Source organism: Castellaniella sp. (assembly GCF_041677825.1).
Classification (GTDB): Bacteria; Pseudomonadota; Gammaproteobacteria; order Burkholderiales; family Burkholderiaceae_B; genus Castellaniella.
Genome location: NZ_JBAYPG010000003.1, coordinates 115,344 through 160,735 on the forward strand (window position 1 = coordinate 115,344; position 45,392 = coordinate 160,735).

The following is a 45,392-nucleotide window of genomic DNA, read 5'->3' on the forward strand; positions in this document are numbered from 1 at the left end:
CAGCGCCCGGCCGCGCACCACCGACACGGCATAATCGAGATAGGCCTGTTCGGCAAAATGCGCCAGCATCAGCCCTTCTTCATCGCCCATGCCGCCAACTCCTGCGTCCTGATCCATCATCCTGCGTCCCGATCAACCATCTCTTTCAGACATCCACATCGGCCAGATTGCCTTTCTCTTCCAGCCAGGACCGCCGCCGGGCCGATTCACCGCGCGCCATGAGCATATCGAACATGCGCGCCGAGGCCTCGCGGCCATCGGGGCCATGCCGCACTTGCACGAGACGCCGTGTATCGGGATTGAGGGTCGTATCCCACAGTTGCTCGGCATTCATCTCGCCCAGGCCCTTGAACCGGCTGATGCGCCAGCCCCCCTCGCGCAGCCCCTCGCCACGCAGTTTTTCCTGCAGCACATCGAGCTCGGCCTGGTCCAGGCAATACAGCTTGCGCGCCGGGCGTTTCCCGGCGGCTGGCACGTCGACGCGATACAGGGGCGGGCGCGCCACATACACGTGCCCGGTCTTGATCAACTGCGGAAAATGCCGCAGGAACAGCGTGAGCAGCAGCACCTGGATATGCGCGCCATCGACATCGGCATCCGACAGGATGCAGATGCGCCTGTAGCGCAGGCCGGACAGATCGGCCTGATCCATCGGGCCATGGGGATCCACCCCGATCGCCACGGAAATGTCGTGAATCTCGTGATTCGCAAACAGCCGGTCGCGCTCGACTTCCCAGGCATTCAGGATCTTGCCGCGCAAGGGCAGGATGGCCTGGAATTCCTTGTCGCGCCCCATCTTCGCCGAGCCCCCCGCCGAATCGCCCTCGACCAGGAAGATTTCGGTACGCGATGCATCCGATGACTCGCAGTCGGTCAGCTTGCCCGGCAGGACCGCGACACCCGAACCCTTGCGTTTTTCAACCTTGCGCGTGGCCCGTACCCGTGTGCGCGCCTGGCCGATCGCCAGCTCGGCAATCTTGCGGCCGTGCTCGACATGGGCATGCAGCCACAATTCGAGCGCATTGCGCAGGATTCCACCCACCAGGCGCACGGCATCACGGCTGTTCAGGCGCTCCTTGATCTGCCCCTGGAACTGCGGATCGAGCACCTTGGCCGAGAGCACGAAGCTGGCCCGCGCGAATACATCCTCGGGCAGCAGGCGCAAGCCCTTGGGCACCAGACCGTGCATTTCGGCAAACGACCTGACGGCACTGAACAACCCTTCGCGCAGACCCGATTCATGGGTCCCGCCCGCGGGTGTGGCGATCAGATTGACATACGACTCGCGCACGACGGGCCCCTCTTCCGACCAGGCCACCGCCCAATGGGCACCCTCGCCGAGCGCATGGTGCTCATCATCGGCACCCACGAAATGCGCGCCCTCGAACAGGGGCACCAGCAGCGTCGAACCCGCCAGTTCTTCGGCCAGATAGGCGGGCAGCCCGCCCGCGTAGTGCCATTCGCGCTGCTGCCCGGTCTTTTCGCACGCCAGGCTGACGCGACAACCGTCCAGCAGGACCGCCTTGCTGCGCAACACGTGTTCGAGTTCACCCAGCGGCACTTTGCCCTGGTCGAAGAACCGGGCATCGGGCCAGACCCGCACCCGTGTCCCGGTGCGCTTTCTGGGCACCGAAGCCCCTTTTTTCAGGGCCTGCACCACAGCACCATCGGCAAACACCATATGCCATTCGGCACCATCGCGCCAGACCGTGACCTCGAGACGCGTCGCGAGCGCGTTGGTGACCGACACCCCGACCCCGTGCAAGCCTCCTGAAAACGCATAGGCTGCCGCACCGTCCTTGCTGAACTTGCCGCCGGCGTGCAGCCGGGTGAAGACAAGCTCGATGACCGGCACCCGCTCCTGCGGGTGCGGGCCCACCGGGATCCCCCGGCCATCGTCCTGTACCGAGACGCTGCCGTCGGCGTGACAGGTCACGTCGATCTGCCGCGCATGACCCGCCAGGGCTTCGTCGGCCGCATTGTCGATCACCTCTTGCAGCATATGCAGCGGATTGTTGGTCCGCGTGTACATCCCGGGGCGCTGGCGCACCGGCTCGAGCCCCTTCAGAACCTGAATCGAAGATTCGTCGTATCGTGCTGTAGTCAATGTTGCGTCCGTCATCCAGGCCAGAAAAAAGCACCATTTTACGAAGATAATGTTATGCTTGATGGCAACAGGCTACGGCATGCCACGCACGGGCTGCCTGCACAATCGCCTCGTCATCGTTTATCCCAGGTTCCAAATACAATGAGCGACTCCATCCAGCATGTCAGTGATGCGTCCTTCCAGGCCGACGTGCTCCAATCCGAACGTCCGGTGCTGGTCGACTTCTGGGCCGAATGGTGCGGCCCCTGTAAAATGATTGCGCCGCTGCTCGAAGAAGCCGCCAGCAAGCATCAGGGCCGCCTCACCATTGCCAAGCTCAATGTCGACGACAATCCCGCCAGTGCAGCAGAGTACGGCGTCCGGGGCATTCCCACCCTGATGCTCTTCAAGGCAGGCCAGGTCGTGGCCACCAAGGTGGGCGCCCTGTCGCGCAACCAGCTGCAGGCTTTCCTCGACGAAGCACTGTAAACACACCATCCCGATCCATATCCTTCGATCCTGTGCACGCAGGCCCTGCCCGGGGCCTGCGGTTGTCCAGACGGTCCTTCTGTCCCCTCCTCCGTTTCCCACCCATGCACCTGAATGAACTCAAAGCACTGCATGTCTCGCAGTTGCTCGAAATGGCCGCCGGTCTGGAGATCGAAAACGCCAACCGCCTGCGCAAACAGGAACTGATGTTCGCCATCATGAAGCGGCGCGCCAAGCAAGGCGAACAGATCTTCGGCGACGGCGTACTTGAAGTCCTGCCAGACGGCTTCGGCTTTCTGCGCTCGCCCGAGACCTCATATCTGGCCAGTACCGACGACATCTACATCTCGCCCTCGCAGATCCGGCGCTTCAACCTGCACACAGGCGATTCGATCGAAGGCGAGGTGCGCGTGCCCAAGGACGGCGAACGCTATTTCGCGCTGGTGAAGGTCGACAAGGTCAATGGCATGCTGCCGGAAGCCATCAAGCACCGGATCATGTTCGAGAACCTCACACCGCTGCACCCCGATGTCCCCATGGTGCTCGAGCGCGACATCAAGAGCAAGGAAAACATCACCGGGCGCATCATGGACATCTTCGCGCCCATCGGCAAGGGCCAGCGCGCCCTGATCGTCGCCAGCCCCAAGTCCGGCAAGACCGTGATGATGCAGCACATTGCACACGCCATCACCGCCAATTATCCCGATGCCGTGATGATCGTGCTGCTGGTCGACGAACGCCCGGAAGAAGTCACCGAAATGCAACGCACGGTGCGCGGCGAAGTCGTCGCGTCCACCTTTGATGAACCGGCCACACGACACGTGCAGGTCGCTGAAATGGTGATCGAAAAGGCCAAGCGCCTGGTCGAGCTCAAGAAAGACGTGGTCATACTGCTCGACTCGATCACTCGTCTGGCCCGCGCCTACAACACCGTTGTCCCGGCATCGGGCAAGGTGCTCACGGGCGGCGTCGATGCCAATGCCCTGCAACGCCCCAAACGCTTCTTTGGCGCAGCGCGCAACCTCGAAGAGGGCGGCTCGCTGACCATCATCGGTACGGCTCTCATCGAAACGGGCAGCCGCATGGATGAAGTCATTTACGAAGAATTCAAGGGCACGGGCAACTCCGAAGTGCATCTCGAGCGCCGCCTGGCAGAAAAGCGCATTTATCCGGCCATCAACCTGAACAAATCCGGCACACGTCGCGAAGAACTCCTGATCGCCCCGGATCTTCTGCCGAAGATCTGGGTGTTGCGCAAATTCATACACGATATGGATGATGTCGAAGCCATGGAATTCATCCTGGACAAAATCCGGGCCACCAAGAACAACGCCGAATTCTTCGACATGATGAAAAAATAAGCGAGATCCCTTGATGAACCCCTCTTCCGTCAATGATTTCCTGTCCCGAGTCGAGGCCCGAGATCCGAATCAACCTGAATACCTGCAGGCCGTCACTGAAGTCATGCACTGCCTGTGGCCCTATATGCAGTCGCACCCCCATTATGCCGATCAGGCACTGCTCGAACGCCTGATCGAACCCGAGCGCATCATCCAGTTCCGCATCTGCTGGCTCGATGACAGCGGGCAGATCCGCGTCAACCGGGGCTACCGCATCCAGCACAGCTCGGCCATCGGGCCCTACAAGGGCGGCATGCGGTTTCACCCCTCGGTGAACCTCTCCATCCTGAAGTTCCTGGCCTTCGAGCAGACGTTCAAGAACGCACTCACCACCTTGCCCATGGGCAGCGGCAAGGGCGGCTCGGATTTCGACCCCAAGGGCAAATCCGATGCCGAAGTCATGCGTTTCTGCCAGGCCCTGATGATCGAGCTCTACCGCCACCTGGGGCCCGATACCGATGTCCCGGCCGGCGACATCGGCGTGGGCAGCCGCGAGGTCGGTTACATGGCCGGCATGATGAAAAAGCTGTCCAACCAGTCTGGCAGCGTATTCACCGGCAAGGGTACGGCGTTCGGCGGCAGCCTCATCCGCCCCGAAGCCACCGGCTATGGCACGGTCTATTTTGCCGAAGAAATGCTGCACCATGCCGGGCAATCGCTGGAAGGCTACAAGGTCGCGGTATCCGGGTCGGGCAACGTAGCCCAGTATGCCATCGAAAAATGCATGCAGCTGGGTGCCCGGGTCATTTCCGCATCGGATTCGCAGGGCTGTGTGATCGATCCGGCCGGCTTCACACCTGAAAAACTCGCCTGGCTGATCGAACTCAAGAACGAACGGCGCGGCCGTATCGAAGAGTACGCCGAGCACTTCGGGCTGCAGTACGAGGCCGACCGCTGTCCATGGCACGTGCCGGTCGATGTGGCCCTGCCGTGCGCCACCCAGAACGAACTCACGCTCGATGATGCCCGTACCTTGATAGGCAATGGTGTGCGCTGCGTGGCAGAAGGCGCCAACATGCCCACCAGCTATGATGCAGCAGAGGCGTTCATCCAGGCCGGCGTACTCTACGCGCCGGGCAAGGCCAGCAACGCGGGCGGCGTAGCGGTTTCAGGCCTGGAGATGAGCCAGAATGCCCAGCGGCTGCACTGGACTCGCGATCAGGTCGACAGCCGCCTGCATGCCATCATGCGCGACATCCACGAAAACTGCGTGCACTATGGTGCGCAGGGTCGCAAGGTGAATTACCTGAATGGTGCCAACATCGCCGGCTTCGTGAAGGTGGCCGATGCCATGCTGGCGCAGGGGGTGTACTGATGAATCCGCCTGATGCGCTTCGGCACCCATGAAAAAGGCTCCCCAGGGAGCCTTTTTCATGGTTTGCTCGACAGGCTGACCTCCTCGAGTTGCGGATCCTCCCAGGGGCCGGTGATCGCGTAGCGCCTGGTCATGGCACGGGCCAGGGGATCCTTCAGCAACCATTGTGTCACAAAGGCGCCCAGGCCAACCAATGGGTTCACGGCGATGCCCGCGGCCACGGAGGCCCCGCTGGCATCGAGGTTGGGGACCACCACGGCCTGCAGATCCATGGTCTCCTCGATCACATCCGCACTGCCGTCCAGGATCAGGGTACCCACCGGACCGATCATCTTGTAATCCTGCATCCGCGCGAGGCCCCGATCCAGTCTGAGGGTGCCACGCAACTGATCAAACGGCAGACCTTCCCGCATCAAGCCCGTGAGCGCACCCTCGAGGCGGAACAGGCGCGAAACGGACTGCAGGGAGAAGACTTCGAGCAACTTGGCCGAGCGTGAATCCACCTGGGGAAAACGGCCTTTGTCGAGCGACAGGGTCAGTTCACCATCAATGTCCTGAACCTCTCTGCGCCATGGCAGATTGCGCCAATCGAAGTGCCCCTGAATCTCACCCTGCCCACCCACGAGCACCCCCGACCAACCGGCATGATCCATCCAGGCGCCAAGATTGTCAGTATCCATGCGCGCCTTGATGGACAAGCCCCGGTCCGCGCCCTGCAGGCGCCACACGCCGGTACCCTGCAGTTGCGTCCCGGCAGGCCCGATGCGCAAACGCCCCAGAGTCCAGATCTTGCCGGCGCGATCCTGTTCGCCTTCCAGGGCCAGTGGCCCCAGCGCATGACCGTAGAGACGAAAGTCTTCCACCTGCAGGGTGATCGCCGGGATGAAGACGTCGTCATCCAGGTCCTGCGCGATGTCCGCCGATGGCGTGGGCAGCAGGGACCCCGTATCGCCTGGATCATCCCCCAGGCTCAAACGATCGAAATGCGCATTCACGCGCCCCTGCACCTGGCCTTCATGGGCCTGCCACTTGATGGTCCCGCGGGTCTGGTCGGAACGCAGGTTCACCGACCATTGGCCACCCTGCGCGCGCACCGCCCGCAAGGTGGCCTGATCCAGCCGTGTCCCCAGAAGGCGCAACTGATCGGCACGAACGCTGAATGCCACCAGATCAGGCCAAAGACCCGGTCCGGCATGAGGCGCCCCGGGCGCGGAAAATTCGTTGGCAATGCGATCCCAGGCATCGAGATCCACCAGGGGATAGGCCACATCGAGCGTCAGGCCAGCCACAGGCTCGGCGGCCGCGCGCCCCAGACCGATGGCAGCCTGCTCGAAATAGGGTTTCCGTGGCGCATCCGGGCGATGCGTCAGCCGCATGTCCAGTGCGCTGCCCAGTCGGACATCCAGGCTTTCCCGGCCGTTCGCCGCGTCACTCCAGTCGATCTGCAACGGCATGGCCTCACCCAGCGGTTTGGCGAGCGGGGCGGGAAAATCGAGCTTCATGTCCTGGAGTTCGGATTCGAGCCCCAGGTGATAACCGTGCCCCGTGCGTCGCAACAGCGCCTTCCAGGCGAGCGACCCCGAAATCCGCTGCATACCGGGTACGTCGGCCAGCGTGCGCAGGGCGCTTGCGGCCATGGTGCCGTGCAGCTTCAGGCCGGGCGCCTGCGCCGGACCCAGCGCGCCTGTGACGTTCAACTCACCCCCCAGGAATCGTGCCTTCAGCGGCGCCGGCATGGTGACCCCATTCTCGTCGAAATCAAGTCGCCCGGCGATGGCGTCTATCTGCGGCACTTCGGGCAAAAAGCGCACACTCGACGGCCCCGAAAACTGCACCTGCCCATGCACCTGGGTGTCGATGCTGTGCAACAGCGGTACGGTGAGAGACAGCGGCACCTGCCATTGGCCCGTCGCCCGGGCCTCCGAAAACAGGCCCTGCAGCATGTCGCCGACTGGCGAATGCCGCATGAATGACATCCAGGTCTGGCCGCTGGCCCGGGCCTGGCCCGATACTTCGAGGGTGGTGTCGTTTTCGAGATCCGGGATGCGCGCATCGATGTCATTCAGGTGGATCCATTCATCACCTGGTGCCGGCTGCATCACGGCACGCTCACCCTGCAGGCGCAAATCGGTCCGGTGCAGTTCTGCGCGGCCCCGGATCTGCTCGAGCAATGGCCAGCGCTCGGCAGCCGTCGCATCGGGCACGAGATCGACCGTGGCGTTCACCAGCTGGCCTGCCAGATGAAAATCCCCAGCATCGGGCCGGTCACCGAACGGGAACTCGGCGATATCCCCCCGCAGCCGCCAATCGGCCTCGCGCAGCTCACCCTGCCTGAGGCCTTCGGCCAGCCATGCGCGTGCGTCTTCATCCACTTCGAGGGGCAGATAGCGATGCAGGGCGGCCAGTTCCGCGCGTTCGACCCGGCCGCCCAATTCGGCCTGACCGGCCCCGGGCCCGGAAGCCCAGTGGCCCTGGCCCCGGACACTGATGTCGGGATTGAGCCAGCGAAACTGATCGAGTTGCAGGATCAGATCAGGCGTTGGCCGTTCTTCGGCCACATCGACGGCAACCGTCGCGGCGCTTGCAGCATCCAGATCCGGCAAATGCCCGGTGAGTTGCCCTCGAGCCTCGATGGCGCCCAGTTGCAGGTCATGATCGAACCAGGCGGGCGCCTCGAGTATGGCACCATGGGTCCGAACCTGGAAATCGAGCGGCCCACGCAGGTGCCCCTCGCGCCCCAGGACGCGCAGCGTGGCCAGGCTTGAGCGCCCCCAGGCCTGGAGGTCTGCAACCTGCAGCCGGCCCTCTTTTTGAGGCTGCCATACCAGCCCCAAAGATTGCAACAACACCGTGACACGAGGCCCGGAGGCCGACGACTGGCCCCAGAACTGCACATCGAGACTGCCCTTGTGCAAGGCCTGGGGCACGTCCAGCCACGAACGCCAGACGGCCGCATCGCTGCCCTGCAGGCGCATCCAGGCCTGCCAGGACGATGGCCACTGCCCCCGAGCCAGGGCCGTGGCATCGGCCAGCGTCGCCCGCAGGCTCAGATGCGCCTGCGGCACCGCGGCGGTTTGTGCAGCCAGTGACACCCCGACCCCGCCGTCAGGCTGTCGGCGCAGGGTCAGATCCACCCCTTCGAGCGCGAGCTCCGTGCCATCGCGGGTGTGATCTGCCCAGCGCAGGGTGGCATCGCGAAATTCGAGCATGGGCTGGGACAGCAGCCACCGCAGGGCCGCATCCGACACAGCCTCATCGTCGGCAGAACCGCTCTCGTTTGCCAGAGGGATATCCAGCTGCCCGCCAGGCAAACGGACCAGGTGCAGCGCCACACCGCGGGTCTGCAGATGCAGCACGCCAGGATGATCGGGACGCCAGGCGGGCCAGTCGACCAGCGCGTGCACCGACGGAATGGTGAGCAGGTCTCTGCCATCATGCGAGCGCAGGCGCACGTTGCGCATGTCGATGCGCGGCCTGAAGCCTTGCCACCGGATCGCAAGGCGGTCCCAGTGGACGTCGGCCCCGAGCGCACGCGAGAGATGATCCTGCACATACCCCTGCCCATGCTGCAGAAGCGGCGGCAGACCGTAGCGCACGCCCAGCACGCCCAATACCAGAATGATGTAAAGGCCGATGAGGAGCCTGAGCAGGTACCGGCCACAGGTTGCGGCAAGGCGTGAATTCAATTGGCGCATGCCATGATTTGCAGTATGTTGGAGCCCATGTCCGATGCCATTATATTGGAGCCGGCCCTCACGTGGTCGGGCTGCCTGCGCCGCTATCTCGATGCACATCCGCAGGCACGCGAAGGCCTGCTGGCCGATGCCCATCAGCCCCTGACCCGCAAGACGCTGGCCGGCTGGTTTGACGCGCTTGCGCTGGCCGATCCCGAATTGCCACGGCCCGAACTGGCCAGGCGCCTGCGGCAATTGCGTCGGCGCGTGTTCCAGACGCTCATGGTTCGCGACCTGAACAGCCAGGCCGCATTGCATGAAGTGGTCTCGGCCATGTCCCAGCTGGCCGATCTGGCCACAGGCAGTGCCTATGCCTGCGCACAGCGTGAGCTTGGGCGGCGCCACGGCCTGCCGCGTGGGGCCCGCAGCGGCGCCCCCCAGGACATGCTGATTCTGGGCATGGGCAAACTCGGCGGCCAGGAGCTGAACGTGTCGTCGGACATCGACCTGATCATGCTGTATGAAGAAGACGGCGAAACCAATGGTGAACGCCCGCTCAGCCACCAGGAATTCCACGGCCGCACGGTCCGGCTGATGAGTACCATTCTCTCCGAGCCCGATACCGATGGCCTCGTATTTCGCACCGATCTGCGCCTGCGCCCCGATGGCAGCAGCGGGCCGCTGGCCTGGAGCCTGCAGGCGCTGGAACACTACCTCATCCACCAGGGGCGCGAGTGGGAACGCTATGCGTGGCTCAAGGCACGCCTGATCCACTGCCCCCTGCACGATGGCGCACAATACCAGGCCCAGAGGCACCGGCTGGAGGCGCTGCGTCGCTCATTCGTCTACCGCAAATACCTGGACTTCGACACGCTTTCCGCCCTGCGTGAACTGCGTGAACGCATACGCCACGACTGGCAGCAGCGCGCCCACGCAAGGCGTGGAGTCGATGCCTGGCACAACATCAAGTTGGGCGAAGGCGGCATCCGGGAAATCGAGTTCGTGGTGCAGCTCAACCAGTTGATCCGCGGCGGACAACAGCCTTCGCTGCAACAGCGCAATCTGCTGGCGGCCCTGCACAAGCAGCGCCGTGCGGGCCTTCTGGCCGAAGACGACATGCGCACGATCGAATCTGCCTACGTCTTCCTGCGCCAGCTCGAGCACCGCCTGCAGTACCGCGAAGATGAGCAGACCCATCTGTTGCCGCGCGACAGCGGCACCCTGGCGGCCCTGGCCCAAAGCATGGGGTTCGAACGAACCGAAGACTTCACCTCCCGCCTGCAGGAGCACCGTGACCGGGTCAGCCACTACTTCCACGATGCATTCCGGATGGCTGGGGTGGCTGACAGGCCTGCCGGCGGCCGCCTTGCGGCCCAGCCACAGCCGCCAGCCGCCAGCCCCGGGGCGGCCCCGGTCGATGGCCCGGTGCAGGATGACATGCAGACACGCCTGCAGGCACTATTGAACGGCAGTCGGGTACGCAGCCTGCCCCCTGCCAGCCGGCAGCGCCTCGACGCATTGCGCCCCCATCTGCAACAGGCGGCCTTGCAGACGGATGATCCGGTTCTGACCCTGCAGCGCATGCTCAACCTGCTCGAGCACATCATGCAGCGCAGCGCCTACCTGGCCCTGCTGTCCGAATATCCGGAAACACTGGCCCGCGTTGCGCGCATCGTGCATGCCAGCCCCTGGGCATCCGAGTATCTGAACCGCTATCCGCTGCTGCTCGACAGCCTGATCGAATGGCGCAGCCTGCTGCAGGTGCCGGATTTTGCGGTACTTGCCGATCAACTGCGCAACGACCTGGATGCCTGCATCCTGCCCGACGGCGAGGCCGACATCGAGCAGCAGATGAACCTGATGCGCGACGTCCAGCACCAGGTCACCTTTCAATTGCTGGCGCAGGACCTCGAAAACCTGCTCAGCGTCGAGACACTGGCCGATCACCTCTCGGCGCTGGCCGACCTGATGCTGGCCGAGGCCATCCGGCGCGTGTGGCCCCAGGTTCTGCCCAGGGCCCTGCGTGCCGACCCACCCGCACCGCATTTTTCCATCATTGCCTATGGCAAGCTGGGGGGCAAGGAACTCGGCTACGCGTCAGATCTGGATCTGGTGTTCCTGTACGACGACCCCGACCAGGACGCCAGCGAGCGCTACGTCAAACTGGGCCGACGCGTGGCTTCGTGGCTCTCTACCCTGACCTCGTCAGGGCGGCTCTACGACATCGACCTGCGCCTGCGCCCGGACGGCGATGCCGGCCTGCTTGCGGTGCCGATCGATGCGTTCCACCGCTACCAGCTCGAACAGGCCTGGCCCTGGGAGCATCAGGCGCTCACCCGGGCCCGGTTCGTAGCCGGCGATGCCGACATCGGCGCGCGCTTCGAGGCCATCCGCCAGCAGATCCTGCTGCTGCCCCGTGATCCTGACATTCTGCGCGAACAGGTGCGCTCCATGCGTGACAGGATCGCCCAGGGGCACCCCAATCCCAGCGGGCTGTTCGATCTCAAGCACGACCGCGGCGGCATGGTGGATATCGAATTCATCACCCAATACCTGGTGCTTTGCCACGCAGGCAAACACCCCGAACTTCTGGGCAATCTGGGCAACATCGCACTGCTGGGCCTGGCGGCGCGGGCCGGCCTGATCCCGCAGCTTCTGGCCGATGAGGCCGCCAATACCTATCGGGCCTTCCGGCGACGCCAGCATGCATTGCGTCTGCAGGGCGCCGACAAGGCCCGGGTGCCGGGGCTGGAGTTCGTGCGCGAACGCGAAGCGGTCATCCTGCTCTGGGAACAGGTGTTCGGACCCGCTGCCACCAGGCCGACATCAGCGGATGCGAAATAGCATATTGCAGATCGGCGGCCCCTGTCCGGTGGCCGCCGATCTGCAATGAAGCGGGTGCCGCAGGCACCCTCGCGGCACGCTTACTGCAGGGTACGCTCGAACACGAAGTGCTCGCCATCCCAGTCGACCGGCACCACGTCTCGCGGCCCGAACTTGCCTTCGAGGATCAGGCGGGCGACCGGATTCTCGATATGCTGCTGGATGGCCCGCTTGAGCGGCCGCGCACCAAACACCGGGTCATAGCCGGCACGCGCCAGTTGGCTGATTGCCGCATCGGTCACCTCGAGGCGCATGTCCTGCTGGGCCAGACGCTCGGCCAGACGCTCGATCTGGATACGGGCGATGGGCTCGATATGGGTGGCATCCAGGCCATGGAACACCACGATTTCATCGATCCGGTTCAGGAACTCGGGCCTGAAGGCGGTTTTCAGCTCGTCGCGTATCACTTCCTTGACCACCTCGTAGGGTTGATCGGCCATGTTCTGGATCTGCTGCGAACCGATGTTCGAGGTCATGATGATCACCGTATTGCGAAAATCGACCGTACGCCCCTGGCCATCGGTCAGGCGGCCATCATCGAGCACCTGCAGCAGCACATTGAACACATCGGGGTGCGCCTTTTCGACTTCGTCGAGCAATATCACGCTGTAAGGCTTGCGGCGCACGGCTTCGGTCAGATAGCCGCCCTCTTCGTAGCCCACGTAACCCGGGGGCGCGCCAATCAGGCGCGCCACGGAGTGCTTCTCCATGAACTCACTCATGTCGATGCGCACCAGGTGCTGGTCGGAATCGAACAGGAAACTGGCCAGGGCCTTGGTGAGCTCGGTCTTGCCCACGCCGGTGGGCCCCAGGAACAGGAACGAACCATACGGCCGACTGGGGTCGGACAGCCCGGCGCGCGACCGACGGATCGCTTCGGACACCAGCCGGACGGCTTCATCCTGCCCCACCACCCGTTCATGCAGAACAGCTTCCATGCCCAGCAGCTTGGCGCGCTCGCCCTGCATCATGCGCGACACGGGAATGCCCGTGGCACGTGACACGACTTCGGCGATTTCTTCGGCCCCCACCTGGGTACGCAGCAGCCGCGGCTGCTCGGCATCCACCGCCTGGGCGCTGGCCTCGGCCGCATGCAGGCGGGCCTCGAGCTCGGGCAGGCGCCCATATTGCAGCTCGGCCAGCTTGTCGAACTGACCCTTGCGCTGCAATTCGGCCATCTGGGCCCGCACGTGGTCGATTTCTTCCTTGACCGCCTGGGACCCCTGAACCGCGGCCTTCTCGGCCTTCCAGATTTCCTCGTAATCGTTGTATTCGCGCTGTAGATCGGCCAGTTCATCCTCAATGGCCTTCAGGCGCCGCTCGGAGGCCTCGTCCTTGTCTTTCTTGACCGCCTCGCGCTCGATCTTCAGTTGGATGATGCGCCGGTCGAGCCGATCCATGACCTCGGGCTTGGAGTCGATTTCCATGCGGATGCGGGCCGCCGCCTCATCGATCAGGTCGATGGCCTTGTCGGGCAGGAAGCGATCGGTGATATAGCGATGCGAGAGTTCGGCGGCCGCCACGATGGCCGGATCGGTGATCTGCACCCCATGGTGCAGTTCGTAGCGCTCCTGCAGGCCACGCAGGATGGCAATGGTGGATTCCACGTCGGGTTCGTCGACCAGCACCTTCTGAAAACGCCGTTCGAGTGCCGCATCTTTTTCGATGTACTGGCGATATTCGTCCAGCGTGGTGGCCCCCACACAGTGCAGTTCACCGCGCGAGAGCGCCGGCTTGAGCATGTTGCCGGCGTCCATGGCACCCTCGGCCTTGCCGGCCCCGACCATGGTGTGCAGTTCATCGATGAAGACGATGCTGCGCCCGTCGTCCTGGGCGAGTTCCTTGAGCACCGCCTTGAGCCGCTCTTCGAATTCACCGCGATACTTCGCCCCGGCCAGCAAACCGGCCAGATCGAGCGTGAGCACCCGCTTGCCCTTGAGCGTCTCGGGCACTTCGCCATTCACAATGCGTTGTGCCAGGCCTTCGACGATGGCCGTCTTGCCCACGCCCGGCTCACCGATCAACACCGGGTTGTTCTTGGTACGCCGCTGCAGGATCTGGATGGTGCGGCGAATTTCGTCGTCACGCCCGATCACCGGGTCGAGCTTGCCTTCACGAGCCCGTGCCGTGAGATCGAGCGTGTACTTCTTGAGGGCCTCGCGCTGGTCTTCGGCATCCGGATCGGACACCGATGCGCCGCCACGCACGGCCTCGATGGCAGATTCAAGCGCCTGGCGCTGCAGGCCGGCCTCGCGCAGCGCACGCCCCACCTCGCCCTTGTCGTCTGCCAGGGCCAGCAGATAGAGTTCGCTGGCGATGTATTCGTCGCCCCGCCGGGCGGCTTCCTTGTCGGTACGGGTCAGCGCCGTCTGCAGGTCGCGGCTGATCTGCACATGACCCTGTGTGCCCTCGACGGTGGGCAGGGCCTTGAGCTGGCGCTCGAGTTCGGCCTGCAGACGCGGCACAGCCACGCCGGCACGGGCCAGGAGGCTGGCGCTGCCATGGTCGGCATTGGTCAGCAGGGCCAGCAGGCCATGCACGTTCTCGATATAAGCGTGGTCGTTGCGCGCGGCCAGGCTTTGCGCATCGGCCAGCGCCTGCTGGAACTTCGTCGTCAGTTTTTCTAGTCGCATTTGGAATATCCCTTCACTGGGAGAGGGCATCACGCCCGGATAATCAACAGATCGGGGCAAACCAGGCCAATTTCAAGCCGGCGAACTTGACCCAACTCAAGAAATAAAGGAAATGCAACGCTTGCGCCAGGCATTCCACCGATTCAGGGTTAACCCCATGGTACAGTGGCCGAAACTTGTCTTTCCACGCCATCATGCCATCCGCATCATCCCGAAAAGACCAGCAGGACTGGGACCCCCGGGCTCCCGAAGTTCTGGCCGATCCGATCACGGCCTATGACCACATGCGCCACCAGTGTCCGGTGGCCTACAGCGATTACCTGCACCATTCCGTCTTCCGACACGCCGATGTGCTCGCGATCCTGAACGACCACGAGCGTTTCAGCAGCCAGGCTTCCAGCCACGTGTCCGTGCCCAACAGCATGGATCCGCCCGAGCACGACGCGTGGCGCGCCCTCATCGACCCGTACTTCAGTGCGGCCCGCATGGCCGAATTCGAGCCTGAATGCCAGCGTATCTGCCACGGGCTGGTTCGGGCATTGCCCCGCAATGGCGTGATCGAGGCCATGTTCGATCTGGCCCATCCATTCGCGCTGCGCACCCAATGCGCCTTCATGGGCTGGTCCGAAGCGCTGCACGAACCGCTGCTCGAATGGATCTACCGCAAGAACGCGGCCACGCTGTCTGCCAGTCGGGCTCAGATCGCTGCGGTGGCCATGGAGTTCGACGACACCATACGCGGCATCCTGCAGGCCCGGCGTGCACTGGGTGATCAGGCCCCCGACGACGTCACCGGGCGCCTGATGGGCGAAACAATCCACGGGCGACCGGTCACCGAAGACGAAATCGTCAGCATCCTGCGCAACTGGACCGTGGGCGAACTGGGCACCATGGCATCCAGCGTGGGCATCATTGCCCACTATCTGGCCGGACACCCCGAGTTGCAGGATCAGCTGCGCCAGAATCCAGCGCTGGTACGTGCGGCCAATGATGAAATCCTGCGCATCCATGCACCACTGATTGCCAACCGCCGTACGCCCACCTGCCCAGTGCAGCTGGGCGACCGGACCATCCAGGCGGGTGAACGCATCACAGTGATCTGGGCCTCGGCCAACCGCGACGAAGCCGTATTCGGCGACCCTGATGAATTCCGTCTGGATCGCGATCCCGCCCTGAACCTGCTGTATGGGGCTGGCATCCACGCCTGCCCCGGGGCGCCCCTGGCACGGCTCGAAATCGAGACCATGATTCAGTCCTTGCTCGCAGGCACCCGGGCAATCGAACGCGTGCCCGGACACGACGCCCTGCCGGCTGTCTACCCGGCCAGCGGCTATCGCCAGGCCCCCTTGCGCCTGCACCACTGATGATGCACGTCAAGGCAGGCTGATCCCGGGTTCGTCCGGCGCCCTGCACAGCTATCCTGGCTTGCGATACCGGCATCGTCACACAGCCCCTGCAGGGGCCGATCGTCCAGTGGCAAGGTGGCTTGTCGGGCGGCAAGGGTGTTGGCAAGGGCCTTACAATGCAGGCATGAACGATACCGACCCCACAGACGATCCGCGTCCCTGCCCACCCGAAGAGCCCGACCTGAACGCTTGCTGCGGCAACGGTTGTACGCCCTGCGTGTTCGATATCTGGGCAGAAGAAAAGCGCGCCTGGGAAAAAGCCGTGCAGAACTGGGAATCACGCCAGCGATCCCGCCTGAAAACCGTGTCGGACATAGGGTTCTGAGGGCCCGCAAGGGCTGCGCCTTCCTATAATCCAGGGCACCTTTTTTCATTACAGGATGCGCATACCGTGGCCTCAGACTCCATCCCCATGTTTGCTGAAAACACCTACCCGCTCGATGCCCGCGGCATCGCCAAGCGGTTCCGGCATGCCGCCATCTTTGGTGCGCTGTCCGCGCTGCAGCCAGGCGAAACCATGCGTTTCTGCAACGATCATGATCCCCTGCCCCTGCTGCAGCAGCTCAGGAATCATTTCGGTGCCAGCATCGAATTCGAGTATCTCGCGCGCAACCCCGGCGAAATCGTCATCGATTTCCATATCCTGCCATAGGGCCTGCGCCCTGCCCCGGCCCCTGACACATTCCAGAACCGCGTCAGGGACCGGGCTGCATGCCGGGCATCGTCCCGGCCTCCCGGCCGGCGACCCACTCGGCCAGCGCACGGCTGGAGGCGCCTGCCGCAAGCCGGGGCATGTCATCCCGGTGCATGCGATCCAGTGATCCAGTATTTGTGGCACACGCTCTTCAGGCGTCGGGTGCCAGGCGCTGGCGCGACACGCGTGACCGCCCTTGTATGGCCTGATCGCGATTCCACCTGGCCGTGCGCCTGATACCACAATCTTTGCCTCTTTTCCATCAGTATTTCTGCTATATTACATACTGACCAGTCGGTCGTCCACAAGGATCACTTCATGGGGGTACGCATGCCGGCGCCAGGCGCTTGCGGCACGGCCCGCACTGCGTGCGTTGAATGCACAGGATATTCTGGATGAACATACGCCCGAGGACCGCACGATCCATCGCCATACTGGCCCTGCTGGGGGTGGCAGCCTGGTTCGCCTGGCGCCATTGGAATGGCGCCGACACCATGGCAGGATTCGTCATGGGCAACGGCCGCATAGAGGCCACCGAGATCGACGTGGCGACCAAGCTGCCCGGGCGGCTGGCTGAAGTGCATGTGCGCGAGGGCGACTTCGTACGCGCCGGTGACGTGCTGGCGCGCATGGACATGGGCTCGCTGCACGCAGCTCGCAAAGAGGCCGAGGCGCACCATGCACAGGCACGGCATGGCGTTGCCACGGCGCGGGCCCAGGTGGCCCTGCGCGAAAGTGATCGACGCGCAGCCCAGGCTGTGGTCACACTGCGCGAAAGTGAACTGGACGCGGCGCAGCGGCGTCTGAACCGGTCCGAGACGCTGGCACGCAAAGGCGCATCCTCCCTTCAGGAACTCGATGATGACCGGGCCCGGGTGCGCGGCGCCGAAGCCGCCATTGCAGCCGCCCAGGCCCAGGCCGACGCCGGCCTGGCGGCCATACAGGCAGCCCAGGCCCAGGTGACGGGTGCCGAAGCGCAGGTGGCTGCGGCAGCGGCCAGCATTGCGCGCATCGACGCCGACCTGCAGGACGCCGAATTGCGCGCCCCGCGCGACGGACGGGTGCAGATCATCACGGCCAGAGCCGGTGAGGTGCTGGGCGCCGGGGGCCGCATTCTGAACCTGCTCGATCTGGCCGACGTCTACATGACGTTTTTCGTGCCCGAAACCGAGGCCGGGCGCATCGCGCTGGGCAGCGAAGTCCATATCGTGCTCGATGCGGCACCCGGGTACGTCATTCCGGCCCAGGTTTCGTTCGTGGCGAGCCAGGCCCAGTTCACCCCCAAAACCGTGGAAACCGCCAGCGAGCGCCAGAAGCTCATGTTCCGGGTGCGCGCCCAGTTGCCTGCGGCCCTGTTGCGTCGCCATATCGAGCAGGTCAAGACGGGCGTGCCCGGCGTGGCCTGGCTCAAACTCGATGCACAGGTGGCCTGGCCCGAGTCCCTGATGGTCACCGAATCGCTGCTGATCGACCCCGAGGGCTGAGGCGACATCATGCAAGCCTCCGGAAACGCGCTGCCCCCCGTGATCCGGCTGCGCGATGTGCGGCTGCATCATGGCCGGGTCGTGGCGCTCGCTGGCATCGACCTGGACTTGCCCGGTGCCTGCACGGTCGGGCTGATCGGCCCCGACGGCGTAGGCAAGTCCAGCTTGTTGTCGCTGCTTGCGGGCGCACGCCAGATCCAGGCGGGCCTGGTCGAGGTTCTGGGCGGCGATATGCGCCAGTCGGCCCATCGCCGCCAGGTGGGGCCACGCATCGCCTACATGCCCCAGGGGCTCGGGCGCAATCTCTATCCCACACTGTCGGTCGAAGAAAACCTGCAGTTCTTCGGGCGCCTGTTCGGGCATGACCCGGACGAACGGGCACGCCGCATCGCCATGCTCACCCGGGCCACCGACCTGCAGGCCTTCCTGCACCGGGCCGCCGGCAAACTCTCGGGGGGCATGAAGCAGAAGCTCGGATTGTGCTGCGCATTGATCCATGATCCGGATCTCCTGATCCTGGATGAGCCCACCACGGGCGTGGACCCGCTGGCACGGGCCCAGTTCTGGGATCTGATCGCCGGCATCCGCGGTCAACGCCCCGGCATGAGTGTGGTGGTGGCAACAGCCTACATGGACGAAGCCCAGCACTTCGACTGGCTGGTGGGCATGGACGATGGACGCATCCTCGCCACTGGAACGCCGGCCGAACTGCTGCGGCGCACCGCAAGTTCATCGCTCGAATCGGCCTTCATCGGTCTGCTGCCCGAGCACAAGACGCGCGACCACAGCGCAGTGATCATTCCACCGCTGCAGGTGGATGAGCAGGACATCGCCATCGAGGCGCGCGACCTGACCATGCGCTTTGGCGACTTCGTCGCGGTCGACCACGTCAGCTTTCGCATCCGCCGCGGCGAGATCTTCGGATTCCTGGGCTCCAACGGCTGCGGCAAGACCACCACCATGAAAATGCTCACGGGTCTGCTGCAGCCCAGTGAAGGCCAGGCCTGGCTGTTCGGCCAGGCGATCGACGCCGCAGACCTGGCCACCCGCCGCCGGGTCGGTTACATGACACAGGCGTTTTCCCTGTACGGTGAACTGACCGTGCGCCAGAACCTGGTCCTGCATGCCCAGTTGTTCAGCGTCCCCGACGCCGACATTCCGGAGCGGGTGCATGAGATGATGCAGCGCTTCGGCCTGGCCGAGGTCACTGACAGTCTGCCGGGCCAGCTGCCACTGGGCATGCGCCAGCGCCTGTCACTGGCCGTCGCCATGGTGCACCGCCCTGAACTGCTGATCCTGGACGAACCCACGTCCGGGGTCGATCCGGTGGCCCGCGACGCATTCTGGCAGCTGCTGGTCGAACTCTCGCGACGTGATCAGGTCACGATCTTCATCTCGACCCACTTCATGAACGAGGCCGAGCGCTGTGACCGCATGTCCATGATGCATGCAGGCCGGGTACTGGACAGTGACACGCCAGCCCGGCTGGTGGCAAAGCGCGGCGCCCGGTCGCTCGAAGAAGCCTTCATCGGCTACCTGCTCGAGGCTGCAGGCGAAACCGGCACCCTGCCGGCGACCACCAGCGGGCATGCACCGGCGCCCATCGGCACCGCACACGCCCACCACCCACTCGGCGCGCACCGCCAACGCAGCGCATTCAGCCTGCAGCGCATGCTGGCCTGGCTGTGGCGCGAGACGCTCGAACTGCAACGCGACCCCATCCGGGCCACGCTGGCACTGGCGGGCTCCGTTCTGCTCATGTTCGTGATCGGCTTCGGTATCAGCATGGACGTGGAAGACCTGCGCTATGCGGTTCTGGACCACGACCAGACCACGCTGAGCCGCGACTATGCGCTGCAGCTGTCCGGTTCCCGATATTTCATCGAGCAGCCGGCGATCATCGATCATGCCGACCTGGACAGGCGCATGCGCAGCGGCGAACTGATGCTGGCCCTGGAGATCCCCGAAGGCTTCGCACGCGATGCGCTGCGCGGCCGCAACGTGCAGATCGGGGCCTGGGTGGATGGCGCCATGCCCCAGCGGGCCGAGACGGTGCAGGGTTACGTACAGGGCATGCACCAGTACTGGCTGGCGGGCAAAGTGGCCGAGCGCGTCGGGAATCCGCCCATGGCGGCCCACATCGAAACCCGTTTTCGCTACAACCCGGATGTGCAGAGCCTGCCGGCCATGGTGCCTGCCGTGATTCCGGTCCTGCTCCTGCTCCTGCCGGCCATGCTCGCGGCGCTGGCTGTGGTGCGCGAAAAAGAGACCGGTGCCATCATCAACCTGTACGTCACGCCCACCACGCGCACCGAGTTCCTGATCGGCAAGCAACTGCCTTACGTCGCCCTGGCCCTGCTCAACTTTCTGATCATGAGCGTCCTGGCGGTGACGATATTCGATGTGCCCGTCCGCGGCAGCTACCCGACACTGCTGCTGGCTGCGCTCATCTTCAGCATCGCATCGACGGGTATGGGCCTGCTGGCCTCATCGGTCACCAGGAGCCAGATCGCCGCACTGTTCATCACCATGATTGCGACCCTCGTGCCCGTGACGCAGTTTGCCGGTCTGATCGATCCGGTGCCGGCACTCGAAGGCGTGGGCCGATGGATCGGCGAGGTGCATCCGGCGACCCACATGATCACTATCAGTCGGGGCGTATTCAGCAAGGCCCTGGGGTTCGGTGACCTGCCCGATGCGTTCCGTACGATGACGCTGTCCATACCGGTGATCCTGGGCCTGGCCATCGCATTGCTCAGAAAGCAGGAGCGCTAGATGCGGACGCTTTCGCTGACCAACATCCGGCGACTGGGCGTCAAAGAGCTCTGGAGCCTGTGGCGCGACCCCATGATGCTGGTGCTGATCCTCTACGTGTTCACCGTGGCTGTCCATACGGCAGCCACCGCGATGCCCGAGACGCTGCACAACAGCCCGATCGCCATCGTGGATGCCGACGACACGCCGCTGTCGCGGCATATCGTCGCGGCGTTCCAGCCACCGCAATTCGTCTGGCCGGCGATCATTTCGATGAACGACATGGATCCGGCCATGGATCAGGGGCTGTACACGTTTGCGCTCCAGATCCCGCACGGTTTCCAGCGCGACGTTCTGGCGGGCCGCAACCCTGCCGTGCAGCTGAATGTCGATGCCACGCGCATGAGCCAGGCGTTTTCCGGCAGCAACGCAGTGCAGCAGATCGTGATGGGTGAAATCGATGCATTCATCGAACGACAGCGCGGTGAGCGCGTACAGCCCATCGAACTGGTCCTGCGCTACCGGTTCAACCAGACTCTGGACAAAGGCTGGTTCGGCAGCCTGATGCAGGTCATCAACTACATCACCATGCTGTCCATCATCCTGACGGGCGCGGCCTTGATCCGCGAGCGCGAGCACGGCACGATCGAGCACCTGCTGGTGATGCCCGTCACGCCCACCGAAATCATGCTCTCGAAGATCTGGTCGATGGGCCTGGTGGTCCTGGTGGCGTCTGCCCTGTCCATCCATCTGGTTGTGCGCGGCCTGCTGGGCGTACCCGTAGAAGGTTCATTGCCGCTGTTCTTTGCCGGTGCGGCCCTGTGCCTGTTCGCAACCACCTCGATGGGCATTTTCATGGCGACGATAGCGCGCAACATGCCGCAGTTCGGCATGCTGCTGGTGCTCATCCTGCTGCCCCTGCAGATGCTCTCCGGTGGCTTTACGCCGCGCGAGAACATGCCGGATCTGGTCCGGCACATCATGCTGCTGGCCCCTACCACCCACTTTGTCGAACTGGGCCAGGCCATCCTCTACCGGGGTGCCGGCATCGACGTGGTCTGGAGGCCATTCGCGTGGCTCCTGGCCATAGGCACCACGCTGTTCATGCTTTCTCTGGCGCGCTTCAGAAAGACCATCAGCCGGATGGCCTGAGCCGTGCACAAAGGAATCCCCGAAACCACCCCAATTGGCCGACAATACGGGTTCCATCACCCACAGACACCGCCATCCCAACCTCAGAGCCCATGACTGACACCCCCTCATCCGCAGCCGCAGCCAGCCCGCAGCCACAGGCCCTGCGCGGCATCGCCAGGCTGATCGCCCACGTCCGTGGCCAGCCGGCGATCCGGACCGCCATCGTCCATCCCTGCGACCTGCTCAGCCTGGGCGGCGCACTCGACGCCTGCGAGGCAGGGGTCATCGAGCCCGTTCTGGTGGCACCACAGGCGAGGCTGCAGGCGGTCGCCTCGGAAGCCGGTCTGGATCTGTCCGGTCTGCGCATCGTCGACGTGCCCCACAGCCATGCGGCCGCCGCAACCGCGGTGCAGATGGCCGCGCGCGGCGAAGTGGAAGCCCTGATGAAAGGCAGCCTGCACTCGGATGAACTGCTGGCCGCGCTCATCGCACCGCAGAGTGGCCTGCGCACCGAACGGCGCATCACCCACTGCTTCGTGATGGAAACGGCCGCCTACCCGCGTCCTTTCATCATCAGCGATGCCGCCATCAACATCGCCCCCACGCTCGAGATCAAGGCGGACATCGTGCGCAATGCGATCGATCTGGCCCACGCGATCGGGGTCCCCGAGCCCAGGGTCGCCATCCTGGCGGCCGTGGAAACCGTCAATCCACGCATGCGATCCACCCTCGATGCGGCCGCGCTGTGCAAGATGGCCGATCGGGGCCAGATCACGGGCGGGATTCTCGATGGCCCGCTGGCCTTCGACAATGCCGTCTCACCCGAAGCGGCGCGGGTGAAAGGCATCCAGTCAGCGGTGGCCGGGCACGCCGACATCCTGATCGTGCCCGACCTGGAAAGTGGCAACATGCTGGCCAAGCAACTTGAATACATGGGGCATGCCGACAGTGCGGGTATCGTGATGGGCGCGCGGGTACCCGTGGTGCTGACCAGCCGCTCGGACTCCCGCCGTTCGCGCCTGGCCTCTTGTGCAATCGCGCAACTGCTGGCCCTGCGCTATCGGAGCACACCACCATGACACCCCTGATTCTTGTGCTGAACTGCGGCTCCTCGAGCATCAAATTTGCGCTGTTCGAGACGGGCACAGCACCCATTGCCCGCGAGGCATCGATGCACGGCAAGGTCGACGGCATAGGTGGCCCACAACCCACCTATGGCGATTCACGCCAGGGTACGGATGCGGTCGTGCTGGACGCCGCGCGCCCGTATCATTCAGCCCTCGCCCTCATCCACGCCCGCGTTCGGTCCTGCCTGTCGGATGCGCAGCGGATTGCCAGCGTGGCACACCGCGTGGTGCATGGCGGCAGCAAATATTTTGCACCCGTACGCCTGGATGCCCAGGTGCTGGCCGACCTGAAAAGCTACATCCCGCTGGCCCCGCTGCACCAGCCCTTCGCACTCGAGGCCATCGAAGAACTGTTCAGGATCGAACCCGCCCTGCCACAGGTGGCCTGTTTCGATACGGCGTTTCACCGGACCCAGGCCCCCATCGAACAGATGCTGGCGCTGCCATGGTCGGTCTGGGAACGCGGTGTGCGACGCTACGGCTTTCATGGGCTTTCGTACGAATACATGAGCCACGCCCTGCCTGAACGGCACGGTGAACTGGCCAGCGGCCGGGTGATCGTGGCCCACCTGGGCAACGGTGCCAGCCTGTGCGCGTTGCAGGGGCTCGAAAGCGTGGCGACCACCATGGGGTTTTCGGCACTGGATGGCCTGATGATGGGCTCGCGATGCGGTTCGATCGACCCGGGGGCCGTCATCTACCTGATGCAGATCGAACAGCTCTCACTGGATGAAGTCGCGCACATGCTCTACCACGACTCGGGCCTGCGAGGCGTCTCCGGCGTATCGGCTGACCCGCGCGACCTGCTGCCCCTGGAAGACACCCACCCACAGGTGCGTACCGCGCTGGCCCTGTACGTACGCCGCATCGTACGCGAGATCGGTGCGCTGACCGCCGTGCTGGGCGGGCTGGACCTGCTGGTCTTCACGGCAGGCATCGGCGAGCACAGTGACGTGCTGCGCGCCCGCGTCTGCCAGGATCTGGAATGGCTGGGCGTACGCATCGACCCCCAGGCCAATGCCCGCCATGCGGCGGTGATTTCCACAGCCGACAGCCCAGTGGTCGTCGGGGTCGAAAAGACCAACGAAGAATGGATCGCTGCCTGGCACAGCGCACAGCTGCTGGCCGCTGCCGCCTGACTCTTCTAGCCCTTCACGAAACCCGGCCTGGGCAGCCGGCCGCGCAGTTCGCCGAGCACATCGGCCAGCACCCGCCGCGGCTGGAACACCACCATGTCGATCGAATCCAGGGTGTTCTTCACCATGAGGCCCAGTTCCGTATCCCCTTCAATGACCAGACGGCGGCTGAAGAACAGGGTATCGGGGTCTTCCTGGCGCTGCAGCAGGCAGTAGAAATCCCAGGCCGTCGCCCGGAAGACGAGATCGGGCTCTGCTGCCTGCCCCCGCAAGGCGCGGAACGCCCCATTGTGCCAGGTGTAGTCGAATCGCAACCCGGCATCGGCCACCTCGATGCGCAGCTGGCGCTGCTCGAGCCGCAACAGGGTATCGGGATGCAGGTGGCGCGCAAGAATCAGGTTGAGCCCGGTGACGAAGAGTACCGAACCCGGATAGCGGGGCAGGTGGCCCAGTACCCGCTCGAGAGTCTGGGGCACACGATACGCCGGTGTGGAAGTGGTTTGCATGATCATCGTTCTCCGGGAAAATATCAGGCAAATGCTGGCCCGCTGCGTGCCTGGTCTGATCCAGCGGCCTGCCGGCTGCCGGCTCAGGCCGCGGAAGCCGCCCGGGGTTGAACCATATCCAGCCCCGGGCGACCATGCCAGTAGCCGTTACAGGGCCCCTTGGGCATCAGCGGTACCAGTTGCCCATGCGCCTGGCCAGCCGCCTGCTGGCCATCGAGCACGGCGCGGAAGGCGCGCACGACTTCATCCATGCCCTGCGACTGCGGGCTCAGGCGGATGACGTCGACCCCCAGGGCAGACAGGTCTTCGAGTTCATGGATCAGCGTGTACGTGAGCGCCGATTGCGTCTGGATCCCGTTGATGGTGAGAAAGGCTTCGGATTCGCGGGTTTCAAGCAGCAGGCCGTCGGGGTATTCCATGCACACGTACTGGCAATTGTCCTTCGGGAAATTGCGGTTGCGCGCCGTGAAGCAGCGGGCCGAAAAGGCCAGCGGCATGCGCCCGTAGGCAAACACTTCGGTCTGCAGGCCGGCCGGCCGGTCGGCCTGCAGCTGCGCCAGCCCCGCGCGCCCCATTTCGAGCGGCATCACCCAGCGTACAGCCCCTTGTGCGGCCATGACGTCGAGCGTGGGCTTGCTGTAGATGTTCAGGAACGGCCCGGCCACGAAAGGGCTGCCCTGCATGCGGTGCACCGCCCCCATGTCGTTGGCTTCGACCGCAAATTGGGCGTTTTCGGTGATCCGGTACAGGGTCTTGAGTTCCTGGCCGGATTCGAGCAGTACCTGGGTGGAGAGGACGGGCGTCTTGCCGGCCTCGGCCAGCATGCCGGCAATCTCGAACCAGTCGGGCAGGCGCAGTTCATGCCGGCGCGAGCAGACTGTTTCGCCCAGATAGACGATATCCACCGGCCAATCGGCCACGGCGGCGTAGAACTCGAGTGTCGTCACCCGAGGCCAGTAATACTGCAGCGGCCCCAAAGCGATTTTCATGATGATGCCTTCCAGGTTATTTCCAGGGCCGGTGATAGGCCCCGAGGGTGTGTTGCTGGCCTTCGGCCACCTTGTTGAGTTCGGCCATCCATGCGGGATGCACCGAATAGCGCGCCTGGCTGGCACGGGCCGAATCGATGGCCTGGCGCCAGACCTGCGTGACCTGTGCGACATAGGCCGGGCTGCGCTGGCGGCCTTCGATCTTGATGGCGCGCACCCCCATGGCCATGAGCCTAGGCAGCAGTTCGAGCGTATTCAGGCTGGTGGGTTCCTCGAGCGCATAATAGGTTTCACCAGCGACGTCGAAGCGCCCTTTGCACAGGGTTGGATAGCCCGCATTCTCGCCTTCTTCGTAGCGGTCGATGAGCACACCGTTGAGCCGGGAGTCGAGCCCCTGCGGGGTCTGCTGCCAGCGCACATGCCGGGCAGGCGAACACACACCATGCGTGTTGGGGGATTCGCCGGTGGCGTATGAAGACAGCGCACAGCGCCCTTCGACCATCACGCACAGGCTGCCAAAGCCGAACACTTCGATCTCGACTGGCGTGTTTTCACAGACCTGCTGGACCTGAGCCACCGAAAGCACACGGGGCAGCACCGCCCGGGCCACGCCGAAATGCTCGTGGTAGAACTGGATGGCCTCGTAGTTGGTGGCCGAACCCTGTACCGAGAGGTGCAGACGCAAGCCCGGATAGTGTCGACTGGCATAGGCCATGAGCCCGGGGTCGGCCACGATGAGCGCATCGACACCGGCTTCGGCCGCACGGTCGACCGCCTGGCGCCACACCTGCCAGGCATCGGGCTGCGGATACGTATTCAGGGCCAGCAGGACCTTGCGCTGGCGCGCATGGGCGTAGCGGATGCCTTCGGCAATGGCGGCCTCATCGAAATTCAGGCCGGCAAAATTGCGCGCATTGGTGGCATCGCGAAAACCCAGGTAGACGCAGTCGGCCCCGTGATCGACCGCGGCCCTGAGCGCTGGCAGGCTGCCGGCCGGGCAGACCAGCTCGAAACGGGAATCATCGTGGTGGTGGATCACGCCGGGGCGTGTACTGGCAGAAACTGGCATGGGGCACATCCAAAAAAACTGCGGCTGAAATGACGGTCTGGAAAGGCGCGACCACTGCACGCAACGGAAGCACCCACACGGGCCGCCTGGGCAGATGGCCATTTCTCCGGATCATCAGCTACTATGCCTGTTGCTGGAGAATTTCTCCTTAATCCGGATCAAGAATCACGCAATCCATTCCCATGACAGCCCCTGATCTCACCCTGGATGTGCGCGGTCTGTCGGCGCCGCAACCGCTCGAACAATGCCTCGAGGCCCTGACTGGGCTCGAGCCCGGGCAGCAATTGCACATGCTGATCGATCGCGAGCCCTGGCCCCTGTTCAATATTCTGGAACGCGATGGCTACGAATACTGCTGCACCTTCGAGGAGACCCACTTTCAGGTTTCCATCTGGCACGCCTGAGCCATGCAGCGCGCCCTGGATTTCGACAAGACACCCGCACTGGGCGTGCCACTGCCCTTTTTGCTGAATGTCCCGCTGTTCGCATTGCTCGCCGGCCTGCTGGCCACCTGGGCCGGGCCCGAGGCGCTGGCCTCACGCTGGTCGGGTACCACGCTCGCCCTGACCCATCTGTGGACGCTGGGGATACTGGGCAGTGCGATGCTGGGGGCGCTGCTGCAGATCCTGGCAGTCGCCTGCAATGTGCCCACCCCCGGGATCCGGTTGCTGGTACGCTGGGTCCACCCCCTGCTGACCACCGGCACATTGCTGCTGGCAGCCGGCTTCCTGTGGTGGTGGTCGACAGCCTGGATCTCGGCCGTCCTGTTTCTGGCCAGCGCGTTCGTTCTGTATCTGGGCACCGTAGCCTGGGGCCTGTGGCGGCATCGACAGCACGTATATCGCGGCGCCCGCGAGATCCTGGTGCCAGTGCGCGGGGCCCTGGCTTCGCTGGCGCTGGCCGTACTGCTGGGGGCGTCCCTGGCCACCGCGCTGGGCTTGAGCCTGGCGCTGCCAGACTGGCTCGGCAGCCATGTGCTCTGGGGCCTGGCGGGCTGGGGCGGCTTGCTGTTGATGGGCATGACGTTCCAGCTGCTGCCCATTTTCCAGGTGACCGAAATCTACCCCAGGCCCATGACGCGCTGGATGCCCCTGCTGGTGCCCATCCTGCTGCTGGCCTGGAGCGCACTGGAGGCCACCGACGGCCTGCCCCGCCTGATGCGCGAAGCGGTCGAGCTGATCCTGCTGGCAGCATACGTACTGTGGGGGGCCACGACGCTGCAGCGCCTCTGGACCCGCAAGCGCCCGACCCCCGAAGCCACCACGCTGTTCTGGTATGTGAGCATGCTGTCGCTGCTCGCCTGCGCCCCCCTGTGGATCTGGCTGACCCATGGCCACGGCACGCAGGCCTCACTGGTGCTGGGGGTGGCCATCATCGTGGGCGTGCTGGGTTCGGCGGTCAATGGCATGCTGTACAAGATCGTGCCCTTCCTGCTCTGGAAGCACGCCCAGGATTCGATCAGCGGGCCCAATCGCGATCCCGCCATGGCGCGCGTCTACCTCAAGGTATTGCCCAAGATGGCCACGTACATCGGTGAGACCGCAGCGCGCACGCAGTGGGCTGCCCACCTGGCGATGACCCTGTGCTGGCTGCTGGCCGCCGCCGGCTGGCAGGCGGCACGCCATGCCGCCGGACCCCTGCTGATCGTGTCCGCCCTGCTGCTGGCGTTCAACCTGGGCCGGGCCCTGCTGAGATATCGGCGCGCCCTGCGTGCCGTGGCTGAAGCGGCAGCAAGCCACGCGCGTCAGCCGTTGTAGTTGCGCAGGCCCTGGGCGTCGATGATGGTGTATTCGCGACCGCGCACCCGCAGCAGGCCCTTGTCGCTCATGTCGCGCAGCAGGCGTGAAAAATGCTCGGGCGAGAGATTCAACCTGGAGGCCATCACCGCCTTGCCGATTTCGATCCGAAACGCCTCCCCCACCGCGCCGCGCGACTCTTTCAGCAGCCACGAGACGAGCCGCTGCGGAGCCGACTTGAGCGTATAGGCCTCGACATCGGCCATCAGGTTGTAAAGCCGCGAACTGAGCCCGGCCAGCATCCTGCGCGCAATACGGGGATCACGATCGAGCTGTTCGAACAAGGCGTCACGCCCCACGTGCAGAAGCAGGGAATCCCGCAGGGCAACGGCCGTCACGATGTAGTCCTTGCCCATGAACATCAGCGCCTCGCCAAAGCCGTCACCCGGGCCGATCAGGCGCACGACCCGTTCAGCCCCGCTGCTGGATACAAACAGCAGTTTCACCAGGCCGTACATCACCACATGAAAGCCGACACACGGGTCGCCCCGCTGGAAAATCACCTCGTCGCGAGCCACCTTGATTTCTGTGGTGCCCGCCACGATGGGCTGCAAGGCCTCGGCGGACAGTTCATTGAACAAAGGAACCTGCGCGAGCAGGGCCGCCATCCTTTTTTCCTGCTTGCGCTGCTCGGCCGACCCCAGTGCCATCGCCGGCGCGGACTTGCTAGAATCCACTGAACCATGATCCGCACCCTGTACACCGTGCTGGGGTCGATGGCCCTGGGCCTGGGGGTGCTGGGGATTTTCCTGCCCCTGCTGCCCACGACCCCCTTCCTCTTGCTGGCGGCCTTCTGCTTTTTGCGCGGCTCGCCTCGCATGCATGCCTGGCTGATGTCGCATCGTGTCCTCGGTCCGTATATCCGCGACTTCCAGGAGGGGCGCGGAATCCCCCTGCAGAGCAAGTGCATCGCCATGGCACTGATGTGGCCTTCACTGGCCGTGTCGGCCTGGATCATGCCGGTGGCCTGGGCCCGCTGGCTTTTGCTGATACCCGGCGTGGCCGTCAGCATTTATCTGTGGCGCCTGCCCACGCGGGCGGCCAGCGCCGATAGTACACGACCGGCCACCCCGCGCAGTGACGAATCACCCCCCGATCAGATCAGCCGCGAGTAGGTCGCCACGCGCGGCCGGCCCACGTACTGGTCGAACACCATGGCCAGCGCGCGCACAAAGACACGCCCCTTGGGCAAGACCCGCAAGCCCTGGTCATCGATCGTCAGCAGGCCCGATTGCACCTGCGGCGCAAGCCGCTCGAGCTCGGCCGCAAAATGTTCGACAAATGACAGGCCGTGCATGCGTTCGAAACGCGTGAAATCGATCGGCATGCTGCACATGATGGCCATGATGACCTCGCGCCGCAACGCATCTTCAGGGCTCAGATCAAACCCCTTGGCCGTGGGCAGCACACCATGCGTGACCTGCTCAGTATAGGCGTTGAGCGAATGATGGTTCTGCACGTAGGCATTGCCGATCTTGCCGATGGCCGAAATACCGAAGCCGATGAGATCGCATTCGGCGCGGGTCGTATAGCCCTGGAAATTGCGGTGCAGGCCCAGATTGAGCCGGGCCTGGTTGAGTTCGTCTTCCGGCCGGGCAAAGTGATCTAGACCGATGTACACGTATCCGGCATCGAGCAGGCGCCTGACCGACATGAGAAAGATCTGCAGCCGAGTATCCGCCGAGGGCAGATCTTCGGTGCGGATGAGCCGCTGTGATTTGAAGCGGTCGGGCAGGTGGGCATAGTTGTACAGCGCGATGCGGTCGGGCAGCAGTTCGATCAACTGGTCGAGCGTACGCCCAAAACTGGCCAGGGTCTGTTTCGGCAGCCCGTAGATCAGGTCGGCGTTCACGGACTGGAAGCCGTTGTCGCGGCTGGCCTGAAGGGCCGCGCGCACCATCTCGTAGGGCTGGATCCGATTGACCGCGGCCTGTACGTCGGGGTCGAAATCCTGTACGCCAAAACTGGTGCGATTGAAACCCAGCCCGGCCAGCATGGCCAGGGAATCGGGTGTCACCGTGCGCGGATCGATCTCGACCCCCAATTCGGCGTCGGCAGAAAACTCGAAGTGACGGCGCAGCTGAACCATCAGGCCCTCGAGCTCGGCTGCGCTCAGGAAGGTGGGGGTTCCACCCCCCAGATGCAATTGCACCGCCTGCCGGTGCACCCCGAGATGGGCATCGAGCAGGTCCATTTCTTGATACAGAACCTGAAGATACTCGGCCGACCGGCTGTGGTCGCGGGTAATGATCTTGTTGCAAGCGCAAAAATAGCACAGGGATTCACAGAACGGCAGATGCACGTACACCGACAGCGGCACGGCCTGAGCTGCCGTGGCCCGCTGCGCCAGGTGTCCGATGTAGCGTTCGGGCGGATAGCCCTGCTCGAAGCGATCGGCCGTCGGATATGAGGTATAGCGGGGCCCGGACTGATCGAAGCGGCGAATCAGCGCCTCGGAGATTTCCAGATCGGCAAAGGCATCGACCGGGGCACCCGACGTATCGGCAGCAGCAAGAGAGGACATACCAGAATTTCCCAGGCAAGTATGCACACATCGTACACGTGCGGGCAGCACGCATGCATACGCCTGCCACGCGACTGCAGCGCGTGTGAAATGCCTCATTGTCGTGCATCGCCACTCACCTGGGTAGCCTGATGGGCGCAGAGATTGATCCAGGTCAAACGGCATCTTCGCGTATCATATTCGCCTGGCATTCCCCACTGACGTCCCCCACCGCGTACAAGCCGATCCATGCTTCTGACCCTGATTCTGGCCATCCCCTTTGCCGGCAGTCTGTGTGCAGCCCTGCTGCCCGCAAGAGCCAGGCGAGCTGGGGCATGGCTCGCCGGGGGCAGTGCCCTGCTGTGTCTGCTCCTGGCCGTGACCCTCACGCCGGCCCTGGCCGACGAAGGGGTCATCAAGCTGAGCGTGCCGTGGATTCCGCTGCAGGGGGTCGACCTGACGCTGCGCATGGATGGCTACGCATGGCTGTTCGTCGTGATCATTTCAGCGCTGGGTGGCTTGATCGCGCTGTACGCCCATTACTATCTGTCGGCCGATGATCCGGCCCCGCGCTTCTTTGCGTTCCTGCTGAGTTTCATGGGTGCCATGCTCGGGGTGGTGCTGGCGGGCAACCTGATCCAGCTGCTCGTGTTCTGGGAACTCACCAGCCTTTCGTCCTTCATGCTGATCGGCTATTGGTCGCACCGCATGGATGCCCGTCGTGGCGCCCGCATGGCCCTGCTGATCACGGGCAGCGGCGGCTTCTGCCTGCTGGCCAGCATGCTCATCATCGGCCATATCGTGGGCAGCTATGATCTGGACGCCGTCCTGGCAGCCGCCCCGCTCATCCGCAACCATCGCTGGTATCCGATACTGCTGGTGCTTCTGGCCCTGGGGGCCCTGACCAAAAGCGCGCAATTTCCCTTTCATTTCTGGCTGCCCAACGCCATGGCAGCCCCCACGCCCGTATCGGCCTACCTGCATTCGGCCACCATGGTGAAGGCCGGCGTCTTTCTGCTGGCCCGCTTCTGGCCGATTTTTTCCGGTACCGACTGGTGGACCTGGATCATCGGCGGCGCCGGGCTGTGCTCGCTGCTGCTGGGTGCCTATGCCGCGACCTTCCAGCGCGACATGAAGGGGGTACTGGCCTACTCGACCATCAGCCACCTGGGGCTGATCACGCTGCTGCTCGGGATGAACAGCCGCCTGGCTCTGGTTGCGGCGATCTTCCACATCATCAACCATGCCACGTTCAAGGCCTCACTGTTCATGGCTGCGGGCATCGTCGACCACGAAAGCGGGACTCGCGACCTCACGCGGTTGTCGGGCCTGCGCAGGGCCATGCCCCTGACGGCCACGCTGGCCATGGTGTCGGCCGCGGCCATGGCCGGCGTTCCCCTGCTGAACGGCTTTCTGTCCAAGGAAATGTTCTTTGCGGAAACCGTGTTCATCACGGGGCACTGGGCCACACGCTGGGGTCTGGCCACGGCGGCAGTCATTGCAGGTGCATTCAGCGTGGCCTATTCGCTGCGTTTCATCCTGCAAGTGTTCTTTGGGCCACCCGCCACTGATCTGCCCCGGGTGCCGCACGACCCCGACCGCAGGATGCTGATCCCCTGCGCCATCCTGGTGCTCATCTGCCTGGCCATCGGCATTGCGCCTGGGGTGTTCGTCAAGCCAGTGCTCGAACTGGTCATGCACGCCCTGCTGGGCGAGCGGGTGCCCGCCTTCAACCTGCAACTGTGGCATGGCATCAATCTGCCGCTGCTCATGAGCCTGATCGCCACCGGCGGCGGCATACTCATCTACGCCGCCCTGCGCGGCCACGACAGGCGCAAACCCGGACAGGTGCCATTCATCTACCGTTTCGACGGCCGGCAGAGCTTCGAACTCTGGCTCGAGGCGCTGGATGCCGGCTCGGCCCGGCTGATGCAGTGGCTGCAGACCCAGCGCCTGCAGCCGCAGGTCCTGCTGCTGATTCTCTGCACCCTGGCCGTAGGCGTCCTGCCGCTGCTGCAGTCGTCCGTATGGTTCAAGGGCAGCCAGTCCACGCCAGCCCAATGGTCCTTTGCCCTGATGTGGCTCGCGGGCAGTGCCTGTGCGCTGAGCGCCGCGTACCAGGCCAAGTATCACCGCATTGCATCACTGATGCTGGCCAGTGCCGCCGGCCTGGTCACCGGCATCACCTTTGCCTGGCTCTCGGCCCCCGACCTGGCGCTCACCCAGCTGACTGTCGAAGTGGTCACCACGATCCTGATCCTGCTCGGTTTGCGCTGGCTGCCGCCCCGCATCGAAGAGTTTCCCGGCCCGACCCGCCAGCGTACGCTGTGGCGCCGGCGCCGCGATTTCCTGGTCGCCGTCCTGGCCGGTGCGGCGATGACGCTGCTGGCCTGGGTCATGATGACGCGACCGGCCGCCCAGCACAGCATTGCCCACTATTTTGTCGAACAGGCCTGGCCCCTGGGGGGCGGGGCAAATGTCGTCAACGTCATCCTGGTCGACTTCCGCGCCTTCGATACTTTTGGCGAAATCACCGTGCTGGGCATCGTGGCGCTGAGCGTATACGCCCTGCTGCGCCGCTTCCGTCCCCCGGCAGAAACCATTACGGCCCCCTTGCGGCACCGCAGCCGCGATGCCAAGACCGTGCACTTCGAAGAACCCGACATCCTTGCGCCCCTGCCGTATGGCCTGATGCGCATCCCCGCCGTGCTGGTCCGCCTGCTGTTGCCGGTCACCACAATGATCTCGCTGTATTTCCTCTTCCGTGGGCACAATCTGCCAGGTGGCGGTTTTGTCGGTGGCCTGATCATGGCCACGGGCATCATCCTGCAGTACATGGTCGGCGGGATACTCTGGGTCGAGGCCCGGCCCCTGATCCGACCCCAGGCCTGGATCGCCCTGGGGCTGTTGCTGGCCGGGCTGACCGCCATGGCGGTCTGGTGGACGGGTCAGCCACTGCTGGCATCATCCCATCTCGACCTCGATCTGCCCTGGATCGGCAGCGCGCATCTGTCCAGCGTGCTGCTCTTCGACCTGGGGGTCTACATGCTGGTCGTCGGCGCGACCGTACTGATGATCATCGCCCTGGCCCACCAGTCGCTGCGCTTCTACCGGCAACTGGCCGAGACGGACATGGGGAACTGAACATGGAATGGATACTGGCACTGGCGATTGGCGTGCTGGCCGGCTCGGGGGTCTGGCTGCTGCTGCGTCCGCGGACCTTCCAGTTCATCATGGGGCTGGTGCTCATGGCCTATGCCGTCAACCTGTTCATTTTTGCCATGGGGCGGCTGCGTCTCGACGCGCCACCCGTGATCGATCCCGAGTGGGCTGATCCAGCGCTGTATGCCGACCCGCTGCCGCAGGCACTGGTGCTCACAGCCATTGTCATCGGCTTCGCCACCACCGCACTCTTTCTGGTGGTGCTGCTCGCTTCGCGCGGGATGAGTCATACGGACCACGTCGATGGCGAGGAACACCAGCCATGAATCCATGGTTCGACAACCTGCCGGCATTGCCAGTCCTGCTCCCGTTGCTGACTGCCGCGCTCATGTTGCTCACGCGCGACAATCAGCGGCCGGTGCGCGTCATGCTGGGTGCGGTCTCGCTGGGGCTGCAGGTGCTCGTGGCCCTGGCGCTGATTCGTGCCACACAGGGCATTGGCCGCCCCGCGTGGCCCGACGGGGTGGGGGTTTATCTGCTGGGCAACTGGCCAGCCCCTTTTGGCATCGTGCTGGTTGCAGACCGCCTATCAGCGCTGATGCTCGGGCTGTCGGCCGTGCTGGGCACCTGCGCCTGGGTCTACGCCACAGCGCGCTGGGATCGGGCGGGCCGGCATTTTCACCCTTTGTTCCTGCTGCAGATGATGGGCTTGAACGGCGCGTTTCTGGCGGGCGACCTGTTCAACCTGTTCGTCTTCTTCGAAATCCTGCTGACGGCATCATATGGTCTCATGCTGCACGGCTCGGGCAAGCAGCGCGTCGGCGCCGCGCTGCACTACATCGCCGTCAACCTGATCGCCTCATTTCTGCTGCTCATTGCCATTGCCCTGATCTACGGCCTGACGGGCACCCTGAATCTGGCCGACCTGGCCGTTCAGGTCCAGCAACTCAACCAGGCCGATCGGCAGCTGTTCGACAGCGCCGCGGCCATCCTGGGCGTGGCGTTCCTGATCAAGGCAGCGGCCTGGCCCCTGAATTTCTGGCTGCCCAATGCCTACGCCGAAGCCTGTGCTCCGGTCGCTGCGCTGTTTGCCATCATGACCAAGGTCGGCATCTACGCCCTGCTGCGCATCGGTTCGCTGCTGCTGCCCGCCGACGCACCGGCGGCCTTCGGTGGCGCATGGATGTTTCCTGCCGGCATTGCCACCCTGATCTTCGGCACCCTGGGCATGCTGGCCAGTTCCCAGGCGCGACGCATTGCCGCATATGCCGTGATCACGTCATCAGGCACCCTGTTTGCCGCCCTGGGCATGCCGGGTGCGACACTGACAGGCCCTGCGCTGTACTATCTGCTCAGTTCCGTACTCGGCCTCGGGGCGCTGTTCCTGCTGCTCGAACTCACCGAGCGCAGCCAGTCTTTCGGGGCCGACATGCTGGCCATCACCCAGGAAGCCTTTGAAACCGATGAATCCGACGACACCAGCCTGTCGGAACAGGTGGTCGGGGTGCCCTTTCCGGCCGCCATGGCCTTTCTGGGCCTGAGTTTCTTTGCGTGCGCACTGATCGTGGTCGGGCTGCCCCCGCTCTCAGGATTCGTGGCCAAATTCTCCCTGTTGTCAGCGGCCCTGCGCACTGCTGAATATGGCGCACCGGACTTCAACGTCTGGCTGCTGGTGGCCGTGATGCTGGCCTCGGGCATGGCCAGCCTGCTGGCCTTCGTCCGCAGCGGCATCCGCCTGTTCTGGATACCGGAAGACCTGCGCGTGCCCGCCTTGCGCCTGAATGAAGCCATGCCCATCCTGGTGCTCATGCTGGCAGCCATCGCATTGACGCTGCGTGCGGGCTCGGTGCTCGACTATCTGGAAGATACCGCCTGGTATCTGAACGAGCCCATCCGCTACACGCACGCGGTACTGGATACAGGCCTGAAGAACAGCAAGCCCACCCGCCTGCCATCGGCCGACGGAACCACGGGGCTGCCATGAAACGATGGTCTGGCACCCTCTTTCTCACCGCGCTGCTGCTCATCCTGTGGCTGGTGCTCAATGACGGCCTCGAACGCGGGCAGATCGCACTAGGCCTGGTCATCGCGCTGGTACTCAGCCTGCTCGCCCCCATCCTGCGGCCAGTGCGTGCGCACCCGGCAAGGCCGTTCCTGGGCATGCGTCTGATCGTTCAGGTCGCCATCGACATTGCACGCTCGAACTGGGAGGTCGGTCTGCGCATCCTGCACGGCCAGCGCTCACTGGCCTGCCCCGGTTTTCTCGATATCCCGCTGCGGATGCACGATCCGCACGGCATGGCCGCGCTGGCCTGCATTGTCACGTTCACGCCAGGCACCGTGTGGGCCGGCCACGATCCTGAAACAAACATCCTGACTCTGCATGTCCTGGACCTGCACGACCCGCAGGGCCTGACACGAATCATCCAGAATCGCTACGAAGGGCCGCTGATGGAGATATTTGAATGAGCGCATTTCTACTGTACTGGGCGGCAGCCCTTGCACTGCTGTGCTTCACGCTGGGCCTGGCCTGCGCAGCCATCCGCCTGCTGCGTGGCCCCAGCGCCGAAGACCGTATCCTGGCATTGGACACCATGTACATCAACGGCATGCTGATCCTGCTCGTGCTCGGATTGCGTTTCGAGGCCGGGCTGTATTTCGACGTCGCGCTGCTGATTGCGCTGTTCGGCTTCGTGGGATCCGCTGCCCTGGCGAAATTCCTGTTGCGCGGCGAGGTGATCGAGCCATGAACGCGCTGCCCCTCTGGGCTGCACTGCTGGTGTCTGCCCTGCTGATCACCGCCGGTCTGGTCACCCTGATCGGATCCCTTGGCCTGTTGCGCCTGCAGACCTTCAGGGAGCGGATGCACGCCCCCACCATGGGCATGACGCTGGGCGCATTCTGCGTGGCGCTGTCGGCCACCGTAGTGGCCAGCCTCCTGCAGCAGCGACCCATATTCCATGAGTGGCTCATTTGCCTGTTCCTGATCCTGACCTCGCCGGTCACTGCCATTCTTCTGATGCAGAGTGCCCGGCAACGACGCAATCGGCCTGGAAAAGATTCGTGACAATCAGCCTGCGAGAGACCCCGTATACTGATGCCTGTAATCATTGGCAGGCCCGTACGCCGGCCTGTCCGAACTTCAAGAGTACATTGCCATGCCTCAAACGACCCGTCTCTTGCAACCATTGTGGCTGATCTGCCTGTCCGCCGGCCTGGCCCTGTTGTCGCCGGCAGCGCAGGCCGATGCCGTCCAGAGCAATTATCAACAGGAAGTCGCCCGGTGTCATTCGACACCCGGCATCGACCTGGAAGCCTGTCTGAAAGAAGCCGCTGCAGCGGCCAAGGCCAGCCGCGACAACACCCTGTCCGACCCCGCCGACAGCACACGGGAGCGCAATCTCACCAACCGCTGTGATGCGTATTCGGGCAGCGCGCGCGACGAATGCCTGCGCCTGATGCGCGATGGCGAAACCGAAACCCAGGGGTCGGTCGAGTCAGGCGGGATCCTGCGTCGCATGACCATCACGGTGCCGGCCTCCGGCTCGTAGGCTGGCCCCCTTGCGGGGCCCTGGAAACACCACCATGATGCGCGTGCCGGCAATTTCAGGCCGGCTGCTTGCCTTGACCCAGGCGCCATGGGCGAGCGCGATCTCGCGCACGATGGCCAGCCCCAGGCCAGAACCCCCCGGGTGTGCCCCCGACGGGCGATAGAACGGCTCGAAAATCCGCTCCAGATCGCCCTCGGGGATGCCGACCCCATCATCCTGAACATGAATCGCCGGCGGGTTGGCCAGCACGCCGAGCACAATGGTGCGCATGGGCATGGCTTCGCGCAGGGCATTGTCGATCAGATTGCCCAGCAGTTCGGCCAGCAGCAGCGGATCGGCATCCACCAGCACCGCCTTGGTGGGTGCCTGCAGTTGCAGATCCACGCCCTGGGCGCGCGCGAGATCGAGCCAGCGCGAGCCCGCCTGGCGCATCCACTCGCACAGGTCGAGGCGCACGAACGCGTCCTGCGGACGCATGCTGTGATCCGCCCGGGCCAGCACCAGAAGCTGCTGGCCCATGCGGATCATGCGATCGGTGACGGCCTTGATGCGCACGACACGCGCGCGCACATCGTCATCGAGATCCTGCCCGAGCATCAGTTCCGATTCGAGCTTCAGGCCCGCCAGCGGCGTGCGCAGCTGATGCGCCGCCTGACCGATGAAACGCCTCTGTGCCTGTACGGAATCATCCAGCCTGAGCAACAGCCCGTTGAAATGCTGCACCAGGGGTGCCAATTCTGCAGGCAGACCAGAGCCGTCAAAGGCCTGCAGGTCATCCACCGGGCGTTGACGGATTTCGAGCCCCAGTCGGCGCACCGAAGCCAGTTCGGAGCGCACGCCGGACACCAGCGCCCAGATGAAGAGCCCGACCAGCACCACCTGCAGCAGCAACATGGCCCAGAAGAGATCACGCAACTGCCATGGCTCGGGCTGAAGGACCTCTGTCATGTACCAGGTGGCCAGCAGATCGATGACGATCAGGACGAGCAATGCGGGAAACAGCCGCCGCAGCAGGCGCCCCACCAGGGAATCCGTGCGCAGCCAGCCCATCGGGTTCCTGCGCGCTGCGTCAGCAGGCCCGGCATCAGAGCGCATGGCCGGCATCCAGCAGGTAGCCGAAGCCACGCACCGTAAGGATGCTCGCGCCCGTGCCGTCGAGATGCTTGCGCAGGCGATAGATGTAGACTTCGACGGCGTTGTCGCTGAAATCTGCATCACTGGCAGAGAGCGACTGCACCATCTGCTGCTTGGTGACCACCTGCCCCGGCCGGGCCATGAGCATTTCGAGCAAGGAAAGTTCGCGCACGGACAATGGCAGGCGCGAACCCGACGCACTGACCTGGCGTCCCACGGTATCCAGTTGCAGCGCACCGCATTCGAGCACGGTATTGGCACGCCCCAGGCTGCGCCGCGCCAGCACGCGCACCCGGGCGGCCAATTCGGCCAGTTCGAACGGCTTGATGACGTAATCGTCTGCCCCGGCATCCAGCCCGGCGACCCGATCATCGAGGCCGTCGTTGGCGGTCACTATCAGCACCTGCCCCTGGTACCCCTGCCGCCGCAGCCGCTCGAGGATCTGCTGCCCGCTGACATCCGGCAGGTTCAGGTCGAGCAGCAGCAGATCGTGCCCCTGATCGAGCACCCGTGCCACAACCCCCTGCCCGGTTTGCACCCATTCAGCCACATGCCCCTGGGCCAGCAGGAACTCCTGCAGCGCCCGGCCCAGAGTGGCGTCGTCTTCGATGACCAGAACTTTCATGCCCAGATTCTAGTCTGGTGTGGTCACGAACCCCAAGCGTTTCATGCCCGCCTGACGGGCGGCACCCATGACGCGCGCCAACAGGCCGTAACGGGTTTCGGTATCGGCACGGATGCGCACTTCGGGCTGTGGTTCCTGCGCCGCCTCGAGCGCAAAGCGCGCGGTCAATTCATCTTCTGGAACGGGCTGATCGTTCCAGAAGATGGCGCCCGAGGCATCGATGGCCAGATCCACCACCACCGGTTTCTGTTCGAGCGGTTGGGCCGAGACCTGTGGAATATTGATGCGGATCGAATGACTGAGCAAAGGCGCGGTGATGATGAAAATCACCAGCAGCACCAGCATGACATCGATGAGCGGCACCATGTTGATTTCGGACATGGTGGCATTTGACCGCCCCGAGTCGAAACTGCCAAATGCCATGATCAGCCTCCCCGGGCGCCGGCCAGATTGATGTGGCGCGACTGCGGGCGACGTTCGTGATCGCCGTCATCCACCGGCTGCCCCGTGCTCAGGAAGGTGAACAGGTCATGCGCGAAGGCGTCCAGCCGGGCCAGATAGACCCGATTGACGCGCACGAATGCGTTATAGGCGAGTACCGCAGGAATCGCCACCGCCAGCCCAAGGCCCGTCATGATCAGCGCCTCGCCCACCGGCCCGGCGATCCGGTTGATGGTCACCCCATCGGACATGCCGATGCTGAGCAACGCGTGATAAACCCCCCACACCGTGCCGAACAGACCGACGAATGGCGCAGTGGAGCCAACCGAGGCCAATACGGTCAGACCATTTTCAAGGCGTGCCGTTTCTTCATCGATCACCTTGCGCATGATGCGCGTGACAAAGGCAGCCGTCGAGCCGCTTTCCTCGAGCCGCGATGCGCCATACTTCGCATGGTGCCTTTGCGCATGAATGGCGTGGCTCGCAAGATGGGCAAATGGCTCATCGGCGCCATGCGTGGCAATCTCGTTTTCCACCTGCTCCAGTGAACTGGCCGACCAGAATTCCTGCAGGAATTTTTCCGATCGCCGCCGGATGCGCAGATGGGTCAGCCCCTTGGCCAGAATCAGATACCAGCTCGCGAGCGACATCAGAAGCAGGAAGACAAAGAGGGACTTGCCCACCGCATCGCTCTGCCCAATGAAATGCATCACACCCTGCCCGGCAAGAGCCGCCCCAGGCTGCACGAACGTCGGATCCACAGCGGCGGCATCCGCCAACGCGCCGGCGATCGGGGCCGCAGCCGCCGCCAGATTTTCGGCCACGGGCGACGCCACCTGCGGATCGGCCACCTGGGCCACCATCAAGACTGCTGCCTGCATCATGTCCAGCATCATGTTCATGTCCTACAAGACAAAATCAAAAGGAATATCGGCCAATGCCTTATAGGCAATGCCATTTTCGGTATACGGTCTGAAACGCGCCTGCCGGATGGCTTTTACAGCCGCCTCGTCCAGACGTCCGTGGCCGGACGATTGCCTGACCTGAACCTGTATCACCTCACCGCGCGGTGAAATCAGCACCCTGAGGACGACGCGCCCCTGCTCGCCCCGACGCTGGGACAGCCGGGGATACGCGGGGGTCGGGCGCTGGCCCAGATAGTCCACCTGGCCCACGACACGCGCCCGATCCGGATCCACCGGTTCTGCAGCACCCTGTGCGGGACGGGCCTGCTGAGACCCCGCCCGCGCTCCGGTATCCTTGGTGTGCGCGGACGGCTGTGGCCTGCTCGTCGCAACCGGCTTGGGTTTGGCTACTGGCTTGGGTTTGGCTACTGGCTTGGGCTTGGCTACTGGCTTGGGCTTGGCTACTGGTTTGGGCTCGGCTACCGGCTTGGGCTTGGCTACCGGCTTGGGTTCAGGCTCGGGTTTTGCGATGGGTTTTGGATTCGCTGCTGGCTCGGGCTCGATGATCGGCTTGGGCTCGCGAACCGGATCTGGCTCCACGACGGGTTCAGGCTCCGGAACGGGGTCTGGCTCCACGACGGGTTCAGGCGCCGGAATCGGCTCAGGCTCGACGACGGGCTCAGGCTCAGGAATCGACTCAGGCTCGACAACGGGTTCGGGCTCAGGAAGCGGGTCGGGCTCGACGACAGGCTCAGGTTCCGGCGACGGATCGGGCTCCACGACTGGATCCGGCTGAGCTTCGGGCCAGGGTTCAAATACGGGTTCTGGTGTCTCAAAGGACAAATCCGGTTCGGGAATACGCCCCGTCTCGTGGGCATCGCCTGCGACGGCCTGCTCATCCACAGCCGGCCCCAACTCAACGAACTGGACATCAAACCCCTCTGGCTGCCCTTGCGCCACTTCGGCCACAGGCGCCTGCAGCACCATGGCCAGGACCAGCGCGTGCAGGCTGATGGCCAGAACGGCCGCCAGCGCCTTGAGCCAATTAAGAGAGAAAGACGTGGCCCTGTGCATGAAATGGCAGAGACGACAAAGGAAGCGTGGATATTAGCAGGAATGATAACCGTTCTCAATCCAGTCATGACATGCCGCCATGCCACATGGTAACGTCCCTGCATTCGAAAGCGTCATTTTTTCCAAATTGCCGAAGAGGAACCCATGGAGCAGGAGTTGAACCAGTTTCTGGAAAAAGAGCTGTGGATCTTTCCTGTCGTCACCATACTGATCACCCTGGCCGTGAACCGGCTCATTCACTGGTTTCTGGCCTGGCGCCTGCGCAACCTGCAGCCCGGTCGCCACGTATGGCGCCACGCGCTGGTGACGTCCATCGATGCCCCACTGCGTACCGCCGTATGGCTCAGCAGCCTTACGCTGATGCGCCAGAAGATGATGCCCAGGGGTACACAGCCCCTGGCCGACCATTTCGTCAGCCCGGCACTGGGCATATTGGCCATCATCATTCTCGTATGGTTTTTACTGCGTTTTGCCGAACAGTCCAAGAACAACTACCTGTTCCATATCCGCAACCGCAACCAGGAAACCGATGAAACGGCCATAGACGCACTGAACAAGATGGCCTGGGCCTTCGTGCTCATCTTCGCGTCCATCTCGATCCTGCAACAATTGAACGTCCCCCTGGCCAGCCTGCTGGCCTTCGGCGGCGCGGCCGGTATCGCGGCCGGTTTTGCCGCGCAGACCCTGGTGGCCAACCTGCTGGGCGGCCTGACCATCTATGCCAGCCGCATCTTCAAGATCGGCGAAGACATCATTTTCCCCGGCACGAACCTGGCCGGTACCGTGCAGAACATCGGCTGGCGCGCCACCCGGGTGCTGGGCTGGGACGGCAAGCCATTGTACGTGCCCAATTCGCTGTTCAATTCATCCAACATGGTGAACCACTCGCGGCTGAGCCATCGCATGATCAGCGAACACCTGCTCCTGCGCTACGAAGACTATGGCAAGGTGCGCGCCATCATCGAGGACGGCAATCGCTTCCTGAACGAACGCAGCAACCTGAAATACTTCGTCTTCCGCTTCAATCAATTCGGGGATGGCGCACTGAAGCTGCTGCTCTATGCCTGGGTACAGACTGAACCGGCCGGGGCCTTCGTGCCTTATGCGGAATTCATGCGCGCCAAAGAGGAACTGCTGCTGGGGCTGGCCGATATCGCCCTCGCGCACGGCTGCACCTTGCTGCTGCCCGTCAGCAGCGTCTATCTGCATGCACAGGATCACGGGGCGCAGTTGCTGGAACCCGGGGTCTTCAACCCCGAAACCCCTCTGCCACAGCAACGGACGCCGCTGCGCTGACCAATCATGCCGCCAAGCTGAGGCGCCATCCACTGTGCGCAGCCACAGCAGCAGACAAACCTGCGCTAGCCAGCAATGGGCGGATGCTGCTGGCCGAACTGCGTCGCCTGCTCGAATGCATGGGCGATCTGCAGCAGGGCGAAATCGGCTTGATGACGGCCAACGATCTGCAGCCCGACCGGCAGACCCTGAGCGGTGAAGCCGCAGGGTACGGAAATCGCAGGATGGGCAGTTGCCGTGACATAGTAGGCTGAACGCATCCAGTCGATGTAGCTGTCCATTTTCACATCACCGATCTGCGTGACGTATTCCTGCTCGATCGGGAAGGGCGCCACCTGGCTGGTCGGAAACACCATGAATTCGTAGCGCGACATGAAATCATGGACCTGGCGAAAGAGCCGCGTGCGCAATACCCGGGCACGAGCCAGTTGGGTGATGTCAAGGGCACGGCCCGCCTCGATGTTGCTGACGATCGTCTGTTTCAGAACACCCGGATGGCGATCCATCAGTTCACCCAGATTGGCCTGGAACTGATAGGCGCGCAGGGTCAGGGCAGCTTCGGTGGCATCGGAGAAATCCGGGCAGGCGTCTTCCACGATGCAGCCCAGCCCTTCGAACACGCTGCGCTGGGCTTCGATCATCTGGACGACCTGCGGCTCGATGGGCAGCCCCCCCATGGTGGGGCTCCAGGCGATGCGCACCCCTTTCAGATCGCGACCCAATGGTTCGCGAAACTGTGCCCCGGTGCCGGCAATCGCCAAAGGATCACGCGCATCGAACCCGGCCATCACGGACAGGTACAAGGCGAGATCCTGTACGGTACGGGCCATGGGTCCATCGACTGCGAGGCTGTCCCAGCCATCGAGCGTCAGCGACCGGGGTACGCGCCCCACGGATGGCCGCAGGCCCACGACGTTGTTGAAACTGGCCGGGCAGCGCAGAGAACCGAACATGTCACTACCATCGGCCAGCGGCACCATGCCGGTGGCCAATGCAACGGCGGCCCCCCCGCTGGACCCGCCGCACGTCCTGGACAGATCATAGGGATTTCGTGTGGCGCCGAATACTTCGTTGAATGTCTGGGAGCCCGCGCCGAATTCCGGCGTGTTCGTTTTCCCCACACTGATGGCACCGGCCTGCTGCTGCCGTTCAACGATCAGGGCACTCTGATCGGGGATGAAGTGCTCATGGATTTTCGAACCGAACGTCGTGCGCATGCCCTTGGTGAGCGTGAGATCCTTGTGCGCCACAGGCAGACCGTGCAGGGGGCCCAGCGCCTTTCCTTGCGCCTGGGCCTCATCGGCCGCCAGCGCCGCCTGCATGGCCTGCTCGGCATGCAAGGTCACCATGGCATTGACCTGCGGGTTGACCTGCTCGATGCGGGCCAGGTGTGCCTGCATGACCTCGCGGGCCGACAGGTCACCCGCCCGGATGGCGTCAGCCAATGCCGTGGCCGTCATGTAACAAATAGCTTCTGAATTACCCATTGCAGAGCGCCATCCATTTTCTCGGGTTCAGGCTGCATGCTACCTTCTGGACACGGATTCCCGCAAGTCCGTGTGCATTGCCCAAAACACAAAGCTGGCCAAAGCCCGTTCATTTCGTTACGATATGTTCGCCAAGTATGCATTCGATGTATGTGTACATCTTCGCGTCCATAGGTCATTCGACATGGCCGCCACTTACCCAACCAAAAACGAAAGGACAGGCACAACATGGTCAAGAACTCCATCAACGACGACATCTACGCATCTGCCGAACTGCGAGGCAATCTTCCCAAGTCAGGCTTTCCGCAAAAAGAGAACAATCCCGTGGATGCGTTCAGTGCGATACGCGATGAGCTCATGCTGGATGGCAACTCGCGCCAGAACCTGGCCACCTTCTGCCAGACCTGGGTAGATGACGAAATCCGCAGCCTCATGGATCTGTCCATCGACAAGAACATGATCGACAAGGACGAATACCCCCAGACGGCCGAAATCGAGGCACGCTGTGTGCGCATGCTAAAGTGGACCCATGTGTCAAGACAGATTTCACTGGAGTTTAAGCTAAGTCCGTTGCTTCGATTGCAGCTGCCCGGCGCTGCCCCGTGGTGACCGAACTGGACGGTGTTCCGGCCCGGTCAA

At 63.9% G+C, this 45,392-nt stretch carries 39 protein-coding genes (1 of these 39 only partly in view); 24 read left to right on the forward strand and 15 right to left on the reverse strand.

Translation table 11 applies throughout. The annotated features are described in order from the left end of the window. Together parC and WCY17_RS02460 are read right to left on the reverse strand one after the other, a co-directional pair. Positions 1-120, reverse strand: the start of a protein-coding gene (gene parC, locus WCY17_RS02455; RefSeq protein ID WP_372700578.1) for a DNA topoisomerase IV subunit A. The gene continues 2,190 nt to the left of window position 1, outside the view; the window shows 120 of its 2,310 coding nt (coding positions 1-120); the start codon lies at positions 118-120; its stop codon lies beyond the left edge, outside the window. Between the two features lie 25 nt (positions 121-145). Further along, entirely contained in the window at positions 146-2,122 is a 1,977-nt protein-coding gene (locus WCY17_RS02460) for a DNA topoisomerase IV subunit B (protein ID WP_372700579.1), read from the reverse strand. Positions 2,123-2,248: 126 nt separating this feature from the next. Between WCY17_RS02460 and trxA the strand changes: the two genes are divergently transcribed. The 3 genes from trxA (at position 2,249) to gdhA (ending at position 5,290) form a co-directional block, all read left to right on the forward strand. Then, positions 2,249-2,575, forward strand: a complete 327-nt coding sequence (gene trxA, locus WCY17_RS02465) for a thioredoxin TrxA (protein WP_372700580.1) — start codon at positions 2,249-2,251, stop codon at positions 2,573-2,575. A gap of 104 nt (positions 2,576-2,679) precedes the next feature. Further along, positions 2,680-3,936, forward strand: a complete 1,257-nt coding sequence (gene rho / locus WCY17_RS02470) for a transcription termination factor Rho (protein WP_372700581.1) — start codon at positions 2,680-2,682, stop codon at positions 3,934-3,936. Between the two features lie 13 nt (positions 3,937-3,949). Then, positions 3,950-5,290 carry an NADP-specific glutamate dehydrogenase gene (gdhA, locus tag WCY17_RS02475; protein ID WP_372700582.1) on the forward strand — a complete coding sequence of 447 codons (1,341 nt, stop codon included), beginning with the start codon at positions 3,950-3,952 and terminating at the stop codon, positions 5,288-5,290. Between the two features lie 56 nt (positions 5,291-5,346). On the opposite strand, the gene WCY17_RS02480 is transcribed toward gdhA, so the two are convergent. After that, complete coding sequence (locus WCY17_RS02480; RefSeq protein ID WP_372700583.1) at positions 5,347-8,985, reverse strand: YhdP family protein; 3,639 nt, start codon at positions 8,983-8,985, stop codon at positions 5,347-5,349. A gap of 27 nt (positions 8,986-9,012) precedes the next feature. Between WCY17_RS02480 and glnE the strand changes: the two genes are divergently transcribed. Then, on the forward strand, positions 9,013-11,808 hold the full coding sequence (gene glnE / locus WCY17_RS02485; RefSeq protein WP_372700584.1) for a bifunctional [glutamate--ammonia ligase]-adenylyl-L-tyrosine phosphorylase/[glutamate--ammonia-ligase] adenylyltransferase: 2,796 nt from the start codon (positions 9,013-9,015) through the stop codon (positions 11,806-11,808). Positions 11,809-11,888: 80 nt separating this feature from the next. On the opposite strand, the gene clpB is transcribed toward glnE, so the two are convergent. After that, positions 11,889-14,480, reverse strand: coding sequence for an ATP-dependent chaperone ClpB (gene clpB / locus WCY17_RS02490; RefSeq protein ID WP_372700585.1), 2,592 nt, complete (start codon positions 14,478-14,480; stop codon positions 11,889-11,891). A 194-nt stretch (positions 14,481-14,674) separates the two neighbouring features. Here clpB and WCY17_RS02495 point away from each other — a divergent pair, with 194 nt between their 5' ends. The 8 genes from WCY17_RS02495 (at position 14,675) to WCY17_RS02530 (ending at position 24,218) form a co-directional block, all read left to right on the forward strand. Further along, positions 14,675-15,844, forward strand: coding sequence for a cytochrome P450 (locus WCY17_RS02495; RefSeq protein WP_372700586.1), 1,170 nt, complete (start codon positions 14,675-14,677; stop codon positions 15,842-15,844). A gap of 166 nt (positions 15,845-16,010) precedes the next feature. Continuing rightward, positions 16,011-16,211, forward strand: a complete 201-nt coding sequence (locus tag WCY17_RS02500) for an oxidoreductase-like domain-containing protein (protein ID WP_372700587.1) — start codon at positions 16,011-16,013, stop codon at positions 16,209-16,211. Between the two features lie 87 nt (positions 16,212-16,298). Further along, complete coding sequence (locus WCY17_RS02505; RefSeq protein WP_372700588.1) at positions 16,299-16,538, forward strand: DUF2249 domain-containing protein; 240 nt, start codon at positions 16,299-16,301, stop codon at positions 16,536-16,538. A 437-nt stretch (positions 16,539-16,975) separates the two neighbouring features. Further along, on the forward strand, positions 16,976-18,064 hold the full coding sequence (locus tag WCY17_RS02510; RefSeq protein ID WP_372700589.1) for an HlyD family secretion protein: 1,089 nt from the start codon (positions 16,976-16,978) through the stop codon (positions 18,062-18,064). A 9-nt stretch (positions 18,065-18,073) separates the two neighbouring features. Beyond that, a complete protein-coding gene (gene rbbA / locus WCY17_RS02515; RefSeq protein ID WP_372700590.1) occupies positions 18,074-20,839 on the forward strand; it encodes a ribosome-associated ATPase/putative transporter RbbA in 2,766 nt (921 codons plus the stop codon). After that, on the forward strand, positions 20,840-21,970 hold the full coding sequence (locus WCY17_RS02520) for an ABC transporter permease (RefSeq protein ID WP_372700591.1): 1,131 nt from the start codon (positions 20,840-20,842) through the stop codon (positions 21,968-21,970). A gap of 92 nt (positions 21,971-22,062) precedes the next feature. Further along, the gene (locus tag WCY17_RS02525; RefSeq protein WP_372700592.1) at positions 22,063-23,031 is read left to right on the forward strand and encodes a bifunctional enoyl-CoA hydratase/phosphate acetyltransferase; all 969 of its coding nucleotides are present in this window, start codon (positions 22,063-22,065) and stop codon (positions 23,029-23,031) included. Continuing rightward, positions 23,028-24,218 carry an acetate/propionate family kinase gene (locus tag WCY17_RS02530; RefSeq protein ID WP_372700593.1) on the forward strand — a complete coding sequence of 397 codons (1,191 nt, stop codon included), beginning with the start codon at positions 23,028-23,030 and terminating at the stop codon, positions 24,216-24,218. Before WCY17_RS02525 ends, WCY17_RS02530 begins: the two co-directional genes overlap by 4 nt. 5 nt (positions 24,219-24,223) lie before the next feature. On the opposite strand, the gene WCY17_RS02535 is transcribed toward WCY17_RS02530, so the two are convergent. The 3 genes from WCY17_RS02535 to WCY17_RS02545 form a co-directional block, all read right to left on the reverse strand. Beyond that, the gene (locus WCY17_RS02535; protein ID WP_372700594.1) at positions 24,224-24,721 is read right to left on the reverse strand and encodes an SCP2 domain-containing protein; all 498 of its coding nucleotides are present in this window, start codon (positions 24,719-24,721) and stop codon (positions 24,224-24,226) included. A gap of 83 nt (positions 24,722-24,804) precedes the next feature. After that, positions 24,805-25,710, reverse strand: a complete 906-nt coding sequence (locus tag WCY17_RS02540; protein ID WP_372700595.1) for a U32 family peptidase — start codon at positions 25,708-25,710, stop codon at positions 24,805-24,807. Between the two features lie 16 nt (positions 25,711-25,726). Continuing rightward, entirely contained in the window at positions 25,727-26,779 is a 1,053-nt protein-coding gene (locus WCY17_RS02545) for a peptidase U32 family protein (protein WP_372700596.1), read from the reverse strand. A 182-nt stretch (positions 26,780-26,961) separates the two neighbouring features. On the opposite strand from WCY17_RS02545, the gene WCY17_RS02550 reads away from it, so the two are divergent. Further along, positions 26,962-27,183: a DUF2249 domain-containing protein gene (locus WCY17_RS02550; RefSeq protein WP_372700597.1), complete on the forward strand. Its 222-nt coding sequence runs from the start codon at positions 26,962-26,964 to the stop codon at positions 27,181-27,183. Between the two features lie 3 nt (positions 27,184-27,186). Beyond that, the gene (locus WCY17_RS02555) at positions 27,187-28,536 is read left to right on the forward strand and encodes a hypothetical protein (RefSeq protein WP_372700598.1); all 1,350 of its coding nucleotides are present in this window, start codon (positions 27,187-27,189) and stop codon (positions 28,534-28,536) included. Here the strand turns inward: WCY17_RS02555 and WCY17_RS02560 are convergent. After that, positions 28,524-29,183: a Crp/Fnr family transcriptional regulator gene (locus WCY17_RS02560; RefSeq protein ID WP_372700619.1), complete on the reverse strand. Its 660-nt coding sequence runs from the start codon at positions 29,181-29,183 to the stop codon at positions 28,524-28,526. The genes WCY17_RS02555 and WCY17_RS02560 overlap by 13 nt on opposite strands. A gap of 75 nt (positions 29,184-29,258) precedes the next feature. On the opposite strand from WCY17_RS02560, the gene WCY17_RS02565 reads away from it, so the two are divergent. Then, positions 29,259-29,690 (forward strand): YbaN family protein, encoded by a 432-nt coding sequence (locus tag WCY17_RS02565; protein WP_372700599.1) that lies wholly within the window; start codon positions 29,259-29,261, stop codon positions 29,688-29,690. Here WCY17_RS02565 and hemN read toward each other — a convergent pair. Continuing rightward, positions 29,672-31,099: an oxygen-independent coproporphyrinogen III oxidase gene (gene hemN, locus WCY17_RS02570; protein WP_372700600.1), complete on the reverse strand. Its 1,428-nt coding sequence runs from the start codon at positions 31,097-31,099 to the stop codon at positions 29,672-29,674. The genes WCY17_RS02565 and hemN overlap by 19 nt on opposite strands. A 228-nt stretch (positions 31,100-31,327) precedes the next feature. Here hemN and WCY17_RS02575 point away from each other — a divergent pair, with 228 nt between their 5' ends. The 7 genes from WCY17_RS02575 (at position 31,328) to WCY17_RS02605 (ending at position 37,791) form a co-directional block, all read left to right on the forward strand. Continuing rightward, complete coding sequence (locus tag WCY17_RS02575; protein ID WP_372700601.1) at positions 31,328-34,222, forward strand: monovalent cation/H+ antiporter subunit A; 2,895 nt, start codon at positions 31,328-31,330, stop codon at positions 34,220-34,222. A gap of 2 nt (positions 34,223-34,224) precedes the next feature. Continuing rightward, positions 34,225-34,566: a Na+/H+ antiporter subunit C gene (locus WCY17_RS02580; RefSeq protein ID WP_372684546.1), complete on the forward strand. Its 342-nt coding sequence runs from the start codon at positions 34,225-34,227 to the stop codon at positions 34,564-34,566. Next, positions 34,563-36,224, forward strand: coding sequence for a monovalent cation/H+ antiporter subunit D (locus WCY17_RS02585; RefSeq protein ID WP_372700602.1), 1,662 nt, complete (start codon positions 34,563-34,565; stop codon positions 36,222-36,224). The genes WCY17_RS02580 and WCY17_RS02585 overlap by 4 nt, the downstream gene beginning before the upstream one ends. Beyond that, on the forward strand, positions 36,221-36,709 hold the full coding sequence (locus WCY17_RS02590; RefSeq protein WP_372700603.1) for a Na+/H+ antiporter subunit E: 489 nt from the start codon (positions 36,221-36,223) through the stop codon (positions 36,707-36,709). The genes WCY17_RS02585 and WCY17_RS02590 overlap by 4 nt, the downstream gene beginning before the upstream one ends. Then, positions 36,706-36,990 carry a K+/H+ antiporter subunit F gene (locus WCY17_RS02595; protein ID WP_372700604.1) on the forward strand — a complete coding sequence of 95 codons (285 nt, stop codon included), beginning with the start codon at positions 36,706-36,708 and terminating at the stop codon, positions 36,988-36,990. Before WCY17_RS02590 ends, WCY17_RS02595 begins: the two co-directional genes overlap by 4 nt. Then, positions 36,987-37,307, forward strand: a complete 321-nt coding sequence (gene mnhG / locus WCY17_RS02600) for a monovalent cation/H(+) antiporter subunit G (protein ID WP_372700605.1) — start codon at positions 36,987-36,989, stop codon at positions 37,305-37,307. Before WCY17_RS02595 ends, mnhG begins: the two co-directional genes overlap by 4 nt. Positions 37,308-37,398: 91 nt before the next feature. Further along, positions 37,399-37,791: a hypothetical protein gene (locus tag WCY17_RS02605; protein ID WP_372700606.1), complete on the forward strand. Its 393-nt coding sequence runs from the start codon at positions 37,399-37,401 to the stop codon at positions 37,789-37,791. On the opposite strand, the gene WCY17_RS02610 is transcribed toward WCY17_RS02605, so the two are convergent. From WCY17_RS02610 to WCY17_RS02630, 5 genes are read right to left on the reverse strand one after another with little or no spacing between them, the layout of a single operon-like run. Then, positions 37,738-38,886: a sensor histidine kinase gene (locus tag WCY17_RS02610; protein WP_372700607.1), complete on the reverse strand. Its 1,149-nt coding sequence runs from the start codon at positions 38,884-38,886 to the stop codon at positions 37,738-37,740. The genes WCY17_RS02605 and WCY17_RS02610 overlap by 54 nt on opposite strands. Next, complete coding sequence (locus WCY17_RS02615; RefSeq protein ID WP_372700608.1) at positions 38,876-39,550, reverse strand: response regulator; 675 nt, start codon at positions 39,548-39,550, stop codon at positions 38,876-38,878. The genes WCY17_RS02610 and WCY17_RS02615 overlap by 11 nt, the downstream gene beginning before the upstream one ends. 9 nt (positions 39,551-39,559) lie before the next feature. Further along, positions 39,560-39,931: an ExbD/TolR family protein gene (locus WCY17_RS02620; RefSeq protein ID WP_372700609.1), complete on the reverse strand. Its 372-nt coding sequence runs from the start codon at positions 39,929-39,931 to the stop codon at positions 39,560-39,562. Positions 39,932-39,975: 44 nt separating this feature from the next. Then, positions 39,976-40,884 (reverse strand): MotA/TolQ/ExbB proton channel family protein, encoded by a 909-nt coding sequence (locus WCY17_RS02625; protein ID WP_372700620.1) that lies wholly within the window; start codon positions 40,882-40,884, stop codon positions 39,976-39,978. Positions 40,885-40,896: 12 nt separating this feature from the next. After that, a complete protein-coding gene (locus WCY17_RS02630; protein ID WP_372700610.1) occupies positions 40,897-41,970 on the reverse strand; it encodes a TonB family protein in 1,074 nt (357 codons plus the stop codon). Between the two features lie 144 nt (positions 41,971-42,114). On the opposite strand from WCY17_RS02630, the gene WCY17_RS02635 reads away from it, so the two are divergent. Further along, entirely contained in the window at positions 42,115-43,266 is a 1,152-nt protein-coding gene (locus tag WCY17_RS02635; protein ID WP_372700611.1) for a mechanosensitive ion channel family protein, read from the forward strand. A gap of 65 nt (positions 43,267-43,331) precedes the next feature. Here WCY17_RS02635 and WCY17_RS02640 read toward each other — a convergent pair whose 3' ends face one another. Continuing rightward, complete coding sequence (locus tag WCY17_RS02640; RefSeq protein ID WP_372700612.1) at positions 43,332-44,753, reverse strand: amidase; 1,422 nt, start codon at positions 44,751-44,753, stop codon at positions 43,332-43,334. A gap of 228 nt (positions 44,754-44,981) precedes the next feature. On the opposite strand from WCY17_RS02640, the gene WCY17_RS02645 reads away from it, so the two are divergent. Next, complete coding sequence (locus tag WCY17_RS02645) at positions 44,982-45,362, forward strand: pyridoxal-dependent decarboxylase (protein ID WP_372700613.1); 381 nt, start codon at positions 44,982-44,984, stop codon at positions 45,360-45,362. The last annotated feature ends 30 nt before the right edge of the window (positions 45,363-45,392 follow it).

Bases quoted from the DNA above. Each gene is read 5' to 3' on its own strand.
- WCY17_RS02460 (WP_372700579.1), bottom strand. From the start codon at position 2,122: ATGACGGACGCAACATTGACTACAGCACGATACGACGAATCTTCGATT.
- trxA (WP_372700580.1), top strand. From the start codon at position 2,249: ATGAGCGACTCCATCCAGCATGTCAGTGATGCGTCCTTCCAGGCCGAC.
- rho (WP_372700581.1), top strand. From the start codon at position 2,680: ATGCACCTGAATGAACTCAAAGCACTGCATGTCTCGCAGTTGCTCGAA.
- gdhA (WP_372700582.1), top strand. From the start codon at position 3,950: ATGAACCCCTCTTCCGTCAATGATTTCCTGTCCCGAGTCGAGGCCCGA.
- WCY17_RS02480 (WP_372700583.1), bottom strand. From the start codon at position 8,985: ATGCGCCAATTGAATTCACGCCTTGCCGCAACCTGTGGCCGGTACCTG.
- glnE (WP_372700584.1), top strand. From the start codon at position 9,013: ATGTCCGATGCCATTATATTGGAGCCGGCCCTCACGTGGTCGGGCTGC.
- clpB (WP_372700585.1), bottom strand. From the start codon at position 14,480: ATGCGACTAGAAAAACTGACGACGAAGTTCCAGCAGGCGCTGGCCGAT.
- WCY17_RS02495 (WP_372700586.1), top strand. From the start codon at position 14,675: ATGCCATCCGCATCATCCCGAAAAGACCAGCAGGACTGGGACCCCCGG.
- WCY17_RS02500 (WP_372700587.1), top strand. From the start codon at position 16,011: ATGAACGATACCGACCCCACAGACGATCCGCGTCCCTGCCCACCCGAA.
- WCY17_RS02505 (WP_372700588.1), top strand. From the start codon at position 16,299: ATGTTTGCTGAAAACACCTACCCGCTCGATGCCCGCGGCATCGCCAAG.
- WCY17_RS02510 (WP_372700589.1), top strand. From the start codon at position 16,976: ATGAACATACGCCCGAGGACCGCACGATCCATCGCCATACTGGCCCTG.
- rbbA (WP_372700590.1), top strand. From the start codon at position 18,074: ATGCAAGCCTCCGGAAACGCGCTGCCCCCCGTGATCCGGCTGCGCGAT.
- WCY17_RS02520 (WP_372700591.1), top strand. From the start codon at position 20,840: ATGCGGACGCTTTCGCTGACCAACATCCGGCGACTGGGCGTCAAAGAG.
- WCY17_RS02525 (WP_372700592.1), top strand. From the start codon at position 22,063: ATGACTGACACCCCCTCATCCGCAGCCGCAGCCAGCCCGCAGCCACAG.
- WCY17_RS02530 (WP_372700593.1), top strand. From the start codon at position 23,028: ATGACACCCCTGATTCTTGTGCTGAACTGCGGCTCCTCGAGCATCAAA.
- WCY17_RS02535 (WP_372700594.1), bottom strand. From the start codon at position 24,721: ATGCAAACCACTTCCACACCGGCGTATCGTGTGCCCCAGACTCTCGAG.
- WCY17_RS02540 (WP_372700595.1), bottom strand. From the start codon at position 25,710: ATGAAAATCGCTTTGGGGCCGCTGCAGTATTACTGGCCTCGGGTGACG.
- WCY17_RS02545 (WP_372700596.1), bottom strand. From the start codon at position 26,779: ATGCCAGTTTCTGCCAGTACACGCCCCGGCGTGATCCACCACCACGAT.
- WCY17_RS02550 (WP_372700597.1), top strand. From the start codon at position 26,962: ATGACAGCCCCTGATCTCACCCTGGATGTGCGCGGTCTGTCGGCGCCG.
- WCY17_RS02555 (WP_372700598.1), top strand. From the start codon at position 27,187: ATGCAGCGCGCCCTGGATTTCGACAAGACACCCGCACTGGGCGTGCCA.
- WCY17_RS02560 (WP_372700619.1), bottom strand. From the start codon at position 29,183: ATGGCGGCCCTGCTCGCGCAGGTTCCTTTGTTCAATGAACTGTCCGCC.
- WCY17_RS02565 (WP_372700599.1), top strand. From the start codon at position 29,259: ATGATCCGCACCCTGTACACCGTGCTGGGGTCGATGGCCCTGGGCCTG.
- hemN (WP_372700600.1), bottom strand. From the start codon at position 31,099: ATGTCCTCTCTTGCTGCTGCCGATACGTCGGGTGCCCCGGTCGATGCC.
- WCY17_RS02575 (WP_372700601.1), top strand. From the start codon at position 31,328: ATGCTTCTGACCCTGATTCTGGCCATCCCCTTTGCCGGCAGTCTGTGT.
- WCY17_RS02580 (WP_372684546.1), top strand. From the start codon at position 34,225: ATGGAATGGATACTGGCACTGGCGATTGGCGTGCTGGCCGGCTCGGGG.
- WCY17_RS02585 (WP_372700602.1), top strand. From the start codon at position 34,563: ATGAATCCATGGTTCGACAACCTGCCGGCATTGCCAGTCCTGCTCCCG.
- WCY17_RS02590 (WP_372700603.1), top strand. From the start codon at position 36,221: ATGAAACGATGGTCTGGCACCCTCTTTCTCACCGCGCTGCTGCTCATC.
- WCY17_RS02595 (WP_372700604.1), top strand. From the start codon at position 36,706: ATGAGCGCATTTCTACTGTACTGGGCGGCAGCCCTTGCACTGCTGTGC.
- mnhG (WP_372700605.1), top strand. From the start codon at position 36,987: ATGAACGCGCTGCCCCTCTGGGCTGCACTGCTGGTGTCTGCCCTGCTG.
- WCY17_RS02605 (WP_372700606.1), top strand. From the start codon at position 37,399: ATGCCTCAAACGACCCGTCTCTTGCAACCATTGTGGCTGATCTGCCTG.
- WCY17_RS02610 (WP_372700607.1), bottom strand. From the start codon at position 38,886: ATGCGCTCTGATGCCGGGCCTGCTGACGCAGCGCGCAGGAACCCGATG.
- WCY17_RS02615 (WP_372700608.1), bottom strand. From the start codon at position 39,550: ATGAAAGTTCTGGTCATCGAAGACGACGCCACTCTGGGCCGGGCGCTG.
- WCY17_RS02620 (WP_372700609.1), bottom strand. From the start codon at position 39,931: ATGTCCGAAATCAACATGGTGCCGCTCATCGATGTCATGCTGGTGCTG.
- WCY17_RS02625 (WP_372700620.1), bottom strand. From the start codon at position 40,884: ATGCTGGACATGATGCAGGCAGCAGTCTTGATGGTGGCCCAGGTGGCC.
- WCY17_RS02630 (WP_372700610.1), bottom strand. From the start codon at position 41,970: ATGCACAGGGCCACGTCTTTCTCTCTTAATTGGCTCAAGGCGCTGGCG.
- WCY17_RS02635 (WP_372700611.1), top strand. From the start codon at position 42,115: ATGGAGCAGGAGTTGAACCAGTTTCTGGAAAAAGAGCTGTGGATCTTT.
- WCY17_RS02640 (WP_372700612.1), bottom strand. From the start codon at position 44,753: ATGGGTAATTCAGAAGCTATTTGTTACATGACGGCCACGGCATTGGCT.
- WCY17_RS02645 (WP_372700613.1), top strand. From the start codon at position 44,982: ATGGTCAAGAACTCCATCAACGACGACATCTACGCATCTGCCGAACTG.